Raw genomic sequence first — 55,949 nt, forward strand, 5'->3', positions numbered from 1 at the left:
TCCAGCCCTTCCTGCCCGTAGCCGTCCCGGCAGGCGGGGCAGAAGCACAGGGACATCAGGTACTGCCCGGCGTCCCCGAGCGGGACCCCGGCGGTCTTGTCGTGGGCGTGCAGATGGGCCAGTCCGTACCAGCCGAGGGACTCCAGTTCGGTGCCGCGCGCCCCGGGACGCACGGCCGCCTCGGCGGCGAGGTCCGTCAGGTACGCGCGTGTGTCCGGCTGGGCGATGCAGGGCGCCCAGGGGTAGCGGTCGCCGTAGGCGTTGACCACGGAGGTGTCCGGATGCTCCGCGCCGAGGCGGGAGTTGTGGGCGAGCACCACCCAGGTGTGCACCTCGAGGCCCGCGTCCGCGAGCGCGGCGGCCGCCTCGCCGAAGGCGTCCCCCGGCGCCCAGTCGCCCGCCGGACGGGGGCGCGGACGGCGGCCGGACCAGCGGGACCCGTCGACCGGGTACAGCACGGCCGCGTACTCGGCGGTGACCACGCGGTGCCGGGGGTGGCGGGGGGTCAGCGCGCGGGTGGAGTGGTAGGCGGAGGCGAGGGTCACCTGTGCGGTGCCCAGCTCCGCGAGCCGCGCGGGAGCCCCGGGGTCCCCGTTGACGTCCCAGGGGTAGACGAACGCCGATGCCTTCACATGCCCTCCTCGAGCAGCGCCTGTCCCCGCTCGATCAGTTGAGCGAGCTGCTGGAGATGATCCCCGGCCGGCTCGTGCAGCGGGGGACGGACCTCCCCCACGTCCAGCCCGCGCAGCCGCACCCCCGCCTTGACCAGTGAGACGGCGTAGCCCGGGCCCTGGTCGCGCAGGTCGGCGAACGGCCGGTAGAAGCCGTCGGTGAGGCGGCGCACGGCGGCCTCGTCGCCGGTGCGCAGGGCGGTGTGACAGGCGAGGGCGATCTCCGGCACGAAGCAGAACACCGCGGACGAGTACAGGGAGATGCCGAGGCCGCGGTACGCGGGCTGGGTCAGCTCGGCGGTGGGCAGCCCGTTGAAGTACAGGAAGTCCTCGACGCCGGCCGCGCGCACGGCGCTCACGGTGCGCTGCATCAGATCGAGGTCGCCGTGGCCGTCCTTGAGGCCCACGACGCCCTCGGTACGGGCGAGTCCGACGACGGCGGCGGGGGTGAGGACGGCGTTGTCCCGCTGGTAGACGATCACCGGGAGGGAGGTCGCGGCGGCCAGCTCGCGGTAGTGCCGCAGCAGCCCCTCCTGCGCGGCCCTGACCAGGTACGGCGGCATGGCGAGCAGCCCGTCGGCGCCCGCGGCCTCGGCCAGCCGGGCGTAGCGCACGGCGAGGGCGGTGCCGTAGCCGGCGCCCGCGACGACCGGGACGCGCCCCTCGGCGGCCTCCACCGCCGCCCGCACGCAGGTCTCGAACTCCTCGGGCGTCAGCGCGTGGAACTCGCCCGTGCCGCAGCAGGCGAAGACGGCGGCGGCCCCGGACTCCACGCCGCGCCGCACATGGAGCCGGTAGGCGGCGGGGTCGACGGCGCCGTCGGGCCCGTAGGCGGTGACCGGGAAGAACAGCGGCCCGCTGGGGATACTGAGTCGCGCGGCGAGAGGGGCTGACGTCACAAACTCTCCCTGGTCATGAGGGCGTGGTCCGCATCCTTGACTACTGTCCACATTCATGAACGGGCCCACGGTATGGCCCGCCGGGGAGGCGGGTCAAGCGGATCGTTGCGCGCGGCTGACGCCGAAGTGACGGTGGAGGGATACTTGACGCGCCGCGTCCGGGCTCCTTAGCGTGTCCACGCACGTGAACGCCGTGCGTCCACCTGCACGTTTGCTCCGTATGTCCCGGCCGGCGCCGCAAGGAGACCCGCAGATGCCCGCTCCCCGCACCGTCCTGCTCACCGGCGCCGCCGGCGGCCTCGGCACGCTGATGCGGGAGCTGCTCCCGCGGTACGGCTACGAGCTGCGGCTGTTCGACCTGCGGCCGGTGGACGGCGCACCCGACGCGATCGTCGGCGACCTGAGCGACCGGGACGCCGTGCGCGAGGCGGTGCGCGGGGCCGACGCGGTCGTGCACCTCGCGGGCATCTCGCTCGAGGCGTCCTTCGACAGGATCCTCAAGGCGAACATCGAGGGGACGTACCACCTCTACGAGGCCGCCCGCGAGGAGGGCGTCCGCCGGATCGTCTTCGCCTCCTCCAACCACGCCGTCGGCCACACCCCGCGCCCCCACGGCGACGACCCGCTGATCCCGGTCGGCACGCCGCACCGGCCGGACACCTTCTACGGGCTGTCCAAGTGCTTCGGCGAGGACCTGGCCCAGCTCTACTGGGACAAGCACGGGGTGGAGACGGTCTCCGTGCGGATCGGGTCCTGCTTCCCGGAGCCGACGAGTGTGCGGATGCTGTCGTTGTGGATGAGTCCGGCGGACGGGGCGCGGCTGTTCCACGCGGCCCTGACCGCCGAGGGCGTGGGGCACACCGTGGTGTACGGCTCCTCCGCGAACACGCGGCTGTGGTGGGACCTGGGACCGGCGCGGGCGCTGGGGTACGAGCCGCAGGACGACTCCGAGGTCTATGCGGAGAAACTGCTCGCCGAGCAGGGCGAGCCGGATCCGGCGGACCCGGCGGACCCGGCCCACGCGTACCTGGGCGGCCACTTCGTCACTGATCCCCCGATCTGGCCCTACTGACGGCCACCCGCCCGCCGCCCCCTGCCGTCCGCCGCCTGCGGCCCGTCGCGGGTTGACCGCGCGGTTCCCCGCGCCCCTGAAGGGGCGCGCCCGCCCCCGCCGGCTGCGGGCGGTCGTCCCGCTGGGGCGGCACGGGCGGGCACCGGGGGCACCCCCTCCGGGGGAGGCGCCCTCGTAGGCCGCCTCACGTTCGGGCGCGCCCCGCCCCCCCCGCCCGCGCAGGCGTGAAACGCACCCCCGTCCGAGCGAACGGGCGGCAAACGGACGCTCAGGCGTCCGGGAACGGGCACCGCCCCTGCCCGCTCCCACCGCTCACCCAGGTCCGAGCCGGACACCCGCCCGCCCGAGCGGGCACAACCGGGCAGCAACGGACTCGCAACAGACCTGGTCAGCACCCCGCCCCCGCTGTACAACTTCCTGCAGAGGCCCGAACGGGCGACCAGGCACCACAGCGGCGAGTTCAGAAAGCAGGGGTCCGGCCATGAGCGACAGGACGGCCGAGGAGCGCCGACGCGAGATCGTGCGGGTGGCCCGCGCCACCGGCTCGGTCGACGTGACCGCGCTCGCCGCCGGCCTGGGCGTCGCCAAGGAGACCGTCCGCCGCGACCTGCGCGCCCTGGAGGACCACGGACTGGTGCGCCGTACCCACGGCGGCGCCTACCCCGTGGAGAGCGCCGGCTTCGAGACGACGCTCGCCTTCCGCGCCACCCGCCACGTCCCGGAGAAGCGCAGGGTCGCGGCCGCCGCGGCCGAGCTGCTCGGGGACGCCGAGACGGTCTTCGTCGACGAGGGCTTCACCCCGCAGCTCATCGCCGAGGCCCTGCCCGCCGACCGGCCGCTCACCGTGGTCACCGCCTCCCTGCCGGTCGCGGGCGCGCTCGCGCGGAACGGCGACGCGTCCGTCCTGCTGCTCGGCGGCCGCGTCCGCTCCGGGACGCTCGCCACCGTGGACCACTGGACGACGAAGATGCTCTCCGGCTTCGTCATCGACCTGGCGTTCATCGGCGCCAACGGGATCTCCCGCGAACACGGTCTCACCACGCCCGACCCGGCGGTCGGCGAGGTCAAGGCACAGGCGGTGCGGGCCGCCCGCCGCGTGGTGTTCGCGGGCGTCCACACCAAGTTCGGAGCGGTCAGCTTCTGCCGGTTCGCCGAGGTCGGCGCGCTGGAGGCGATCGTGACGAGCACCCTGCTCCCGGCCTCCGAGGCCCACCGCTACTCCCTGCTCGGACCTCAGGTCATCCGGGTCTGAGCGACCTCCCGCAGTCCCGGACCGCACACCGTTCCACGTCCCCACGGGGCCGATCCATGCCAGGTGACGCCCGATGTCTCCCTATACGTCCAGGAGTGATCCATGCGAACCCAGAGCCGACGGAGGCCACGAGGCGTATTCGCCGCGGCCGCCGCAGGGACGCTGATCGCCCCGCTGCTCTCCGGCTGCTGGGTCGGAGCGGGCGGGGCCGGGTCCGGCGGCGACGCCGTCAACGTCCTGATGGTGAACAACTCGCAGATGGTCGAGTTGCAGAAGCTGACCGCCGCCCACTTCACCGAGGAGACCGGCATCAAGGTGAACTTCACCGTGCTGCCGGAGAACGACGTCCGCGACAAGATCAGCCAGGACTTCGCCAACCAGGCCGGCCAGTACGACGTGGCCACCCTGTCCAACTACGAGATACCGATCTACGCCAAGAACGGCTGGCTGAAGGAGATGGACTCCTACGTCGCCGAGGACAGGGCGTACGACCAGCAGGACGTCCTCGAGCCGATGCGGCAGTCCCTCACCGGGGAGGACGGCAAGGTCTACGGCCAGCCGTTCTACGGCGAGTCGTCGTTCCTGATGTACCGCAAGGACGTCTTCGCGGAGCAGGGCCTGACGATGCCCGCCCGGCCCACCTGGCGGCAGGTCGCCGACCTGGCCGCGAAGGCGGACGGGGCGCGGCCCGGCATGAAGGGCATCTGCCTGCGCGGACTGCCCGGCTGGGGCGAGGTCATGGCGCCGCTCACCACCGTGGTCAACACCTTCGGCGGCACCTGGTTCGACGAGGACTGGAAGGCCCGGCTCGACTCCCCCGAGTGGAAGGAGGCCGTCACCTTCTACGTGGACCTGGTCCGCGAGCACGGCGAGGCCGGCGCGCCCCAGGCCGGCTTCGCCGAGTGCCTGAACAACCTGACCCAGGGCAAGGTCGCCATGTGGTACGACGCCACGTCCGCGGCCGGCTCCCTGGAGGCCGACGGCTCCCCCGTCGCCGGCAGGATCGGTTACGCGCCGGCGCCGGTGGAGAGGACGGAGTCGTCCGGCTGGCTCTACACCTGGGCGTGGGGCATCCAGAACGCCTCCCGCAACCCCGACAACGCCTGGAAGTTCGTCTCCTGGGCGTCCAGCAAGGAGTACGAGCGGCTGGTCGGCGAGGAGATCGGCTGGTCCAACGTCCCGGCCGGCAAGCGCGCCTCCACCTACGCCCACCCCGACTACCGGGCGGAGGCCGCCGCCTTCCAGGAGATGACCAGGCGGGCCATCGAACAGGCCCGCCCCGACGACCCCGGCGTCCAGCCCCGCCCGGCGCCCGGCATCCAGTTCGTCGGCATCCCGGAGTTCACCGATCTCGGCACCAAGGTCTCCCAGGAGATCAGCGCGGCCATCGCCGGACGCCAGTCCGTCGACGCGGCCCTGAGGAAGTCCCAGCAGCTCGCGGAAGAGATCGCCGAGGAGTACGAGGGACGATGACCGCCACGACCACGGCCCCTCCGGCCGCACCGCAGACGTCCGCCGCACCGCACCGGCCCTCCGCCCGGCTCCGCGCCTGGGCCACCCGCGCCCCGCTGCTGCCCGCCCTGGTCTTCATGATCGTGGTCACCCAGCTGCCGTTCGTGGCGACCCTGGTGATCTCCTTCTTCGACTGGAACTCCCTCTACCCCGACGCCCGCCGCTTCGCCGGGCTCGCCAACTACCAGGAGGTGCTGACCGATCCGGCGCTGCGCAAGTCGGTCTGGACGACCGTCCTGCTGACCGTGGGCGTCGTCCTGGCCAGCCTGGTCCTCGGCCTGCTCCTCGCACTGCTGCTCGACCGGAGGTTCCGCGGCCGGGCCGTGGTGCGCACCCTGCTCATCGCGCCGTTCCTGGTGGTCCCGGTCGCCGCCGCCCTGCTCTGGAAGCACGTCCTCTACAACCCGGAGTACGGCCTGCTCAACGGCCTGCTGCACTACGTCGGCGGTCCGCAGCCCGACTGGATCTCCGGCACCCCGCTGCTCGCCGTGCAGGCGTCGCTGGTGTGGCAGTGGACGCCGTTCATGATGCTCATCCTGCTGGCCGGGCTGCAGAGCCGGGACCAGCAGCAGATCGAGGCGGCCCGCGTCGACGGCGCGAGCGACTGGCAGATCTTCGTGCACCTCACGCTGCCGCACCTGCGCCGCTACCTCGAACTGGGTGCCCTGCTCGGCTCGATCTACATCGTGCAGAACTTCGACGCCGTCTTCACCCTCACGTCCGGCGGGCTCGGCACCGCCAACCTGCCCTACACCGTCTACCAGACCTTCTACCAGGCGCACGAGAACGGCCTCGCCTCGGCGGCCGGCGTCCTGGTCGTCATCGGCTCCATCGTCATCGCGACCTTCGCCCTGCGCGTGGTGTCGTCCCTGTTCCGCGAGGAGGTGTCCCGCGCATGAGCAGCACCGCCGTACGCACCCGCGGCCGGTTCCGCGGCGGAGCGGGTCTCGGCCTGGTCGCCTGGCTGGCCGGCATCGTGTTCTTCCTGCCCATCGCCTGGATGGCCCTGACGTCCTTCCACTCCGAGACGGACGCGGCCACCAACCCGCCCTCGTGGGGCGCCGCCCTCACCCTCGACGGCTACCGCGAGTTCTTCGGCGCGGACGGCGGCGCCAGCCCCTGGCCCGCCCTGATCAACTCGACGGTCGCGTCCGTGACCTCGACGCTGCTGGTCCTCGTGCTGGCCCTGCCCGCCGCCTACGCGCTGTCCATCCGCCCGGTGAAGCGGTGGACGGACGTCCTGTTCTTCTTCCTCTCCACCAAGATGCTGCCCGTGGTGGCCGGCCTGCTGCCGGTCTACCTGTTCGCCAAGAACGCCGGGATGCTCGACAACGTCTGGCTGCTCGTCATCCTCTACACCTCGATGAACCTGCCGATCGCGGTGTGGATGATGCAGTCCTTCCTCTCCGAGATCCCGGTCGCGGTCATCGAGGCCGCCCGGATCGACGGCGCCCGGCTGCCGACGGTGCTGGCCCGGGTGGTCGCCCCGATCGCCCTCCCGGGCATCGCGGCGACGGCGCTGATCTGCTTCATCTTCAGCTGGAACGAGCTGCTGTTCGCCCGGGTCCTGACGGGCGTGGTCGCCGAGACCGCCCCCGTCTTCCTGACCGGCTTCATCACCAGCCAGGGCCTGTTCCTGGCCAAGGTGTGCGCCGCGTCGCTCGTCATCTCCCTGCCGGTGCTCGCCGCGGGGTTCGCCGCCCAGGACAAACTGGTCCAGGGCCTGTCGTTGGGAGCCGTGAAATGAAGGCCGCCGTCATCGAGTCCGTGGGCAGGGCCGTCGTCACCGAGGTCCCGGATCCGACGCCGGGCCCGAGGGACGTCGTCGTCGAGGTCGCCGCGTGCGGACTGTGCGGGACCGATCTGCACATCCTCCAGGGCGAGTTCGCGCCCGAGCTGCCGGTCGTGCCGGGCCACGAGTTCGCCGGCGAGGTGGTCGGCGTCGGTTCCCAGGTCACGGAGGTGGCGCTCGGCGACCGGGTCGCCGTCGACCCCTCCCTGTACTGCCACGAGTGCCGCTACTGCCGTACCGGCCACAACAACCTCTGCGAGCGGTGGGCGGCGATCGGCGTCACCACGGCGGGCGGCGCCGCGCGGTACGCGGTCGCGCCGGTGGCGAACTGCGTCAAGCTGCCCGAGCACGTGCGCACCCAGGACGCGGCGCTGATCGAGCCGCTGTCCTGCGCGGTGCGCGGCTACGACGTGCTCCGGTCCCGCCTCGGCGCGCACGTGCTGATCTACGGCTCCGGGACCATGGGCCTGATGATGCTGGAGCTGGCCAAGCGGACCGGCGCGGCGAGCGTCGACGTGGTCGACCTGAACCCGGCGCGCCTGGAGACGGCCCGGACGCTGGGGGTCTCCGCGTCCGCGGCCACCGCGGACGAGCTGGACCGCCCGCAGGGCTGGGACCTGGTCATCGACGCGACCGGCAACGCGGCAGCCATCCAGGACGGGCTCGGCCGGGTCGCCAAGGCGGGCACGTTCCTCCAGTTCGGGGTCGCGGACTACGCGACCCGCGTGGAGATCGACCCGTACCGCATCTACAACCAGGAGATCACCATCACCGGCTCCATGGCCGTCCTGCACAGCTACGAGCGCGCGGCGGAGCTGTTCGCGAACGGCGTCCTGGACCCGGACGTCTTCATCAGCGACCGCCTCCCGCTGGACCGGTACCCCCAGGCCCTGGAGCAGTTCGCGGCGGGCGTGGGCCGCAAGATCGTGGTGGTGCCGTAGGCCTGCCGGCCCGGCGGACGGGGACGCGGGCGCCGGGGTGGAACCCCCTGGGCGTCCGCGCCCCCTCCCCGTGGCATCGCCGGCGTGACCGGAGCGAGCGGCTTCGCGTACGAGGCGCACGACGACGGGACCGTTCACCCCACCCGTCACGACTGCCCCGCCGCCCGTTTCCTCGGCGAGGTCACCGGCGCCGACCCGCGGCTCGTCATGGCCCGCCGGACCGGCGGCCACCGGCGCGGCAACGGACGCACCGACCGCGCCCACCCGCGCGACCGGGGCTGAGCAGGCCCGGAGCGGGCGCCTGCGCCGAACGGACCACAGGTAAGGGAACGGTAAAACCGCCTCGCTCGTTCACCCGGCATGACAGCTATGACCCCCGGCTCGAACATCCCCCTTCCCACCGCCCGCGTGACGGTGGACGTCGCCGCGCCCGTGCGGCTCGACGTATCGGGCCTGCTGCTCACCGCCGACGGCAAGGTGCGCTCCGACGACGACTTCATCTTCTACAACCAGCCCACGGGTCCGGGCGTGACCTACCGCTCCGGCGGGGGCGCGGCCCCCGACGCCATCGCGGTGGACACCACGGCCGTACCGCCCGGCATCGAAAAGATCGTCGTGACCGCGAGCCCCGACGCGGCGGGCCAGACCTTCCAGGGCATCGAGCCCACCGCGACCGTCCGCGACGCGGACACCGGCGCCGTCCTGGCGACCTTCACACCCCCGCAGCTCGGCGCGGAGACGGCCCTGGTGGTCGTCGAGATCTACCTGCGCAACGGCGCGTGGAAGGTCCGCGCCGTCGGCCAGGGCTACGCCAACGGCCTGGCCGGCATCGCCACGGACTTCGGCGTCACGGTCGAGGAGCCGGCCGCCCCGGCCCAGCCGGTGACCCCGCCGGCCCCGCAGGCCGCCCCGCCCGCTCCCCCGGCCGCCGCCCCGCAGGCGCCGCCCGCCCCGGCGGCTCCCCCGGCCCCGCCCGCCGCCGCGCCCGGCACCGGCAAGATCAACCTGGACAAGGGCCGGGTCAGCCTCCAGAAGAACCAGACCGTCTCCCTGATGAAGGGCGGCCGTCCGCTGCTGTCCCAGGTGAAGATGGGTCTCGGCTGGGAGCCCGCCTACCGCGGCAAGGACATCGACCTGGACGCGTCGGTGATCGCCTTCGGCCCGCAGCGCAACCACATCGACAGCTGCTACTTCGGCAAGCTGCAGATCCTGGGCGGCTCGGTCCGGCACTCCGGTGACAACCTCACCGGCGAGGGCGCCGGCGACGACGAGGTCATCACCGTCGACCTCGGCCGCCTCCCCATGGAGGTCTCGGGCCTGGTCTTCACGGTGAACTCCTTCTCCGGACAGAAGTTCACGGAGGTCGCCAAGGCGTACTGCCGCCTGATGGACGCCGCCACCGGCGAGGAGCTGGTCCGCTTCGACCTCACCGGCGCCGAGCCGCAGACGGGCGTGATGATGGCGAAGCTGATCCGGCAGTACTCCGGCGAGTGGGAGATGACCGCGATGGGCCAGTTCGTGAAGGGCCGTACGGTGCGCGGCATGGTCAAGCCGGCCGCCCAGGCCCTCTGACCCACCGCCGCGATGCGTCCGGCGCCCGCCCCGAGGGGCGCCGGACGCCCCGCCCGGTGATGCGGGGCGTCACCGGGCTCCGCCCACCTGACCCGCCCCGCGCCCCCGAGTGGCGCCCGGCGGCGTCTAACCGCCCTGCTGGGACCGCGCCTTGAAGGCCGCCTTCCGCGCCTGTTTGGCGGTCTTCCGGTCGGAGTGCAGGCGCCCCATCGCCTCCAGGACGTCCGCCGTGGCCGGATGGTCCACCCGCCACGCCGTGTCGAAGAAGCCGCTGTGCTGCCGCGCCAGCCCTTCCACCAGGGAGCGCAGCTCCTCGGACTCGCCCTCGGCGGCGAGCTGCGCGGCCACCGTGTCGATGGTGAGCCAGAAGATCATCGCCTCGGACGGCGGCGGCACGTCCGAGGCCCCGTGCTCGGCGAGCCAGACCCGCGCCAGCCCGCCCAGTTCGGCGTCGTCCAGCACGTCCCGCAGCGCGGGCTCCGCGGCGGCGCCCACCAGCGACAGCGCCTGCTGGCAGCGCAGCCGCCGCAGCGGCGCCCCCCGGTCCGCGCCGCGCGCCGCGGCCAGCAGCTCCCGCGCCGCCTCCAGCGGCCGGCGCCGCTCCAGCCAGTGCTCGGTCTCGGCGTGGGCGGCGGCCGGCGGGTACGCGGCCGTGCCGTCGAGCAGCGCGTCGGCGCCCTTGTCCGCGAGGTCGCCGACGGCGGGTGCCTCGAAGCCCGCCTCCAGCAGCCGGGCGCGCAGCCCGTACAGCCCGAGCGGGGTGAGCCGCACCAGTCCGTAGCGGGCGACGTCCGTGTCGTCGACGGGGGCGGCGGGCTCCTCGTCGGCGTCGGCCATCAGCGCCTCGTCGACCGGCTGGTACTCCACGAGCCCGGTCGGCTCCAGCATCCGGAACTGGTCGTCCAGCCGCATCATCGCGTCGGACACCTGCTCCAGGACGTCGTCGCTGGGCTCCGCCATGTCCTCGGGCACGATGACGGACGCGGCCAGCGCGGGCAGCGGCACCGGCGCGTCGCCGGGCGCGGCCTCGCCGACGGTCAGCAGGTACAGGTTGCCGAGCACCCCGTCGAGGAACTCCGCCTCGGCCTCCGGGTCCCAGTCCAGCGCGTCGAGGTCCAGCTCCCCCGACCCCTCGGCGATGGCGTCGACCAGCCCGCCCAGGTCCGGCACGCTCGCGTCGTCCAGCACGGTCCCCAGGGCGCCGAGCCAGACGCCCAGCACGTCCTGCGGCGACCCTCCGGTGAGCAGACCCAGTTCGGCGCCCGCGCGGACGGTGCCCTCCTCCTCGTCGACCACCTCGACGAGCCCGGTGTCCACGGCGACCCGCCAGGCCTCGCCGGCCTCGGCCGCCGCGTCCTCCCCGCTCAGGCCCAACTCCGCGGCGGCCTCCGGGAGCTGCTCGTCCACCAGTCCGCCGCCGGCGTCCACGCGGGTCTCAGGTCCTGCCCAGCGGGCGAGCTTGGCGGCCCGGGACAGCACCGGAGTGGACAGGGCGTCGCGCGCCAGCTCCGCTTCGGGGCGCAACCGCGCCGGCGGCAGGATGGAGCTGTCTGACATCGGCTGTTTCTCCTAGTGCCCTCTACGACTCAGCCGCTCAGCCTAGACGGATTTCCACCCATGCCGCCCACTTCCTCTCCGCGCCGGGCGGCGCACATGGCCGAAACCTTGACAAGTGGCTTGGCCAGGCTGGACATTGACGCGCGTAGACAGGGGGTGCGTCCCGCATCCGCCCTCGTTCCGGCCCCCGGAGGGAATCCGTTGCCGAGCAAACCGTCCGCGCGTCTCGCCGCGCTCACCGTCGCCGCCGTGTGCTGCGCGGCGTCCACCGTCGTCCTCACGACGCCCGCGCACGCCGAGTCCGTGCGCATCCACGACATCCAGGGCGACACCCGCGTGTCGCCGTACGCCGGCCGGCAGGTCACGGACGTGACCGGCATCGTCACCGGCGTCCGTGCCTACGGGTCGTCCCGCGGCTTCTGGATGCAGGACCCCGCCCCGGACGCCGACCCGGCCACCAGCGAGGGCGTGTTCGTCTTCACCGGCTCCACCCCGCAGGGTGTCGCGGCGGGCGACGAGGTCTCCGTCTCCGGCACGGTCACGGAGTTCGTCCCCGGCGGCGCGTCCTCCGGGAACCAGTCGCTGACCGAGATCACCAAGCCCACCGTCACCGTCGTCTCGCGCGGCAACCCGGTCCCGGCCCCGGTGACCCTCGACGCGCGCTCCGTCCCCGCCGCGTACACGCCGAAGGGCGACCCGGCGGCCGGCGGCTCGGTCAACGCCCTGCCGCTGCGCCCGGCCAGGTACGCCCTGGACCTGTACGAGTCGCTGGAGGGCATGAACGTCCGGGTCGCCGACGCGCGCGTGGTGGGCGCCACCGACCCGTACACGGAGCTCTGGGTCACGGTGAAGCCCCACGAGAACCGCAACCGGCGCGGCGGCACGGTCTACGGCTCGTACGGCGCCCAGAACACCGGCCGGCTGCAGATCCAGTCGCTGGGCAGGGCGGCCGACTTCCCCGACGCGAACGTCGGCGACGTCCTCGCGGGCGCCACCACGGGCCCGCTGGACTACAACCAGTACGGCGGCTACACCCTGGTGGCGAGTGAGCTCGGCACCTTGAAGTCCGGCGGCACCGAGCGAGAGACGACCCGCGAGCAGCACCGCTCCGAGCTCGCGATAGCCACGTACAACGTCGAGAACCTCGACCCGTCCGACGACACCTTCGCGGCGCACGCCGAGGCGATCGTGCACCACCTCTCCTCGCCCGACATCGTGTCGCTGGAGGAGATCCAGGACAACAACGGCGCCACGGACGACGGCACGGTCGCCGCGGACGTCACGCTCACGAAGCTGATCGACGCCGTCGAGGCGGCCGGCGGCCCGCGCTACGACTGGCGCGCCGTCGACCCGGCCGACAAGCAGGACGGCGGCGAGCCGGGCGGCAACATCCGCCAGGCCTTCCTGTTCAACCCGGCCCGGGTGTCCTTCACCGACCGGCCCGGCGGCGACGCCACCACGCCGACCGACGTGGTCAAGGTCCGCGGCAAGGCCGCCCTGACCCTCTCCCCCGGCCGGATCGCACCGGACTCGGCGGCCTTCGAGGACAGCCGCAAGCCGCTGGCCGGCGAGTTCGTCTTCCGCGGCCGCACGGTCGTCGTCATCGCCAACCACTTCTCGTCCAAGGGCGGCGACCAGGGCCTGACCTCGCAGTTCCAGCCGCCGGCGCGCGGCTCGGAGGCGCAGCGCCACCTCCAGGCGCGGGAGGTCCACGACTTCGCCGCGAAGATCCTCAAGGTGCAGAAGAACGCGGCGGTCGTGGCGCTCGGCGACATCAACGACTTCGAGTTCTCCCGCACCACCCGCATCCTGGAGGGCGGCGGGACCCTCTGGTCGGCCGTCAAGTCGCTGCCCCCGTCGGAGCGTTACTCGTACGTGTACCAGGGCAACAGCCAGGTGCTCGACCAGATCCTGATCAGCCCCTCCATCCGCCGCCAGCGCTCGTTCAGCTACGACAGCGTGCACATCAACGCGGAGTTCCACGACCAGATCAGCGACCACGACCCGCAGGTCCTGCGCTTCAGGCCGTGACCTCGCCCTGACAGCGGGCGGCGGGGGACGGGAAGCGGACAGCCGCTTCCCGTCCCCCGCCGCCCGCCGGCCCGCACCCGGTGCCGGATCCCCTGGCCGCGTGGCCCGCGCGCTCAGTGGCGGCGCTGCACCATCACCACGCCCACGGCCAGCATCACCAGCGCGCCCGCGGCGGCCATCAGCGGCTTGCGGTGCTGCTTGCCGAGCTCGCCCACCTGGGCGGCGCTGCTGCGCATCTGCACGGTCATCGCGCCGGCCCGGTCCTTCAGGTCGTCGGCGCGTGCCCGGGCGCGTGCCTTGACGTCCATCTTCCCGGCCAGTTCCTCGACGGTGTCGCCGAGTTCGTGCCGCGTCCGTTCGATCTCCCGGCGCAGTTCGTCCGGGCCCTTGGCCCCGCGCTCCGCCTCGCTCCCGGCGTCCAGGTGGGCCCCCGACGGAGCTGCGGCGCCCCTCACCTCGTGCGTCATCGGTGCGCCCTTTCCTTGATCTCCTCGACGTCGGCCTTCACGCTGCCCAGCGTCCGCTCCGGCTTGGGCGGCGTGGCCCGGCGCAGCTGCCCGCGTCCGGCCATCGCCAGCACGCCGGCGATCGCGAACAGCACCGCCGTGATGATCAGCGCCGCCGCCCACAGCGGCAGCACGAGGTCGAGTACGGCGATTCCCGTGGCGGCCAGCGCGAGCAGCCCCGCGTAACCGAACGCTCCCGCCGCTCCCAGCATGCCGCCGCCGACTCCGGCTCGGCGCCCCTTCTCCGCCAGTTCCTCCTTGGCGAGCGCCACTTCCTGCCGTGCGAGTCGCGAGATCTGTTCGGTGGCCTGTCCGACGAGTTCGCCGACGCTGTGCTCGTCGCGGACGGGCCGTTGGTGGATGGTTCCGGCCACGGTGCGCCTCCTCTCGGTGGGGTGGGTCACCCGAGTACCCCTGGCGTCAGCCGACTATCCCTCAAGCAACGCTTACCGGTACCGGTGAGGAAATGTAAGTAGAACTTCACCGTTCCTCGGTCGAGACTCCCTCCATGACCTCGACGCGTTCCACCCTCGGCCGCACCCTGTGCGCGATGATCACCCCCTTCACGCCCTCCGGCGCGCTGGACCTGGACGGCGCCCAGCATCTCGCCGGCCACCTGGTCGCCCGGGGCTGCGACGGCCTGGTGCTGTCCGGCACGACCGGGGAGTCGCCGACCACGTCGGACGCGGAGAAGCGGTCCCTGATCGCGGCCGTGCGGGAGGCCGTCGGCGCCCGCGCCACGCTGATCGCCGGCGTCGGCACCCCCGACACCGCGCACACCCGCACACTGGCCCGCGAGGCCGAGCGGGCGGGCGCCGACGCGATCCTCCTGACCGCCCCGTACTACAGCCGCCCCCCGCAGGACGCGATCGAGGCGCACCTCCGCGAGACCGCCGACGCGACGGGACTCCCCGTGGTCCTGTACGACATCCCGGCCCGCACCGGCGTCCGCATCGAACCGGACACCCTCCTGCGCCTGTCCGGACACCCGCGCGTCGTGGCGGTGAAGGACTGCGGCAACGACTTCCTGGCGGCGCAGACGGTGATGGCCCGCACGGACCTGGCGTACTACGCGGGCTGCGACGAACACAACCTGGCGCTGTACGCGGTGGGCGGCGCCGGTTGCGTCAGCACGGTGGCCAACGTGGCCCCGGCCGAGGTCCGAGCCGTCCTCGACGCCTTCGACGCGGGCGACACGACCGGGGCCGCCCGTCTCCAGCACCGCCTGACCCCGCTCGTCGAGGCGATGACGGCCGGCGGCCTCCCCGGCACGGTGACGGCGAAGGCGCTGCTTCCCGCCCTGGGCCTCCCCGCGGGCCCGGTCCGCCCGCCCCTGCGCCCGGCGGACCCGCGGACGACGGCCGCGCTACGGGAGACCCACGCCCGCGCGACGGGCCGCTGACCGCCGGCCCCGCCCGTCCCCGGACGCCGGGCCACGGGGTCCCGGCCGCGTGCGCGCTGACCGTCGGCGTCCCACGGAGCATCGGCACGGCGGCCGTCCCCCTCACGCCGATCGCCCAGCGCGGCACGCCCCGCACCCACGTGCCGGTCATCGCCCGTACGCGTCTTCCCGCACGTCAGCCGCCCCGGCGTCCGGTCGGACCCCGTGGTGACCCGTTCATCCGCCGAAACGACCTCAAGGTCACGGAAAGCACCCCGCACGGGGACAGCCACCGCGAGCCGTCTCCCGCCACCCGTCCCCCTCCCCGGCGAGCGCCCGCCGCAGATACTCCTCGAGCCCGCCGGCGGCCCACACCCGGCTGTCGGTCTCGTGCTCCCAGACGAAGACGTCACTCCGCTCGGGCGCGACGACGAAGGCGAACTGATCACCCCCGCCGTCGTCCCCGAAGAACAGCAGCGGGTCGAACGGCATGTACAGCTCCGGGAACGTCCCGGGGTCCCAGAACTGCAGGTTCTGCTCCACGATCTGTTCGAGCGGCCAGACGACATCGGTCCCGAACGCGTCGGCGACCCCGTCCGTCTCCCGCAACAGCTCCCTCAACGCCTCCGGCACCCGCCGTCCGAGCCGCCGCTCCGCCTCCCTCAGCGCGGCCTCGTCCACGGGCTCCCTGAACCCGGCCTCCGCCGAGACTCCGGCAGCGATCTCTCTCCACATACCCCACTCCCGTCCGGACGTCCGAGCGGTCGATCAGCCGCGCCCGGGCCAGACCGGGCCCTGGTCGGTCCAGACGACGCCCTTGTTGCGGCACAGGCAGAAGGGGTGGCCGGCCGGGTCGGTGCAGACGCACCAGCCGTAGCCCTCGGGGCCGATGAACTCCTGCCGCAGCGTCGCGCCGAGGCCGAGGACGCGGCGCTGCTCGGCCTCGGTGTCGTCCACTTCGAAGTCGAGGTGGAACTGCTTGGGGTGCTCGCTGTCGGGCCACTGCGGAGCGCGGTAGTCGTCCACCCGGACAAATGCCGGTTCGACAGCGCCGAACCGGATGCCGGCCCAGTCCTCGGAACTGTCCTTCTTGACCGGACGGCCCGTCACCTCGGCGTAGAAGGCCGCCGGCTCCCTCGTGTCCGGGCAGTCGATGATGAAATCGGTGAGTCGCAGCATCCCGCGATGCTGTCACACACTCGTTCGAACGGAAGGCGGCCCGGCGCGAAGGCCGGGCCGTCCCAGGACGCTCGACGCCGGCCGCACGCCGCGGCCGGGCGTCTCAGTTGTGGCTGTGCAGCACCTCGTTCAGTCCGCCCCACACCGCGTTGTTCGGGCGGGCCTCCACCGTGCCGGTGACCGAGTTGCGGCGGAAGAGGATGTTCGATGCGCCGGAGAGCTCTCGGGCCTTGACGACCTGTCCGTCGGGCATGGTGACCAGGGTGCCGGCGGTGACGTAGAGGCCGGCCTCGACCACGCACTCGTCGCCGAGGGCGATGCCCACGCCCGCCTCCGCGCCGACCAGGCACCGCTCGCCGACGGAGATGCGGACGTTGCCGCCGCCCGAGAGGGTGCCCATCGTGGACGCGCCGCCGCCGATGTCGGAGCCGTCGCCGATGACGACGCCCGCCGAGATCCGGCCCTCGACCATCGAGGTGCCGAGCGTGCCGGCGTTGAAGTTGACGAAGCCCTCGTGCATCACGGTGGTGCCCTCGGCGAGGTGCGCGCCGAGGCGGACGCGGTCGGCGTCGGCGATGCGCACGCCCTTGGGGGCCACGTAGTCCGTCATGCGCGGGAACTTGTCGACGGAGGTCACCTGGAGGTGCAGGCCCTCCGCACGGGCGTTGAGCCTGACCTTCTCCAGGTCGTCCACGGCGACCGGGCCCAGCGAGGTCCAGGCGACGTTGGCGAGGTGGGCGAAGATGCCGTCCAGGTTCTGGCCGTGCGGCTTCACCAGGCGGTGGGAGAGCAGGTGCAGGCGCAGGTAGACGTCGTGCGCGTCGACCGGCTTGGCGTCCAGCGAGGAGATGACCGTGCGGACCGCGACGACCTCGACGCCCCGGCGCGGGTCCGGGCCGGCCGCGGCGGTGGCGCCGCCGCCCAGCAGCTTCGCGGCCTGCTCGGCGGAGAGGCGCTCGGTGCCGGACGGACCCGGCTCGGCGACGAGCTCGGGGGCCGGGAACCAGGTGTCGAGGACGGTGCCGTCGGCGGCGAGGGTGGCGAGGCCGGCGGCCACCGCGCCGGTGGTGCTCTGAGCAGTCGTGTCGGTCATGAGGGCAACCTAACCAACCGGTGGCGCCGGACGCGAACCGGTGCCGTCCGTATCTCGCGTGCCGGTCCCACGACCCCGGTCAGGCTCCCCGCAGGAGCCGCCCCAGCACCTCGCGGGCGTACCCCTCGTCGTACGGCGTGCCCGTCAGCAGGACCTGGAGGCAGATGCCGTCCATCAGCGCGACCAGGGCCCGCGCGGTCACCGGGTCCGTACGGCGGGACAGCACGGCGGCCGTGTCCTCGCACCACTCCGCCGCGACCGGGCGGAGCGCGGGGCGCCGCAGCGCGGCCAGATACAGCTCGTACTCCAGTTCCACGCCGGTCCGCTCGCCGCCCAGCCACTCGCCCATCAGCGCCGCCAGCTCGGCCGCCAGGTCGGTCCGCGGGTCCTCCAGGCCGCCGCGCGAGGCGATCACCTTGGCGAAGCCCTCGTTGGCCTGGCGCAGGGCGGCCACCATCAGCTCGTCCAGGGTCGTGAAGTGGTACGTGGTGGAGCCGAGCGGCACGTCCGCCTCGCGGGCGACGCTGCGGTGGGTGAGTCCGGCGATGCCGCCGCGGCCGGCCACCCGGATCGCCGCGTCGATGATCCGCTGCCGCCGCTCGGGGTCGTGCCGCCGGGCCATCAGTGCGCACCGCCCGTGTTCAGCACCACCACGCCGACGATGATCAGCGCGATGCCGGCGGCCTTGGCCGCGGTGAACGCCTCGCCGAGGAACAGGACGCCGATCGTCGCGATGGCGGCGGTGCCCACCCCCGACCAGATGGCGTAGGCCGTGCCGATGGAGAGGGTGCGCAGCGTCTGCGCGAGCAGGGCGAAGGAGACGACGTACCCGAGAACGGTCAGCAGGGAGGGCCAGAGCCTGCTGAAGCCGTCGCTGTACTTCATGGCGGTGGTGGCGCACACCTCGGCCGCGATGGCGCCGGCCAGCAGCAGGTATCCCATGTGTACGAGCGTACACAGCGGCGGCCGGCCCCACGGGAAACGGCGACGCCCGAAGGCGTCGCCGTCTCATGTGCCGTGCTGCCGTGCGTCTCAGACGTTGAAGCCCAGCGCCCGCAGCTGCTCACGGCCGTCGTCCGTGATCTTGTCCGGGCCCCACGGCGGCATCCAGACCCAGTTGATCCGCAACTCGCTGACCAGGCCGTCCGTGGCGGACTTCGCCTGGTCCTCGATGACGTCGGTCAGCGGGCAGGCCGCCGAGGTCAGCGTCATGTCGACGGTCGCCACGTTGGAGTCGTCGACGTGGATGCCGTAGATCAGGCCGAGGTTGACGACGTCGATGCCCAGCTCGGGGTCGACGACGTCCATCAGGGCCTCGCGGAGCTCCTCCTCCGAGGCCGGCTTCATCTCCACGGTCTCGCTCATGCCGTAGTCCTTTCGGCGTCGGCGCCCAGCGCCTGGGCCGTCGCGTCCTTCCACGCCATCCAGCTCAGGAGGGCGCACTTGACCCGCGCGGGGTACTTGGAGACGCCGGCGAACGCCACCGCGTCCTCCAGCACCTCCTCCATCGCGTCGTCGGGCTCGATCCTCCCCTTGGACTGCATCAGCTCCAGGAAGGTCCCCTGGATCTTCTGCGCCTCGGCGAGCTCCTTGCCGACCAGCAGGTCGTTCAGCACCGACGCGGACGCCTGGCTGATGGAACAGCCCTGTCCCTCGTAGCTGACGTCGCTGATGGTCGTGCCGTCGTACTTCACGCGCAGCGTGATCTCGTCACCGCACGTCGGGTTGACGTGGTGCACCTCGGCGTCGCCGTCCCGGAGGCCCCGCCCGTGCGGGTTCTTGTAGTGGTCCAGGATGACGTCCTGGTACATGGAGTCCAGCTTCACGCCTCAGCCCCTCATCCGAAGAAGTTCCGTACGTGCTCCAGACCGTCGACCAGTGCGTCGATGTCCGCCGGCGTGGAGTACAGGTAGAACGACGCCCGCGTGGTCGCGGGAATTCCGTACCGCAGGCAGACGGGGCGGGCGCAGTGGTGTCCGACCCGGACCGCGATGCCCTGCTCGTCGAGGACCTGGCCCACGTCGTGCGGGTGGATGTCCCCGAGGGTGAAGGAGATCGCGGCGCCGCGGTCCTCGGCCGTGGCCGGACCGATGATGCGCAGGTCCGGCACCGAGAGGAGCCGCTCGACGGCGTACTCGGTGATGGCGTGCTCGTGCGCGAGGATCCTGTCCATGCCGATGGCCGACAGGTAGTCGATCGCCGCGCCGAGCCCGACCGCCTGGGCGATCGGCGGGGTGCCCGCCTCGAACTTGTGCGGGGCGGGGGCGTACGTCGACGAGCTCATCGACACGGTCTCGATCATCTCGCCGCCGCCGAGGAACGGAGGCAGGTCCTCCAGCAGCTCCTGGCGGCCCCACAGGACGCCGATGCCGGTCGGGCCGCACATCTTGTGGCCCGTGAAGGCCACGAAGTCGGCCTGGAGGGCCTGGACGTCCAGCGGCATGTGCGGGGCGGCCTGGGAGGCGTCGATGCACACGAGCGCGCCGACCTCCTGGGCGCGGCGCACGATGGCCTCGACCGGGTTGACCGTGCCGAGGATGTTGGACACCAGCACGAAGGAGACGATCTTCGTCTTCTCGGTGATGACCTCGTCGATGTTCGACAGGTCGAGCCGGCCGTCGTCGGTGAGGCCGAACCACTTCAGCTTCGCGCCCGTGCGCTGCGCGAGCAGCTGCCACGGCACGATGTTGGAGTGGTGCTCCATCTCCGTGATGACGATCTCGGTCTCGTGGTCCACCCGGTAGGGCTCGTCGGCCCAGCCGAGCATGTTGGCCACGAGGTTGAGCGACTCGGAGGCGTTCTTGGTGAAGATCACCTCGTCGCGCGAGGGCGCGTTGACGAACTCCGCGACCTTGTCGCGCGCACCCTCGTACAGCGCCGTGGCCTCCTCGGCGAGCACATGCACACCGCGGTGGACGTTGGCGTTGTAGCGCTCGTAGTACTCGCCGAGGGCGTCCAGCACCTGCCGCGGCTTCTGGCTGGTCGCCGCGTTGTCCAGGTACACGAGCTTGCGCCCGTCGTGGACCTGGCGGTCCAGGATGGGGAAGTCCTTGCGGATCGCCTCGGTGTCGAGGAGGCCCGGCAGCTGTGTCACGCGGATACGCCACCCTTCGTGTAGGCCTCGTAGCCCTCGTTCTCCAGCTTGTCGGCGAGCTCGGCGCCGCCGGACTCGACGATCCGTCCGGCCGAGAACACGTGGACGAAGTCGGGCTTGATGTAGCGCAGGATGCGCGTGTAGTGCGTGATCAGCAGGGTGCCGACCTCGCCGGACTCGCGGACGCGGTTGACGCCCTCGGAGACGACGCGCAGGGCGTCGACGTCCAGGCCGGAGTCGGTCTCGTCGAGGATCGCGACCTTCGGCTTGAGCAGCTCGAGCTGGAGGATCTCGTGGCGCTTCTTCTCACCGCCGGAGAAGCCCTCGTTGACGTTGCGCTCGGCGAAGGCGGGGTCCATGCTGAGGCGCTCCATGGCCTCCTTGACCTCCTTCACCCAGGTGCGCAGCTTGGGGGCCTCGCCGCGGACGGCGGTGGCGGAGGTGCGCAGGAAGTTGGAGACGGAGACGCCGGGGACCTCGACCGGGTACTGCATGGCGAGGAACAGGCCGGCGCGGGCCCGCTCGTCGACGGACATCTCCAGGACGTCCTCGCCGTCGAGGGTGACGGTGCCGCCGGAGACGGTGTACTTGGGGTGACCGGCGAGCGCGTAGGCGAGGGTCGACTTGCCCGAGCCGTTGGGGCCCATGATGGCGTGCGTCTCGCCCTGCTTCACGGTGAGGTCGACGCCCTTGAGGATCTCCTTCGTGGCGTTGTCGGCCTCGACGGTGACGTGCAGGTCTCGGATTTCAAGCGTTGCCATGGGTGCCTCAGGACTCCTGGGTGAGGGAGACGAGCACGTCGTCCCCTTCGATCTTTACGGGGTATACGGGGACGGGGCGCGTCGCCGGGAGGGCGTCGGGCTTGCCGGAGCGGAGGTCGAAACGCGAGCCGTGCAGCCAGCACTCGATGTGGCAGTCGTCCACCTCGCCCTCCGACAGGGAGACGTTCGCGTGCGAGCAGATGTCGTTGATCGCGAACACCTCGCCCTCGGTGCGCACGAGGGAGACCGGCGTGCCGTCGAGTTCCACCCTCTTGGGGGTGTCCTCCTCCAGCTCGCCCAGTCCACAGACGCGTACGAAGGTCATGCGACCGCGGCCTCCAGCTCCTCCTCGATCTTGGCGATCAGGCGCTCCTCGATGTCGGGGACGCCGATCTGCTGGACGAGCTCGGCGAAGAAGCCCCGGACCACCAGGCGGCGGGCGTCCTTCTCGGGGATGCCGCGGGCCATCAGGTAGAAGAGCTGCTCGTCGTCGAAGCGGCCGGTCGCGGAGGCGTGGCCGGCGCCGACGATCTCGCCGGTCTCGATCTCCAGGTTCGGCACCGAGTCGACCCGCGCGCCGTCGGTGAGGACGAGGTTGCGGTTCATCTCGTAGGTGTCGGTGCCCTCGGCCTTGGCCTCGATGAGCACGTCGCCGATCCACACGGCGTGCGCGTCCTCGCCCTGGAGCGCGCCCTTGTAGACGACGTTGGACGTGCAGTGCGGGACGTTGTGGTCGACCAGGAGGCGGTGCTCCTGGTGCTGGCCGGCGTCGGTGAAGTACAGGCCGAACAGCTCGGCCTCGCCGCCGGGGCCGGCGTAGGTGACGCGCGGGTGGAGGCGGACCAGGTCGCCGCCGAAGGTCACGACGACCGACTTGAAGGAGGCGTCGCGGCCGACGAGCGCGTTGTGCTGGGCGACGTGCACGGCCTTGTCGTCCCAGTCCTGGACGGACACCACGGTGAGCTTGGCGCCGTCGCCGAGGACGTACTCGACGTTGGCGGCGAGCACCGCGTCGCCGGTGTGGTCGATGACCACGAGGGCCTCGGCGAAGGCGCCGAGCTCGATCACCTGGTGACCGAAGGCGGTGCCGCCCTCGCCGTGCACGGCGATGCGGATCGGCTCGGTGAGGACGGTCTCCTTGGGCACGGTCACGACCGACGCCTGGGTGAAGGCCGAGTACGCCTGGGCGGCGACGCGGTCCACCGGGGCTCCGGTGCGGCCGAGCCGGGCGTCGTCACGGCCGACGGTCTCGACGGTGACGCCCTCGGGGGCCCCGACGGCGACCTTGACGCCCGCGTCGGTGGCGGCGGCGGTGCCGTCGTGCAGTCCGCGCAGCCGCTCCAGCGGGGTGAACCGCCATTCCTCCTCACGACCGTGGGGGACGGGGAAGTCCGCCACGTCGAAGGACGGGGGCGCGCTCATGCGCGTGGCGACGGTCGACTCGGCGGCGACCGCGATCGAACCGGCGGTCGTCGAACCGACCGGCGGGGGTCCCCCCGCCGAAGCGTAGCCGGAGGTGGGGGAGTTCTGAGCCTCAGCCATGGCTGTCGTAGTGCTCGCTTTCCGTTGCGTATGGGGCCTGACGGGAGACGGCGGCGGTGATCAGCCGACCGCGCCTTCCATCTGGAGCTCGATCAGCCGGTTGAGCTCGAGCGCGTACTCCATCGGCAGTTCCTTGGCGATCGGCTCGACGAAGCCGCGCACGATCATGGCCATCGCCTCGTCCTCGGACAGGCCGCGGCTCATCAGGTAGAAGAGCTGGTCCTCGGAGACCTTGGAGACGGTCGCCTCGTGGCCCATGGACACGTCGTCCTCGCGGACGTCCACGTAGGGGTAGGTGTCCGAGCGGGAGATGGTGTCCACCAGCAGCGCGTCGCACAGCACGTTGGACTTGGAGCCCGGGGCGCCCTCGCCGATCTCGATGAGACCGCGGTAGGAGGTCCGGCCGCCGCCGCGCGCCACCGACTTGGAGACGATGTTCGACGAGGTGTTCGGGGCCATGTGGACCATCTTGGCGCCGGCGTCCTGGTGCTGGCCCTCGCCCGCGAAGGCGATGGACAGGGTCTCGCCCTTGGCGTGCTCGCCCATCAGGTAGACGGCCGGGTACTTCATCGTCACCTTGGAGCCGATGTTGCCGTCGACCCACTCCATGGTGGCGCCCTCGTAGGCGACGGCGCGCTTGGTGACCAGGTTGTAGACGTTGTTCGACCAGTTCTGGATGGTCGTGTAGCGGCAGCGGGCGTTCTTCTTGACGATGATCTCGACGACCGCGGAGTGCAGCGAGTCCGACTTGTAGATCGGCGCGGTGCAGCCCTCGACGTAGTGCACGTAGGCGCCCTCGTCGACGATGATCAGGGTCCGCTCGAACTGGCCCATGTTCTCGGTGTTGATCCGGAAGTAGGCCTGGAGCGGGATCTCGACGTGCACGCCCGGGGGCACGTAGATGAAGGAGCCGCCGGACCACACCGCGGAGTTCAGCGACGCGAACTTGTTGTCGCCGACCGGGATGACCGTGCCGAAGTACTCCTTGAAGAGCTCCGGGTGCTCCTTCAGGGCGGTGTCGGTGTCCAGGAAGATGACGCCCTGCTCCTCCAGGTCCTCGCGGATCTGGTGGTAGACGACCTCCGACTCGTACTGGGCGGCGACACCGGCGACGAGGCGCTTCTTCTCGGCCTCGGGGATGCCCAGCTTGTCGTAGGTGTTCTTGATGTCCTCGGGGAGGTCCTCCCAGGACTGCGCCTGCTTCTCCGTGGACCGCACGAAGTACTTGATGTTGTCGAAGTCGATGCCGGAGAGGTCGGAGCCCCAGTTCGGCATGGGCTTCTTCTCGAACAGGCGCAGGCCCTTGAGGCGGAGCTTGGTCATCCACTCCGGCTCGTCCTTCTTCGAGGAGATGTCCCGGACGACTTCCTCGTTCAGGCCGCGGCGCGCCGACGCACCGGCCTCGTCACGGTCGGCCCAGCCGTATTCGTAGGTGCCCAGACCCTCCAGCTCGGGGTGGGCAGTCTCCGTGGGGAGAGTCATGCGGGGTTCCTCCCGGACGTGCTTGCGGATGCGTGGTGGGAAATCTTGGGGATGAACGTCGTGCAGACGCCGTCGCCGTGGGCGATCGTCGCCAGCCGCTGTACATGCGTACCGAGAAGCTCGGCGAAAAATTCCGTCTCGGCCTCGCACAGCTGCGGGAACTGCTCGGCGGCGTGGGCGACCGGGCAGTGGTGCTGACAGAGCTGCTCACCCCGCTGGGGGTGGGGCGCGCTGCGCGCGGTCGCAGCGTACCCGTCCGCGCTCAGCGCCTTCGCCAGGGCCTCCGTGCGCTTCTCCGGCGGTGCGGACTCGACGGCCTCGCGGTACGCGCCCGCCTGGGCGGCGATGCGGGCCCGGGCGAACGCGGCGATCGCCTCGCTGCCGCCCTCCCGCTCGCCGATCCAGCGCAGCGCGTCCACCGCGAGCTTGTCGTAGGACTGGTCGAAGGCGTCCCGGCCGCAGTCGGTCAGGGCGAACACCTTGGCCGGACGCCCGCGCGAGCGTGCGCCGTAGACGCGCCGGTCACGGGCCTCCACGACGTTGTCCGCGGCCAGGGCGTCGAGGTGGCGGCGCACGGCCGCCTGGGTCAGCTTCAGCCGCCCGGCCAGTTCGGCGACGGTCGACGGGCCGTGGTCCAGGATGGAGCGGGCGACGCGGTTGCGGGTGGACCGCTCACCGGTTGCCAGATCCTCGTGGGACGCCTCGCCAACGTTTTTCACAACGCCATTGTTGCGTAATTCGTCGGAGCCGGGCAAGCCGCGCCCGGACGGCCCGCAGTGCCTTGCATCACTTAGGCATACCTAATCCGACCTGCGCAAACGATCTCTGATCGATCGGCCCGGGGACGGACCGCGGCACCCGGCGGACGCCGCCCGCACCCCCTCCGACCGGCCCACTCGTCGCTCCGCATCACATTTCGGGAGTCCGCGCAAGAGCGCCTTTCCCGTCCGGGCGGCCTCCCGCACCCCCCGGCCGGAACCCTCCGGCGTCTCCCTAGACTCATGACCCATGCGAAGTGAGCCCGTGGTCCAGGTGCAGGCCCTGGTGAAGCGGTACGGCACGAAGACCGCGGTGGACGGCCTCGACCTGGCGGCCCGGCACGGCGTGACCGCCGTGCTCGGCCCCAACGGAGCGGGCAAGACGACCACGGTCGAGATCTGCGAGGGGTACCGGCGGCCGGACTCCGGCACGGTGCGCGTCCTGGGCCTCGACCCGGTCCGCGAGTCGGCGGCGCTGCGGCCCCGCGTCGGCGTGATGCTCCAGTCCGGCGGCGTGTACGCGGGGGCGCGGGCGGACGAGATGCTGCGGCACGTGGCGAAGCTGCACGCGCACCCGCTGGACGTGGACGCGCTGATCGAACGCCTGGGCCTCGGGTCCTGCGGCCGGACCGCGTACCGGCGGCTGTCCGGCGGGCAGCAGCAGCGGCTCGCGCTGGCGATGGCCGTGGTGGGCCGCCCGGAACTGGTGTTCCTGGACGAGCCGACCGCCGGCCTCGACCCGCAGGCCCGCCACGCCACCTGGGACCTGGTGCGGGACCTGCGCGACGACGGCGTCTGCGTCGTCCTCACCACGCACTACATGGACGAGGCCGAGCAGCTCGCCGACGACGTGGCGATCATCGACGCCGGCCGGGTCGTCGCCCAGGGCTCCCCCGAGGAGCTGTGCCGGGGCGGCGCCGAGAACACCCTGCGCTTCACCGGGCGGCCCGGACTGGACGTGGCCTCCCTGCTGAAGGCGCTGCCCGCCGACGCGTCGGCCGCCGAGGTGACGCCGGGCTCGTACCGGGTCGCCGGCAAGGTCGACCCGCAGCTGCTCGCCACGGTGACGTCCTGGTGCGCGCAGCACGGCGTGCTGCCGGACCGCATCTCGGTGGAGCGCCACACCCTGGAAGACGTGTTTCTGGAGCTGACCGGCAAGGAGCTGCGTTCGTGATCACGCGTCACCCCGAGACCGGCCGGGGGGCCGGCCCGCGGCGCAGCCGCAATCGACCGCAGTGTCCCCCGGGAAGGCACAGCCTGGAGCTGACCGGCAAGGAGCTGCGTTCGTGACGGCCACCGGGACCTACTCACCGCAGCCGGGCGCGGCGCCGCTGGCGCGCATGATCGCCGCGCAGGCCGTGCTCGAGACGAAGATGCTGCTGCGCAACGGCGAGCAGCTGCTGCTCACCGTGATCATCCCCACCGTGCTGCTGGTGCTGTTCAGCACCGTGGACGTGGTGGACACCGGTGACGGCGCGGCGGTGGACTTCCTCGCGCCCGGCGTCCTCGCGCTCGCGGTGATGTCGACGGCGTTCACCGGGCAGGCCATCGCGACCGGCTTCGAGCGCCGCTACGGCGTGCTGAAGCGACTGGCCGCCTCCCCGTTGCCGCGTTGGGGGCTGATGACCGCCAAGACGCTGTCGGTGCTGGTCACCGAGGTGCTCCAGGTGGTGCTGGTGACGGTGATCGCGCTGACGCTCGGCTGGGACCCGCAAGGCGGCGTCCTCGCGGTGGTCGCGCTGCTGGCCCTGGGCACGGCCGCCTTCTCCGGGCTCGGGCTGCTGATGGCCGGCACGCTCAAGGCGGAGGCCACGCTCGCCGCCGCCAACCTGGTCTTCCTGCTGCTGCTCGTCGGCGGCGGGGTGGTCGTGCCGCTGGACCGGTTCCCCGAGGCGGCGCAGGACGTGCTCGGCCTGCTGCCCATCGCCGCGCTGTCCGAGGGCCTGCGGGACGTGCTGCAGCACGGCGCCGGGACGCCCTGGGCCGACCTGGGGATCCTCGCCGCGTGGGCGGTCGCGGGGCTCGCGGCCGCCGGCGCGTTCTTCCGCTGGGAGTAGGTGTGTGATGACCGGGACCGACCCTCGTGAAAGCGTGCACAAGCGGCCGCCTACGATGGGACGCGTGCCAAACGTGACCCGCGCCGACGCCCCGACGCTTCTGCGCAACCCGCTCGCCTTCGTCGCCGCCCGCTGGACCCCGGACCCCCGGACCGTCCGGCGCGCGGCCCTCACCGCGCTCGTGATGTCGGTGGTCATCGTGGTCACCGGCGGCGCGGTCCGGCTCACCGGCTCCGGCCTGGGCTGCCCGACCTGGCCCAAGTGCACCGAGGACTCGCTCACCACCACCCGCGAGATGGGCCTGCACGGGATCATCGAGTTCGGCAACCGCCTGCTGACGTACGTGCTCTGTGCCGCCGTCGGCTGGGCGATCGTCGCCGCGCGCTCGCAGAAGCCGTACCGCCGCCGTCTCACCCGGCTGGGCTGGGCGCAGTTCTGGGTCGTCATGGGCAACGCGGTGCTCGGCGGCATCGTGGTGCTGGTCGGCCTGAACCCGTACACGGTCGCGGCGCACTTCCTGCTGTCCTCGGCGCTGATCGCGGTCGCGACGGTGATGTGGCAGCGCACCCGCGAGGGCGACGCCGCGCCGCGGCCGCTGGTCGGCAAGGCGGTGGTGCAGTTGGTGTGGTTCCTGGTGGCCGCGTCCGTGCTGCTGATCGCGGTCGGCACGGTGGTCACCGGCGCGGGCCCGCACGCGGGCGACTCCAGCGACGTCCCGCGGATGCCGGTCGACTGGGAGGCGGTCACCAAGCTGCACGCCGTGCTGGCGTGGATCGTGGTGACGCTGGCCTTCGCGCTGTGGTTCGTCCTCAAGGCGGTGGACGCGCCGCGCGGCCCGCTGGCCCGCACCCGTGAGCTGTTCCTGATCCTGCTGGCGCAGGGCGTGATCGGCTACGTGCAGTACTTCACCGACCTGCCGGAGGTCCTGGTGGGCGCGCACATGTTCGGCTCCTGCGTGATGTGGATCTGGGTGCTGCGCGTCCTGCTGTCGCTCCGCGAACGCCCGGAGGAGGCAGCTCCGGCGGCCACGCCCGTGCCGGTTCAGGAACTGGCCACCAGCCCGTCGATCGCCGGCCCCAGGTAACCCCGGACCAGCTCGGCGCGCCGCCGGATCCACGCCGCGTCGGCGGCCGCCGTCCCGCCGTGGCGGCGCGCCCGGATGTCCGCGACGACCTCCTCGGGAGCGCCCAGTCCCGGCAGCAGCTCCAGCGCCTCCCGCTTGGAGATCAGGCGGCCCTCCCGGACGGTGACGGTGGCGCGCGCGAAGGTCACCATGCCCAGGTCGACCCAGATGTCCCGGGTCCAGAGGCCGGTCCGGTCCACCTGCGGCCGCCAGTAGTCGCGCTGGTCGCGCACCACGTACGCGGCGAGTTCACCGTCCGGCACCGGAGGCAGGACGTCCGCGGGCGGCGCCCCGCGCAGCACCCGGCCGAAGGTGTGCAGCTCCGTCCGGGTGACCGGGGTGACGGTGCGCCGGAACAGCCGCTCGTGCGCCCACGTGAGGTGGCGCCGCTCCGCCCCCGCGGCGGTTCCGGGGGTGAGATACGTGCAGTGGAGCCCGTCCGCGAGCGGTTCGCCGCGCAGCCGGGCGTGCAGGACGGCGAGCCGCCACACCGTGCGCGGGCCGATCGGGGGCGGGAGGACCGCGATCAGGTCCAGGTCGCTGCGGCCCTCGACGTAGTCGCCCGCGGCCAGTGAGCCGTGCGCCCACACGGCGACCGGGGACAGGGGCGCGAGTCCGGCGAGGAAACGGTCGAGCAGGGCGTCGGTCTGCCGCATCCGTCCAGTCTCCACCCCGGAGCTCCCCCGGGCGGCGACTTCCGGTCAGATCAGGCCGTACACCCGTGCCGCGTAGCCCGAGGCGGTCGTCGTGGCGACGCGCCGGGCGTCGTCCAGGGACCAGGCGCCCTCGGAGACCCAGCCGCCGAGGACCCGGGCGAGGGCCCCGCGGAACAGGTGGGCGCCGACCACGTGCGGCTCGGGCAGGCCGCGGGCTCCGCCGGAGAAGAGGATCTTGCCGAAGGGGCCGGCTCCGGCACCTCCGCGGGGACGGTGGCCGCGCGGGCGCCGGTGCGGATCGGGGCGGCGCCGCAGTCGGCGTAGACGTGCGGGAAGACGCCCGCGAGGTGGGCGGCGTGCCGGTGGTGCGGGTAGTCCTGCGGCAGCACCGGGTCGGTGCTGAGTCCGGCGGTGGCCCGGACGGAGCCGGTCGGCAGCGGCGGATCGGTGCGGTCGAGGCGCGCGGGGGCCGCCGCGCCCGGCGTGCGGCTGGAGCGGCGGGCCCGGGGCGACCGCGGTCCGCAGCAGGTGGCGCAGCGGCACCGGGTCGGGCAGCCGGTCCCCGGCGCCCCGCGCGGCCGGCCGGCGTCCGGCCGCGCCGCGCACCTGCCCCGCCCCGGGCGGCTCGGGGCGAGCGCGAGGCCGTGCCGCAGTCCGGCGACGGAGGTGAAGGCGACCGCGTGCGCGGCGGCGCCGTGCACGGACTCGACGAGGTCGGCGAGGAAGGACGCGCGACGGTGCCGGAGGTGTCGGCGACCTGTTCGGCGAGCTGCTCCAGGCGGACGATCTCGTACGCCTCGGCCCGGCCGGCGCGGCGGGGCCGGTGAGGTCGTCGGGCAGGCCGGCGTCGGCGAGGCAGGCGGTGATGCCGCTGCCCCGCAGCAGCCGGCGACCCGCCTCGACCGTGCCCGGTTCACGGCGGCGGGCGAGGTACCGGGAGGGCGGGCAGTGCGGCTCCAGGTCCAGCAGCGGCGGGCACCGGCGGCGCACCGCGAACCCGGTCCGGGTGCCGAAGAGGGTGGTGCCGGGCGCCGGCGGTCCCTCGGCACGGGCCGTCCGGGCCTCGGACGTGCCGAGGCCCAGCTCCGTGCGCAGTGCGCCGTGGCAGTACTGGTCCGTGAGGGACGGCGAGCCGATCGTCCCCGGGCTCTCCCCGTGCGGACGCTGTCCCTGCCCACCGGTCCTGACGGGTGAACCGGTGAAGAGGCGCCGCCCCGGGGGCGGTCAGTCGTTGGAGGGGCCGCCGACCTGGATGCCCGCCATGCGGCTCCACTCGTACGGGCCGGTCCTCACCTTGGCGGCGAACTCGCCGTCGAACTTCTCGTGGACGGTGATGCCCGCCTTCTCGAGGGCCAGCCGCGCGATCTCCATGGAAGGGGCGTGGAGGTCCCCCCAGGCGCCGTCCTCACCGACGAGGACGATCCGGGCGCCGCGCTGCCCGAGGTACGACACCTGCCCCTCGGCGCCGCCGTGCTCCTTGGCGAAGCCGCCGATCCGCTTGGCGAGCCGGGCCGCCTTCTGCCCGTCCTTCGGGTCCACCTGCTGCGTGTCTGCCATGACCAGGATGCTACCGACGGGTAGATCAAACGGCGACGGGCGGGGTCCGTGGCCTTGGCCACGTGCCCCGCCCGTCGGCGTGCCGGAGGTGTCTCAGCGCAGGAACGGGTCCACCGCGATGGCGACGAACAGCAGCGAGACGTAGGTGATGGACCAGTGGAACAGCCGCATCTCCTTGAGCTTGGCGCCCGTCACCTCGGCCTTGGCGCGGTTCAGCAGCGCGTGCGCCTCCCACAGCCACCAGCCGCCGGCCGCCAGGGCGACCGCGGTGTAGAACCAGCCGGTGTAGCCCATCGGGGTGAGCAGCAGCGACACGCCGACCATCACCCAGCTGTAGAGGACGATCTGCCGGGCGACCGCCTTGTTGCCGGCGATGACCGGCAGCATCGGCACGCCCACGCGCGCGTAGTCCTCCTTCACCTTCATGGACAGCGGCCAGTAGTGCGGCGGCGTCCAGAAGAAGATGACGAGGAAGAGGACGACCGGGGCCCAGGACAGCGAGTTGGTGACCGCGGACCAGCCGATCAGCACCGGCATGCAGCCGGCGATGCCGCCCCACACGATGTTCTGCGCCGTGCGCCGCTTGAGGATCATCGTGTAGACGACCACGTAGAAGAGGAGCGCGCCGAGGGCCAGCCAGGCGGACAGCCAGTTGACGGTGAGGCCGAACAGCAGCGTGGAGGCGACCGCCAGGGTGATGCCGAAGACCAGGGCCTCGCGCGGGCTGACCATGCCGGTGACCAGCGGGCGCTGCGCGGTGCGGTCCATCAGCGCGTCGATGTCGCGGTCGATGTACATGTTGAGCGCGTTGGCGCCGCCGGCCGACAGGTAGCCGCCGACGCAGGTCAGCAGCACGAGCGTCAGGTCGGGCACGCCCTGTTGCGCCAGGAACATCACCGGGACGGTGGTGATGAGCAGCAGTTCGATGATCCGCGGCTTGGTGAGAGCCACGAAAGCCATCACGCGGGCCCGGAACGGCCGATGCGCAGGGCTCTGACTCGTCCCCAAAACCCCCGCCGGGCGGGATTCAACGGCCGTCACGCACACCCCTACAGAGACATCCCAGCGAGCCTTTCCCTGTGAGATGGCGGTAAGGACTCGCGCGTACCACGCCACTCTAGACGTTGCCCAGACCCCGGCATTCGCGGGGGTCCGGTCGTGTTGGCGAAACCCCTCCGAGGTGCGCCCTCCGGCTCGATTGAGCACCCGGATGAGCGGCTCCGTATTCATCTGCCGGATGCGGGAAATTCCCGGTCAGGAGGCGGATTCCAGGGAGTGCCCGCACTCTGGAACGACCCGGAGGAAGGCGCGTCCTCCGGGGGTAGGCTCGACCTCGCCGGTGGGTGAACACCGGCATCCGACATGTGGAGAGGAGCCCTGACTCAGGGTGAGCACCAAGCCGACCACCACAGACCTCGAGTGGACCGAGTGGGACCAGCGGGCCGTCGACACCGCCCGCGTTCTGGCCGCCGATGCCGTACAGAAGGTCGGCAACGGCCATCCGGGTACGGCGATGAGCCTGGCGCCTGCCGCGTACACCCTCTTCCAGAAGGTGATGCGGCACGACCCGGCGGACGCCGACTGGGTCGGGCGAGACCGCTTCGTGCTGTCCGCCGGCCACTCGTCCCTGACCCTCTACACCCAGCTCTACCTGGCCGGTTTCGGCCTGGAGCTGGACGACCTGAAGTCCTTCCGCACCTGGGGCTCGAAGACCCCGGGCCACCCGGAGTACGGCCACACCACGGGCGTGGAGACCACGACCGGCCCGCTCGGCCAGGGTGTCGCCAACGCGGTGGGCATGGCGATGGCCGCCCGTTACGAGCGTGGTCTGTTCGACCCGGAGGCCCCCGTCGGGGAGTCGCCGTTCGACCACTACGTCTACTGCATCGCCGGTGACGGCTGCCTCCAGGAGGGCATCTCCGCCGAGGCGTCCTCGCTGGCCGGCCACCAGAAGCTCGGCAACCTGATCCTGCTGTGGGACGACAACCACATCTCGATCGAGGGCGACACCGAGACGGCCGTCTCCGAGGACACGGTCAAGCGGTACGAGGCGTACGGCTGGCACGTGCAGCGCGTGGCGCCCAAGCCGGACGGCGACCTGGACCCGCACGCGATCTACGACGCGATCCAGGAGGCCAAGAAGGTCACCGACCGGCCGTCCTTCATCGCGATGCGTTCGATCATCGCCTGGCCCGCCCCGAACGCGCAGAACACCGAGGCCGCGCACGGCTCGGCGCTCGGCGACGACGAGGTCGCGGCCACCAAGCGGGTCCTCGGCTTCGACCCGGAGAAGACCTTCGAGGTCGCCGACGAGGTCATCGCGCACACCCGCAAGGCGCTGGAGCGCGGCCGGGCCGCGCGTGCCGACTGGGAGAAGTCCTTCCAGCAGTGGCGGGACGGCAACCCCGAGCGCGCCGCCGAGTACGACCGGATCGCCGCCGGCGAGCTGCCCAAGGGCTGGCAGGACGCGCTGCCGGTGTTCGAGCCCGGCAAGGGCGTCGCCACCCGTGCCGCCTCCGGCAAGGTGCTGCAGGCGCTCGGCGCGGTGATCCCGGAGCTGTGGGGCGGCTCGGCCGACCTGGCCGGCTCCAACAACACGACGATCGACAAGACGTCGTCGTTCCTCCCCGCCGGCAACCCGCTGCCCGAGGCGGACCCCTACGGCCGCACGATCCACTTCGGCATCCGCGAGCACGCCATGGCCGCGGAGATGAACGGCATCGCGCTGCACGGCAACACCCGCATCTACGCCGGCACCTTCCTGGTGTTCTCGGACTACATGCGCAACGCCGTCCGCCTGTCGGCGCTGATGCACCTGCCGGTGACGTACGTGTGGACGCACGACTCCATCGGTCTCGGCGAGGACGGCCCGACCCACCAGCCGGTCGAGCACCTCGCGTCGCTGCGCGCCATCCCGGGCCTGAACGTGGTCCGCCCGGCGGACGCGAACGAGACCGCGATCGCCTGGCGCGAGATCCTGAAGCGCTGGACCAAGGAGTTCGGCAAGGGCGCCCCGCACGGTCTGGCGCTGACCCGCCAGGGCGTGCCGACCTACGAGCCCAACGAGGACGCGGCCCGCGGCGGCTACGTGATGTTCGAGGCCGAGGGCGGCGAGCCCGAGGTCGTCCTCATCGCCACCGGTTCCGAGGTGCACGTCGCCGTCGAGGCGCGCGAGCGGCTGCAGGCCGACGGCGTGCCGACGCGCGTGGTGTCCATGCCGTCCGTGGAGTGGTTCGAGGAGCAGGACCAGGGGTACCGGGACAGCGTCCTGCCGCCGTCCGTGAAGGCGCGCGTGGCCGTCGAGGCGGGGATCGGCCTCACCTGGCACAAGTACGTGGGCGACGCCGGCCGCATCGTCTCGCTGGAGCACTTCGGTGCCTCGGCCGACGGCAAGGTGCTGTTCCAGGAGTACGGCTTCACCGCCGACAACGTGGCCGCCGTCGCGCGGGAATCGATCGCCGCCGCCCGGCGCTGACGCTCATATACGACACGTAGGAGAGGGAATTTCCATGACAGACGCACTGAAGCGCCTTTCCGACGAAGGCGTCGCGATCTGGCTGGACGACCTGTCGCGCAAGCGGATCACCTCGGGCAACCTCGCCGAGCTGATCGACCAGCAGCACGTCGTGGGCGTCACCACCAACCCGACGATCTTCCAGAAGGCGATCTCCGAGGGCGACGGCTACGACACGCAGCTCACCGACCTCGCGGCCCGGAGGGTCACCGTCGAGGAGGCCATCCGGATGATCACCACGGCGGACGTCCGCGACGCCGCCGACATCCTGCGCCCGGTCTTCGACGCCACCGACGGCCAGGACGGCCGGGTGTCCATCGAGGTGGACCCGCGCCTGGCGCACGACACCCGCGCGACGGTCGCCGAGGCCAAGCAGCTCGCCTGGCTGGTGGACCGGCCGAACACCCTGATCAAGATTCCGGCGACCGAGGCGGGCATCCCGGCCATCACCGAGGTCATCGGCCTGGGCATCAGCGTCAACGTCACGCTGATCTTCTCCCTGGAGCGCTACCGCAAGGTGATGGACGCGTTCGTGGCGGGCCTGGAGAAGGCCAGGTCCCGCGGCCTGGACCTGTCGGAGATCCACTCCGTGGCCTCCTTCTTCGTGTCCCGCGTGGACACCGAGATCGACAAGCGGATCGACGCGCTCGGCACCGACGAGGCCAAGGCGCTGCGCGGCAAGGCCGCCGTCGCCAACGCGCGCCTGGCCTACCAGGCGTACGAGGAGGTCTTCTCCACCGAGCGCTGGGCCGCGCTGGAGCGCGAGGGCGCCAACAAGCAGCGTCCGCTGTGGGCGTCCACCGGTGTGAAGGACAAGGCGTACAAGGCGACCATGTACGTCGAGGAGCTGGTGGCGCCGAACACGGTGAACACCATGCCGGAGGCGACGCTGTTCGCCACCGAGGAGCAGGGTGAGATCCGGGGCGACACGGTCTCCGGCACCTACGAGCAGGCGCGCGCCGACCTGGACGCGATCGAGCGGCTCGGCATCCCCTACGCCGAGGTGGTGCAGCTTCTGGAGGACGAGGGCGTCGACAAGTTCGAGGCGTCCTGGAACGACCTGCTGAAGTCGACCGAGGCGGAGCTCCAGCGCCTCGCCCCCTCGGAGGGCTGAGATCTTGTCGAGCAGCAATCCGCTGCGTGACCCCGCTGACCGACGGCTCCCGCGCATCGCGGGGCCGTCGGGCCTGGTCATCTTCGGCGTCACGGGTGACCTGTCGCGCAAGAAGCTGATGCCGGCCGTGTACGACCTCGCCAACCGGGGGCTGCTGCCGCCGGGCTTCTCGCTGGTGGGCTTCGCCCGCCGGGAGTGGGCGGACGAGGACTTCGCGCAGGAGGTCCACGACGCGGTCAAGGAGCACGCGCGGACCCCCTTCCGCGAGGAGGTCTGGCAGCAGCTCGTCCAGGGCATGCGGTTCGTGCAGGGCACCTTCGACGACGACGAGTCCTTCGAGCGGCTGCGCGGCACGATCGAGGAACTGGACAAGGCGCAGGGCACGGGCGGCAACTTCGCCTTCTACCTGTCGGTGCCGCCGCGGTCCTTCCCCGTGGTCATCCAGCAGCTGAAGAAGCACGGGCTGGCGGACCAGACGGACGGTTCCTGGCGGCGCGCGGTCATCGAGAAGCCGTTCGGGCACGACCTGAGGTCGGCGGAGGAACTGAACGCCATCGTCCACGAGGTGTTCGCCCCGGAGCAGGTCTTCCGGATCGACCACTACCTGGGCAAGGAGACCGTCCAGAACATCCTGGCGCTGCGCTTCGCCAACCAGATGTTCGAACCGATCTGGAACCGGTCCTTCGTGGACCACGTGCAGATCACCATGGCCGAGGACATCGGCATCGGCGGCCGGGCCGGCTACTACGACGGCATCGGCGCCGCCCGCGACGTCATCCAGAACCACCTCCTCCAGCTGCTCGCGCTGACCGCCATGGAGGAGCCCGCCTCCTTCGACGCGGACGCGCTGGCCGCGGAGAAGACCAAGGTGCTCGGCGCCGTGCGGCTGCCCGGGGACCTGGGCCGGGACACCGTGCGCGCGCAGTACGCGGCCGGCTGGCAGGGCGGCGCGAAGGTCATCGGCTATCTGGAGGAGGAGGGCATCGACCCGTCCTCCAAGACGGACACCTACGCGGCGATCAAGCTGGGCATCGACAACCGCCGCTGGGCGGGCGTCCCCTTCTACCTGCGCACCGGCAAGCGGCTGGGCCGCCGGGTCACCGAGATCGCGGTGGTCTTCCAGCGGGCGCCGCACTCCCCCTTCGACACCACGGCCACCGAGGAGCTCGGCCAGAACGCCATCGTGATCCGCGTCCAGCCGGACGAGGGCGTCACGGTGCGGTTCGGCTCGAAGGTGCCGGGCACGTCGATGGAGATCCGGGACGTGTCGATGGACTTCGCGTACGGCGAGTCGTTCACCGAGTCCAGCCCGGAGGCGTACGAACGGCTGATTCTCGACGTCCTGCTCGGCGACTCCAACCTCTTCCCGCGCACGGAGGAGGTCGAGCTGTCCTGGAAGATCCTCGATCCGATCGAGGAGTACTGGGACGCCCACGGCAAGCCGGCCCGGTACCAGGCCGGCACCTGGGGACCCGCCGAGGCGGACGAGATGCTCGAGCGAGACGGACGGAGCTGGCGCCGGCCATGAAGACAGACCTCACGGACACCACGGCCAGCAAGATCAACAAGGCGCTGGTGAAGGCCCGTCGGGCCATCGGCACCCCGGCCGTCGGCATGGTGCTGACCCTGGTCATCGTGACGGACGAGGAGAACGCCTACGACGCGCTGAAGGCGGCCGGCGACGCCTCGCGCGAGCACCCCTCGCGCACACTGGTCGTCATCAAGCGCGTCTCCCGTTCGCCGCGGGACCGCACGCAGTCGCGGCTGGACGCCGAGGTGCGGGTCGGCGCGGACGCCGGCACCGGCGAGACGGTGGTGCTCCGGCTGTACGGCGAGGTCGTCGACCACGCCCAGTCGGTGGTGCTGCCGCTGCTGCTGCCGGACGCCCCGGTGGTGGTGTGGTGGCCGGTCAACGCGCCGCTGGACCCGGCGAAGGACCCGCTGGGCGCGCTGGCCCAGCGCCGGGTGACCGACACCTACGCCTGCGAGCAGCCGGTGAAGGAGCTGGCCGCCCGCGCCGACGCCTACACCCCGGGCGACACGGACCTGTCGTGGACCCGCATCACGCCGTGGCGTTCGATGCTGGCCGCCGCGCTGGACCAGGTCGCCTGCGAGGTGCAGGGCGTCGAGGTGGAGGGCGAGGAGTTCAACCCGAGCTGCGAGCTGCTGGCGATGTGGCTCGCGGACCGGCTGGACGTCCCCGTGAAGCGCACCCGCTCGTCGGGCCCGGGTCTCACGGCGGTCCGCATGGACACCGACTGCGGCCCGATCGTGCTGGACCGCGCCGACGGCTCGCTGGCGACGCTGGCCATCCAGGGCCAGCCGAAGCGCGCGGTGGCACTGAAGCGCCGGGACACCGCCGAGCTGATCGCGGAGGAACTGCGCCGGCTGGACCCGGACGACACCTACGCGTCCGCCCTGCGCTACGGCGTGGAGCGGCTGAAGCAGGGGGACGGCGGTGACGCGCCGGCCAAAGGAGAAGGGGAGGCCGGCGGACGGGAGGCCGTCCCCGCTCCCGTCGAGTCGGTCGCGAAAGGCCCCGCGGCCGAAGCGACGGCGGAGGCGCCGGTGAAGAGGGCGGCGGTCAAGTGAGTACGGCACCCCAGCTGGTCGTGCACCGGGACAAGGAGCTGATGGCCCAGGCCGCGGCGGCCCGGCTGATCACCAGGATCGTGGACGCGCAGTCCTCCCGGGGCGAGGCGTCGGTCGTGCTGACCGGCGGCCGCAACGGCAACGGCCTGCTGGCCGCGCTGGCCGCCGCCCCGGCCCGGGACGCGATCGACTGGTCGCGTCTGGACCTGTGGTGGGGCGACGAGCGGTTCCTGCCCGAGGGCGATCCGGACCGCAATGTCACCCAGGCCCGGGAGGCGCTGCTGGACGCGGTGCCGCTGGACCCGAAGCGCGTGCACGCCATGCCCGCGTCGGACGGTCCGCACGGCTCGGACGTGGAGGCGGCGGCCGCCGCCTACGCGCGGGAGCTGGCCGCGGCGGCGGGACCGGAGGACCACGGCGCGGTGCCGTCCTTCGACGTCCTGATGCTGGGCGTGGGCCCGGACACCCATGTGGCGTCCCTGTTCCCGGAACTGCCCGCGGTCCGCGAGACGGAGCGCACGGTCGTCGGCGTCCACGGCGCCCCCAAGCCCCCGCCGACCCGGGTCACCCTCACCCTGCCCGCGATCCGCGCGGCCCGCGAGGTGTGGCTCCTGGCCGCGGGCGAGGACAAGGCGGAGGCCGCCGCCATCGCCCTCTCGGGCGCGGGTGAGATCCAGGCCCCCGCAGCGGGCGCGTACGGCCGCTCCCGCACCCTGTGGCTCCTTGACGCGGCGGCGGCGTCCCGGCTCCCGAGGTCGCTGTACCTGCCGGCGACGCCGTAGTCGGCCCGTCCGGCACTTGGGGCCGAGGCCCTGAGGGGGCCCGGGCGCGGCCCCCGGGAACGGGAAGGAAGGGGCGGAAGGGCGAACACCCTTCCGCCCCTTCTGGGCTGCTGGTGCCGTGCGGGGGGCGGCCGTCCGCTCCCCGCGCCCGGTGTCAGCGTCCGCGCAGCTCCCGGTAGGCGGCCACCAGGGCCTTGGTGGACGGGTCGAGGCCGGGGACGTCGGCTCCCTCGGTGAGCGCGGGCTCCACGCGCTTGGCGAGCACCTTGCCGAGTTCGACGCCCCACTGGTCGAAGGAGTCGATGTTCCAGATGGCGCCCTGCACGAACACCTTGTGCTCGTAGAGGGCGACGAGCTGGCCGAGCACGGACGGCGTGAGCGCCCGGGCGACGATCGTGGTGGTGGGGTGGTCGCCCCGGAAGGTCTTGTGCGGGACCAGGTCCTCGGGCACGCCCTCGGCACGCACCTCGTCCGGGGTCTTGCCGAAGGCCAGCGCCTGCGTCTGGGCGAAGAAGTTGGCCATCAGCAGGTCGTGCTGGGCGGCGAGCCGGTCGCTCAGCTCCTCCACGGGCTCGGCGAAGCCGATGAAGTCGGCGGGGACCAGCTTGGTGCCCTGGTGGATCAACTGGTAGTAGGCGTGCTGCCCGTTGGTGCCCGGCGTGCCCCACACGACCGGTCCCGTCTGCCAGGTCACGGGGTGACCCTGGCGGTCCACCGACTTGCCGTTGGACTCCATGTCGAGCTGCTGGAGGTAGGCGGTGAACTTCGACAGATAGTGCGAGTACGGCAGCACCGCGTGCGACTGCGCGTCGTGGAAGTTGTTGTACCAGACCCCCAGCAGGCCCATCAGCAGCGGTGCGTTGGCCTCCGCCGGGGCGGTGCGGAAGTGCTCGTCGACGATCCGGAAGCCGTCCAGCATCTCCCGGAACCGGTCCGGACCGATCGCGATCATCAGCGACAGCCCGATCGCCGAGTCGTACGAGTACCGCCCGCCGACCCAGTCCCAGAACTCGAACATGTTCGCCGTGTCGATCCCGAACCCGGCGACCTTCTCCGCGTTCGTCGACACGGCGACGAAGTGCCGCGCCACCGCCTCCTCGTCACCGAGCCCTTCAAGAAGCCAGGCGCGGGCGGACGTGGCGTTGGTGACCGTCTCGATCGTGGTGAACGTCTTCGACGCCACGACGAACAGCGTCTCCGCCGGATCCAGGTCCCGGATCGCCTCGTGGAGGTCGGCGCCGTCGACGTTGGAGACGAAACGGAACGTCAGGTCCCGTGCGGTGTGGGCGCGCAGCGCCTCGTAGGCCATCGCCGGGCCCAGGTCCGAGCCCCCGATGCCGATGTTGACGACGTTGCGGATGCGCCGGCCCGTGTGGCCGGTCCACTCCCCGGAGCGGACCCGGTCCGCGAAGTCGGCCATCCGGTCCAGCACCGCGTGCACGGCCGGGACGACGTTCTCCCCGTCGACCTCGATCACCGCGTCCCTGGGCGCCCGCAGGGCGGTGTGCAGCACCGCGCGGTCCTCGGTGGTGTTGATCCGCTCCCCGCGGAACATGGCGTCCCGCAGCCCGAACACGTCCGCCGCCGCGGCCAGTTCACGCAACAGCCGCAGCGTCTCGTCGGTGACCAGATGCTTGGAGTAGTCGACGTACAGATCGCCGACCCGGAGGGTGTAACCGGTGCCGCGGTCCGGGTGGGCCTCGAACAGTTCGCGCAGCCGTACCTCGCCGAGCTCCTCGCGGTGCTTGGCCAGTGCGGTCCATTCGGGCGTCTGGTTGAGCCTGCTACGGCCGTCTGCGTTCATCTCGGACTTCAGCCTTCTTCCTTGGACGTCCCCGCTGTGCCGACTGATCCCAACCTAGTTGATCAGCGATGAGGAGGACGGAAGGGTCCGGAGAGCGAACCGGCCGGGGGCGGGCGTGTGCGCCCGGTGCGGCGGGTGCTAGAGCTCGCCGCGCAGCTTGGCGAGCGCCTCGGCGAGGATCGCCTCGCCGTCCGCGTCGCTGCGCCGTTCCCGCACGTAGGCGAGGTGCGTCTTGTAGGGCTCGGTGCGCGGCGGGTCCGGCGGGTTGTCGCGGTCCTGCCCGGCCGGGAAGCCGCAGCGGGGGCAGTCCCAGGTGTCGGGGACCTGCGCGTCGCTCGCGAAGCTCGGCTGTGTCTCGTGCCCGTTGGAGCACCAGAAGGAGATGCGCAGCCGCGGCGCGGACTCGCCGCGCTCGGCCTCGCCCATCGGCCCCGCCCCGACCCGGCTCCCCCGGATCGCGTTGCCACTTGCCACGGTCGTAACTCCCTGCGTAATGGTGCCGCGAAGCGAGTCGGCGTACCGCTTCGCCGCGGGCGCCTCAGTCTACGTAAGGCCCAACGCGCGTCCAGTGATAGGAGTTACCTGTCTCCGCATCCAGACGCAAGCCCCATGATAGGCCGCGCTCAGGTGCGCGTACCGAACATGGGGCGTTACGTGGGGATGCGGGCGGATCGCGCCGCGTGGGTCAGTCGTTCAGCTTCATCATGATGCCGAGCACCACGATGCACGCGGCCCACAGCAGACCGACCACGACCGTGATCCGGTCGAGGTTGCGCTCGGCGACCGAGGAGCCGCCGACGGACGACTGCATGCCACCACCGAACATGTCGGAGAGGCCGCCGCCCTTCCCCTTGTGCATCAGCACCAGCAGCATCAGCAGCAGGCTGAAGACGATCAGGGCGATGGAGAACCCCAGAACCACGGCTGGACCAACTTCCTCGGAAACGGATGGACGACACGGGGCCCAGCACGGGACTGGACCCCGCAAGAGTACGACGGATCAGCCCTGTGGCCTACTCCCGTCCCCGGGGTGCGCCCGCGCGGGACGCACCCCGGTCACTCACTGGTCGCGGAAGCGGATGATCTTGACGAACTCGTCGGCGTCCAGCGAGGCGCCGCCGACCAGGGCGCCGTCGATGTCGGCCTGCGCCATGATCTCGGCGACGTTGCCGGACTTCACGGAGCCGCCGTACTGGATGCGGACCTTGTCGGCCAGCTCCTGGGAGTACAGCTCGGCCAGCTTGCCGCGGACGGCCGCGCAGACCTCCTGCGCGTCCTCGGCGCCGCAGACCTTGCCGGTGCCGATGGCCCAGACGGGCTCGTAGGCGATCACGACCGACTCGGCCTGCTCGGCCGGGACGTCCTTCAGGCCGCCCTCGACCTGGGCGAGGGTGTGGGAGACGTGGTTGCCCGCCTCGCGGACCTCCAGCTCCTCGCCGACGCACAGGATGGGGGTGAGGCCGTGCTTGAAGGCGGCCTTCACCTTGGCGTTGACGACCTCGTCGGTCTCGGCGTGGTACTGGCGGCGCTCGGAGTGGCCGACCGCCACGTAGGTGCACTTCAGCTTGGCCAGCATGGGGCCGGAGATCTCGCCGGTGTAGGCGCCGCCGTCGTGGGCCGAGATGTCCTGGGCGCCGTACTTGATCTTCAGCTTGTCGCCGTCGACCAGGGTCTGCACGGAGCGCAGGTCGGTGAACGGCGGCAGGACGGCGACCTCGACGTCCTCGTAGTCCTTGTCGGCCAGGGCGAAGGCGAGCTTCTGGACCTGGGCGATGGCCTCGAGGTGGTTGAGGTTCATCTTCCAGTTGCCCGCCATCAGCGGCGTACGGGTGGTCATTGAGGGTCAGTCCTCCAGTGCTGCGAGGCCGGGGAGCGTCTTGCCCTCGAGGTATTCGAGGGAGGCGCCGCCGCCGGTCGAGATGTGGCCGAATGCCTGCTCGTCGAAGCCCAGGGTACGGACCGCGGCGGCGGAGTCGCCGCCGCCGACCACGGTGAAGCCCGGGGAGTCGAGGAGGGCCTGGGCGACCGTCTTGGTGCCCTCGGCGTAGTCGGGGTGCTCGAAGACGCCCATGGGGCCGTTCCAGAAGACGGTGGCGGCGTCGGCGAGCTTCGAGGCGTAGAGCTTGCGGGTCTCCGGGCCGATGTCCAGGCCCATCTTCCCGGCCGGGATGGCGTCCGCGGCGACGTTCTCGGGGTTGCCCGGTGCCTTGGCCTTCATGTCGGGGAACTCGCCGACGACGAGGGTGTCGACCGGGAGCACCAGCTCGACGCCGTTCTTCTCGGCGCGCTCCAGGTACTCCTGGACGGCCGGGATCTGGTCCTCCTGGAGCAGGGACGAGCCGACCTCGTACCCCTTGGCCTTGAGGAAGGTGTAGGCCATGCCGCCGCCGATGAGGATGCGGTCGGCCCTGCCGAGCAGCTGGTCGATGACGGCCAGCTTGTCGGAGACCTTGGCGCCGCCGAGGGCGACCACGTAGGGCCGCTTGACGTCGTCGGTGAGCTTCTTCAGCACGCCGACCTCGGTGGCGATGAGGTACCCGGCGTAGTGCGGCAGGCGGGCCGGGAGGTCGAGGACCGAGGCGTGTCCCCGGTGCACCGCGCCGAAGCCGTCGCCGACGTAGACGTCGGCGAGAGCGGCCAACCGGTCGGCGAAGGCGCCGCGCTCGGCGTCGTCCTTGCTGGTCTCGCCCGGGTTGAAGCGCAGGTTCTCGAGGACCGCGACCTGGCCGTCGGCGAGGCCGGCGACGGTCGAGGCGGCCGACTCGCCGACCGTGTCGGTGGCGAACGCGACGTCGGCGCCGAGGAGTTCACCGAGGCGCGTGGCGGCCGGGGCGAGCGAGAAGGCGGGGTCCGGGGCGCCCTTGGGGCGGCCCAGGTGCGAGGCGACGACCACGCGGGCGCCCGCGTCGGCGAGCGCCTTGACGGTGGGCAGCACAGCGCGGATGCGGCCGTCGTCGGTGATGGCGGTGCCGTCCAGCGGCACGTTGAGGTCGGCGCGGACGAAGACCCGCTTGCCCGCGACGCCTTCGGAGAGGAGTTCGTCGATCGTCTTCATGAGGGCTCCCTGTCAGAGCAACGTGTTCAGCGACCTGTTCGCTCGTGATCGCTTCCGATCGGAGGAGGGCGACCGTTCCGATACGTGCGTCAGGGCTCGGACGGCGCGTCGCCGCGCCGTCCGAGCCCTGCACTCATATCAGGCCGCCCGCTCCACGATCAGAGCTGGTTGCCGATGAAGACCGTCAGGTCGACGAGGCGGTTGCTGTAACCCCACTCGTTGTCGTACCAGCCGATGACCTTCACGTTCTTGCCCTCCTGGACCATGGTCAGGGAGGAGTCGAAGGTGCAGGACGCCGGGGCGTTGACGATGTCGGAGGAGACGATCGCGTCCTCCGTGTACTCCAGGTAGCCCTTCAGCTCGCCCTCGGCAGCCTTCTGGAAGGCGGCGTTGACCTCTTCCTTGGTGACCTCGCGGGAGAGCTCGACCACCAGGTCCGTGACGGAGCCGGTGGGGACCGGGACGCGCATGGCCATGCCGTCCAGCTTGCCCTTGAGCTGCGGCAGCACCAGGGCGGTGGCCTTCGCGGCGCCCGTGGTGGTCGGGATGATGTTCTCGGCGGCGGCACGGGCGCGGCGCAGGTCCTTGTGCGGGAAGTCCAGGATGCGCTGGTCGTTCGTGTACGCGTGGACCGTCGTCATCAGGCCCTTGACGATGCCGAAGTTCTCGTCGAGCACCTTCGCCATCGGCGCCACGCAGTTGGTGGTGCAGGAGGCGTTGGAGATGACGTGGTGGTTCGCCGGGTCGTACTGCTCGTGGTTCACGCCCATGACGAGCGTGATGTCCTCGCCCTTCGCCGGGGCGGAGATGACGACCTTCTTGGCGCCGCCGGCGATGTGCTTCTCGGCGTCTTCCTTCTTGGTGAAGATGCCGGTCGACTCGATGACGATGTCGACGCCCAGCTCACCCCACGGGATGTCGGCGGGGTTGCGCTCGGAGAGGACCTTGATCGTCTTGCCGCCGACGGTGATGGTGTCCTCGGTGTGCGAGACCTCCTGCTTGAGACGGCCCAGGACGGTGTCGTACTTGAGCAGGTGCGCGGTGGTCGCCGTGTCGCCCAGGTCGTTGACGGCCACGATCTCGATGTCGGCGCCCTGCTCCAGAAGCGCACGGAAGTAGTTCCGACCGATGCGGCCAAACCCGTTGATGCCTACGCGGATCGTCACGAACCGATCTCCTCGTTGGTGCGCCGGCTCTGACGCCGGCGAGCTGTATTTGGGATGTCCCCGACCACTGTCGACCCTACCTCTCCGGGGCCCCGGCCGTGACATCGAGTTGTCCCATACCCGGCAGGGCGGCCCGTACCCGTCAGTAGGGTACGGACCGCCCCAGGCGCCGGACTTCGGTCACCCGTTTTTCGCCGTCCTGCCGTCCGTGACCGCTTCCGCCGGCGCCGGTGTCACCCCCGGACCGCGGCCAGCGCCTTCCTCAGCAGGGCGGCCCGGTCGGCCGCCGAGGTGAGGTGTTCGAGGCCGAATCCCAGCAGCACGGTGTCGTCCGTGGTGACCGCCGCGTAGGTCCGGAACAGCTCCCCGGTGCGGGTCCAGTCCCTCAGGACGGCCGGGCTGCCCGGGGGCGGCCCGGAGGCCCGCCAGGCGCCCAGGGACTCCTCGAAGCCCTCGGTCTCGGTGACGGTCCCGCCGGTCACCAGCGAGGCCTCGTCGGCGAGGACGCCCCGGCCGCCGCTGCCCGGGTCGGTGACGTAGGCGACCGACACCTCGGCCGTCCGGCCCGCGTAGGCGCTCAGGTCGAACTCCACCTGCCGCCAGCCGCCGGAGGAGCCGGTGAGGCTGTGCCACGAGCCGGTGGTGCCGGTCGCGGCGCACCCGTCGTCGCCCGGCGTCAGATAGTGCTCCAGCCAGGGGTGCCCGGCGATGTAGAACCCGGCCGCGCACTCGGACGGCACGGTGGTGCGGGTCGCGCCGCCCGCCTCGGGCAGGGTCGTCCAGTCGTCGCCGCCGGCCGTGCGCGCCTCGACGACCACGTGGTCGTAGCCCCGCTCGGTGTCCCACAGCAGCCGGGTGCGCAGGGTGGGCCGCTCGGCGGCGGTGACACCGGTGAGGTCGACGGTGCGGGTGAGGCGCTTGTAGCCGTCGTCGGTGTGCACGGCGGCCGCCATGAAGGAGCCCGCGTAGGGCCCGTACGGGTTGACCGTGCCGGTGAACGACCCGGCGCCGGCGCTCGCGAACCGCGGGTACCGGTCCGCGGGCAGCTCGTCGGAGGTGAGGCCGTAGCCGCCGGCCCCGTCGAGCGGGTTCCCGGGCGCGTCGCCGAGCGGCCCGCCGGTGCCGGCGAGGCGTCCGGCGCCCGTGAACGCGGTGGCGCCGGAGGTGGCGGTGCGGGTGTAGGCGCCCAGGTAGTACTGGCTGAAGTCGTCGGACAGCACGCCGTCGCCGAGGTCGACGCTGCCGCCGGCCCGCTCGCCCGCCTCGATCAGCCGGCCGCCCTCGTTGAGGAAGGCCCGCAGCTGGAGCTGGGTGGCGACGCCCGGGACGGCCGCGCCGGTGTGGTGGACGACGGTGCGGAAGTGGCTCAGCACGCCCAGCGCGTCCGGCGCGCCCTTCTCGGCCACGTCCCAGACGGCGGCGCTGCGGCCGTTCGCCCGCAGCGCGTCGGTGTACGTCTTCGTGCTCGTGGCCTTCGCGCCCTCCTCGGACACGACCAGGACGTCCGCGCGGGGCCGCTGCGCCACGGTGTAGGTGAAGGGCTCGCTCGCCGTCTTCTCGCCGCCGCGGGTCTTGCCGGTGAACCACACCTCGACCCGGTCGCCCGGCTCGCCGTGCCGCACTGTCGCGCGGTACTCGTCGAAGTAGAGGTCGTCCTCGCCGCCGTAGCGCTCGCCGCCCCGCCAGGGCCTGAGGTCCACGCGGTGGGTGCGGCCGCCGTCGACCCGGTACCGCAGCTCCTTGTCGCGCACCGACTTGCGGGCCACGACGGAGACCTCCTGGTCACCGCCGCGCGCGTAGGACGTCGTGAAGGCCGCCGGGGTGAAGTCCGCGGCCTCCAGGCCGACCGCGGAGGACGGCCGGTCGGGGTGTGCGGCGGACTCGGCGACGGAGAGCGCGAACGGGACGTTCTTGGCGAACTCCTGCTGGATCAGCTTCTCGTCGTCCGGGAAGGTGAAGATCGAGCGGCAGTCGCCGGGCTCCCAGGCGTCGTCGGGGTCGGAGGCGGAGGCGGTCTGGCAGGTCGACATCTCCGGGGTGAACATCGCCAGGCCGTTGACGTTGGCCGCGTGGCCGTCGGCCTCGCCGTTGGTGGTGTACAGCTCGGAGGAGAGCTGCGGGTGGTAGCCGGGGATCGCCGAGTTGTCCGGCGTGCCCGCGAGCGCCTCGTACAGCACGTCGTCGGGGGTCGGCGTGGCCACCTGCCAGCCGACCCCGTAGAGGAGCAGCTCGGCGGCGGAGTGGTAGTTGATGCCGTAGGTGAAGCCGATGCGCTTCTGGAAGGCGTCGATCGCCCTGGTCTCGGGCTCGGAGCCCGGGGAGGCGCCCCGGTAGGTCTGGCTGGTGGGGTGGGGCGAGGAACCCTCGTCGTCGTAGCCCCACTTGTAGGGGAAGTTCCGGTTGAGGTCGACGCCGTCGCCGGTGCCGATCCTCCCGTCGCCGTTGACGTCCCGCAGGTTCTTGCGCCACAGGCGGTTGGCGTCGTCGGCGAAGGTGTGGTCGTAGCCGTCGGGGTTGGCGGAGAGGACGAACCACAGCTCGGTGGTGTCGACGATCCGCTTGATCCGCCGGTCGGTGCGGTAGCGGTCGAGGTAGTGGTGCATCAGCCGGCGGGTCATCTCGGGCGTGATCCACTCACGGGCGTGCTGGTTGGCCATGTAGAGGACGGCGGGCCGGGAGCCGTCCTTGCTGGTGCGGGCCCGCTTGGTGAGTTTCAGGGCGAGGATGTCCTGCCCCCGGACCGTCTTCCCGATGGAGACGACCTTGGTGAGGGAGGGGTTGCGCTGCGCGGTGCGCAGGATCTCCTCCTTGAGGCCGCCCTTGCCGCTGTACGGGCGGAAGACGCCCTCGGCGGCGTCCGCCACCCGCTTCTCCGCCCGGGCGGGGAGCGTGTGCTCGGTGAGGTCGACACCCTGTTTCCCGAGCTTTCGCGCCTGTCCCTCGGTGAGGTACACCTCGACGGCGGCCGTGCCCCGTTCGGGCACCCGCTCGCCGAGTTCGTGACCGTCCTGCCCCGCCGCCAGCAGCAGGGGCACCTGCTGCCGCGTGACGTCGGCGCGGTAGACCTTGACCTCGCCGGGATCGCCGGACGAGGGCGGTGCGGGTTGTGCCTGGGCGATGGGTGCGAAGCCGGCTCCGCCGATCAGGAGCGTGCCGACAGCGAGGATCGATCTCGCTCTGCGTCTCATGAGCCCCCCTGAGAGAGGTCCGCCACGGCGGCGAACAGATGCCAGGCTCATGACACAGCATGATCGAGTCAAGGGCGCGCCCACGACACGCGGAGCCGGCGCCGCTCACCCGGGTGGGCGGCGGCGCCGGTTCTCCGATCAGGTGTCGGACGATCGCGCGGGGCGTGTCAGACGCCGATCTTGTCGTCCAGTTCCTCGCTGAGGTTGGCCTCCGTGCCGGGGATGCCGAGGTCGGCGGCGCGCTTGTCGGCCATCGCCAGCAGGCGGCGGATGCGTCCGGCCACCGCGTCCTTGGTGAGCGGCGGGTCGGCGAGCGCGCCCAGCTCCTCCAGGGATGCCTGCTTGTGCTCCATGCGCAGCCGGCCGGCCGCGGCGAGGTGCTCGGGCACGTCGTCGCCGAGGATCTCCAGCGCGCGCTGCACCCGGGCGCCGGCCGCGACGGCGGCGCGGGCGGAGCGGCGCAGGTTGGCGTCGTCGAAGTTGGCCAGCCGGTTCGCCGTGGCCCGCACCTCGCGGCGCATCCGGCGCTCCTCCCAGGCCAGCACCGACTCGTGCGCGCCCAGCCGGGTGAGCAGCGCGCCGATCGCGTCGCCGTCCCGGACGACCACCCGGTCCACGCCGCGCACCTCGCGCGCCTTGGCGGCGATGTGCAGCCGACGGGCGGCGCCGACCAGGGCGAGCGCGGCCTCGGGGCCGGGGCAGGTCACCTCCAGGGAGGAGGAACGGCCGGGCTCGGTGAGGGAGCCGTGCGCGAGGAAGGCGCCCCGCCAGGCGGCCTCGGCGTCACAGGTGGCCCCCGAGACCACTTGCGGGGGCAGGCCGCGGATCGGGCGGCCCCGGCCGTCCACCAGGCCGGTCTGACGGGCGAGCTGGTCACCTCCGGCGACCACGCGCACCACGTAGCGGGAGCCGCGGCGCAGCCCGCCCGGCGCCATCACGATCAGTTCGGAGCTGTGGCCGAAGATCTCCAGGATGTCCCGCTTGAGCCGCCGGGCGGCCATCGCGGTGTCCAGCTCCGCCTCGATCACGATGCGCCCGCTGACCAGGTGGAGGCCGCCGGCGAACCGCAGAACGGCGGAGACCTCCGCCTTCCTGCAGCAGGTACGGGTGACGGGGAGCCGGCTGATCTCGTCCTTCACCGCTGCCGTCATCGCCATGGGCCGATCCTTCCATGCATCCGAAAAATACGGTCGTACGCGGCGGCCAACAGCTCCGGGTCGTGCCGGGGGCTTCCGTCGGTCCGGGCCACGGGGGCCAGCTCGACCGCGGCGCCGAACCGCTTGGCGGCATCGGTCAGCAAGTCGCGGTCGGGCACGGCGGCCTCGTCGGCCAGCACCACGTCCAGGGCGAGTTTAGGGGCGTGTCGCCCCAAAACCTCCAAATGACGCTGCGGGGAGAAGCCCTCGGTTTCTCCGGGCTGCGGGGCGAGGTTCAGCGAGAGCACCCGGCGCGCCTTCGTCTCGACGAGGGCGTCCAGCAGCTCGGGGACCAGCAGGTGCGGGATCACCGAGGAGAACCAGGAGCCGGGTCCCAGCACCACCCAGTCGGCGTCCAGCACCGCCGCGACCGCCTCCGGCACGGCCGGCGGGTCGTTCGGCACGAGGTGCACCGACTGCACCTCGCCCGGGGTGAGGGCGACGGTGGCCTGGCCGCGGACGGTGCCGATGTCGCCGGGGCGCTCCGGGTCGTGCCCCTTGACCAGCGCCTGGAGCTCCAGCGGCACGGCGGACATGGGCAGCACCCGGCCGTGCGCGCCGAGCAGCATGCCCACCAGGTCCAGCGCCTTGACGTGGTCGCCGAGCTGCTCCCACAGGGCCACGATCAGCAGGTTGCCGACCGCGTGCTCGTGCAGGTCGCCCTTGGACTGGAAGCGGTGCTGGATGACGCGCGCCCAGGTCTGGCCCCAGTCGTCGTCCCCGCACAGCGCGGCGAGCGCTTTGCGCAGGTCGCCGGGGGGCAGCACACCCAGTTCGTCACGCAGGCGGCCGCTGGAGCCGCCGTCGTCGGCGACGGTGACCACGGCCGTGAGGTCGCCGGTGATCCTGCGCAGGGCGGCCAGCGATGCGGACAGGCCCATGCCGCCGCCGAGGGCGACGACCTTGGGCTGGGCGCCCCTGCGGCGCGGGCGGGCGCCACGCGTCTCGGCCGGCCGGCCGGCGCGGCCCTCGGGGACCGCTCTGCGCAGCCGGCTCAGCCGCGGCGTACGTCGTGTCATTCCCGTCCCATGTCCCGGTGGACGACCACCGTCTCCACACCCTCCGCGGCGAGCCGGGCGGCGAGCTTCTCCGACATGGCGACCGAGCGGTGCTTGCCGCCCGTGCAGCCGACCGCGATGGTCACGTAGCGCTTGCCCTCACGGCGGTAGCCCGCGGCGACCATGCGCAGCAGCTCGGCGTAGCGGTCGAGGAACTCCTTGGCGCCGGGCTGGTTGAAGACGTACGACGCCACCTCCTCGTTGAGGCCGGTGTAGGGGCGCAGCTCGGGGATCCAGTGCGGGTTGGGCAGGAACCGCATGTCCACGACCAGGTCGGCGTCGACCGGGAGGCCGTACTTGAAGCCGAAGGACATCACGGTGGCCCGCAGCTCGGGCTCCTCCTCGCCGGCGAACTGCGCGTGCATCTTCGCGCGCAGCTCGTGCACGTTGAGCCCGGAGGTGTCGATCACCAGGTCGGCGTCGCCGCGCAGCTCGCGCAGCAGCTCCCGTTCGGCGGCGATGCCGTCGACGATCCGGCCGTCGCCCTGGAGGGGGTGAGGGCGGCGGACCGACTCGAAGCGGCGCACCAGGGCCTCGTCGGAGGACTCCAGGAACACCGTGCGCCGGGTGACACCGCGCGCGTCGAGGTCGGCGAGGGACTCGCGCAGGTTGTCGAAGAAGCGCCGGCCGCGGACGTCGACGACGACCGCGATCCGTGCCACGTTGCCCTGGGAGCGCGCGCCGAGCTCCACCATGGTGGGGATCAGCGCGGGCGGCAGGTTGTCGACGACGAACCAGCCGAGGTCCTCCAGACACTTCGCGGCCGTCGATCGGCCGGCCCCGGACATACCGGAGATGATCACCAGCTCGGGGATGCCCACCTCGGGCACCCCGCCGTTTTCCTTGCCCGTCTTCACCTGTGCTCCGTTGTCCTGCCGGACGCCGGCGCGGTCCGTGGCCCCGCCCGCCTGCTGCGCCGCCCGGTCCCGCCGCCCGGCAGGTCCTGTCTCGTGCTCGGTCATCGCTCCTGCCCCCGTCGTTCGTCCGGGGCGCCCGCGGACACGGGCTCCCCCGGAGAACCCGTCTGATGCCCGGGTTCTTCCGTGTCATCCATGATCTCGCCCGTCGCCGTGTTCACCGCGGGACCGCCGGGCGTCGCCCGGGCGAGGACCGCGACGACCGTCTCGGCCGTCTTGCGTCCTATGCCCGGAACGTCACAGATCTGCTCGATTGTCGCCGACCGCAGCCGCTTCAACGAACCGAAGTGCTTGATCAGCGCCTGCTTGCGGGTCTCGCCGAGACCGGGGACGTCGTCCAGGGGGCTGGAGCGGAAGCGCTTGGCGCGCTTGCTGCGCTGATAGGTGATCGCGAAGCGGTGCGCCTCGTCACGGACGCGCTGCAGCAGGTACAGGCCCTCGCTGGTACGGGGCAGCACCACCGGGTCGTCGTCGCCGGGCAGCCACACCTCCTCCAGCCGCTTGGCGAGGCCGCACACGGCGATGTCGTCGATGCCCAGCTCGTCCAGGGCCCGCTGGGCCGCCGCGACCTGCGGCGCGCCGCCGTCCACCACGACGAGCTGCGGCGGGTACGCGAACCGCTTGGGGCGCCCGTCGTCCTCCGTGAGGGTGCTCGCGGGCGGCTCCGCGAGGCCCGCGGCGGCCGTCCCCGGGTCCGCCGCGGCGCCGGGCTCCTCCCCGTCGGTCCACTCCCCCGTGCGCTCCTTCTCCGCCAGGTAGCGGCGGAAGCGCCGGGTGATCACCTCGTGCATGGACCGGACGTCGTCCTGGCCGGCGAAGCCCTTGATCTGGAAGCGGCGGTACTCGCTCTTGCGGGCCAGCCCGTCCTCGAAGACCACCATGGAGGCCACCACGTCGTCGCCCTGGAGGTGCGAGATGTCGTAGCACTCGATGCGCAGCGGGGCGCTGTCCAGGCCCAGGGCCTCGCTGATCTCCTCCAGCGCGCGCGAGCGCGTGGTGAGGTCGGAGGCCCGCTTGGTCCTGTGCAGCACGAGCGCCTGCTGGGCGTTGCGCTCCACGGTCTCCATCAAGGCCCTCTTGTCCCCGCGCTGCGGGACGCGCAGGGAGACGCTCGCCCCGCGCCGCCCGGTCAGCCACTCCTGCACCGGCTCCACCGGGTCGGGCAGGGCGGGGACCAGCACCTCGCGCGGGACGGCGTCACCGGTCTCCTCGCCGTAGAGCTGCTGCAGGGCGTGCTCGACCAGGGCGCCGGTGGTGATCTCCTCGACCTTGTCCGTGACCCAGCCGCGCTGGCCTCGCACGCGCCCGCCCCGGACGTGGAAGATCTGGACGGCCGCCTCCAGCTCGTCCTCGGCGACCGCGATCAGGTCGGCGTCGGTGGCGTCCGCCAGCACCACCGCGTTCTTCTCCATGGCCTTCTTCAGGGCGCCGATGTCGTCGCGCAGGCGCGCGGCCCGCTCGTACTCCATCTCCTCGGCCGCCTCCGCCATCTGCCGCTCCAGACGGCGCAGGTAGGCGCCGGTGCGGCCGGCCATGAAGTCGCAGAACTCCTCGGCCAGCTCCCGGTGGTCCTCGGCGGAGATCCGCTCCACGCAGGGCGCCGAGCACTTGCCGATGTAGCCGAGCAGGCAGGGCCGGCCGGTGCGGGCGGCGTTCTTGAACACGCCCGCCGAGCAGGTGCGCACCGGGAAGACGCGCAGCATCAGGTCCACGGTGTCGCGGATCGCCCACGCGTGCGCGTACGGGCCGAAGTACCGCACGCCCTTCTTCTTGTGACCGCGCATCACCTGCACGCGCGGGTACTCCTCGGTCATCGTCACCGCGAGGTACGGGTAGCTCTTGTCGTCGCGGTACTTGACGTTGAACCGGGGGTCGAACTCCTTGATCCAGGAGTACTCCAGCTGCAGCGCCTCGACCTCCGTCGAGACCACCGTCCACTCCACGGACGCGGCCGTGGTCACCATCGAGCGGGTGCGCGGGTGCAGCCCGGCCAGGTCCTGGAAGTAGTTCGCCAGGCGCTGGCGCAGACTCTTCGCCTTCCCGACGTAGATCACCCGGCGGTGCTCGTCACGGAACCGGTAGACCCCCGGCGAGTCGGGGATCTCACCCGGTCTGGGGCGGTAGCTGGAGGGGTCGGCCATGTCTCACACCCTACTGGCGGGCACCGACAGGACGACGGGGCCGGGGCGGGGGCGGGGGCGGATCGGGAGCGGTTCCGGACGGCCTCCGGAACCGGTCCGCGAGGTCCGGTGCGGGCCGGATGGGTTACGGCGGCCGGTGAGCGGGAATGTGGTGGGTTCGCGCCTCGGGCGATCAACGGGGTCGGTGGACGGACCGCGGCCGTGGTCCGTCCCGCGGTCCGAACCGGCTCCCCGGCCGGTGGTCCGAGGCGGTCGTGACAGCGGTCGCGTGAGTGATCGCGAGTCGGGAGGTCGTATGCGACAGACGCGGATCGAGAAACCACGACGGCCGGCCCGGTACCGCCGGTCCTCGGACGAGACGGCTGCCTTCCCCGAGTCCCTCGACCCGCGCGACCCCGACGTCGTGCGCGCGAAGCGCCTCCGGGCCGCGGGCTCGCGGCTCCGGGGCGGGGAGCGCACCGACGGGACCTGAGCCCGGGACGAAGAGCGCGTAGATCACGAAGAGAACGAAGAGCACGAAGAGGGCGAAGGCCGCATAGAGCACGTAGGGCATGTGGAAGAACATCCCGCACGCACCTCAGGGGGCCGGACCGGCCGCATGGCCGGTCCGGCCCCCTCGCGTGTGCCGCTCTTGCCGCCGGACGGTTGTCGGGACTTGGTCAACACGCTTCAATGCGTGGGAACTCGGGGTGCTGAACGACGGCGTACGCGTGTGAAGACCGCGCCGTGCCGACGGGGGCGGGGCCCCCGGGACGCTCCGCGCGAACGGCCTGACCAGCCGTTGTGACCTTCACAGAGAGGCCCCTGCATGTCGCACGCCACACAGCACGCGGACGTCGTCACCGCAGAACTGGACGCGGCCCTGCGCGGCGGCCCGTTCCACGTCGCCCTGCGCGCCGCGATAGCCGCGCGGGGACTGCCGCTGCAGCGGGTGCAGCACCACCTGTCCCGCCACGGCGTGAAGGTGGGCGTCACCAGCCTCAGCTACTGGCAGCAGGGCGCCCGCCGCCCCCAGCGCCCGGAGTCGCTGCGGGCCGTACGGGCACTGGAGGAGATCCTGCAGCTGCCGGAGGAGTCACTGATCCGTCTGCTCGCCGAGACGGACGACCGGGCCGCGGACCGCCGCTCCGCCGGCCACACCTACCGCTCCCTCATGGAGGTCTCGGGCGTCCTGGACAAGCTGCTGGCCGAGTTCGGCACCCCGCGCGACGGCGGGCTGCACACCCTGGGCCACCACGAGCGGGTGCGCATCGGCACGCGCAGGGAACTGGCGGAGCGCGAGTCCCACCACATCGTGCGCGCCCACCGCGACGGCGTCGACCGCTACATCGCCGTCCACCACGGCGACCCGGGCGCCGATCCGGAGCGCATGCAGGTGCGCACCCTGGAGAACTGCCGCACCGGACGCGTGCGCCATCACCACGACACAGGCGTGCTCGCGGCCGAGCTGCTCTTCGACATCCGGCTGCGCGCCGGTGACACCTTCCTCTTCCGGTACGCGGTGGAGGACGGCACCGGCGGTGTCTGCCGCGAATACGTACGGGGCGCGGACTCCCCCGGCGGCCAGTACGCGCTCCAGGTCTGCTTCGACTCCGCCGCGCTCCCCGTACGGTGTCACCGCTTCACCCAGCACTCGGCCGCGGCCCCGCGCGGAGGCCGCCAGGAGCTGGCCCTCAGCACGCGACACCGGTCGGTGCACCTGGTGGAACCGCGCCTGCGGGCCGGCTACGTGGGGATCGCCTGGGACTGGGAGTAGCCCGGACCGGACCGGGACCGAGCGAGTTCAGGTGCGGCTCAGGCGCGGGTCAGTCGCGTGGCTTGGCGACCAGCGTGCCGTTCTCCACCTCGACGGCCAGCGGCTTCAGCGGCGCCACAGCCGGCTCACGCAGCGCCTTTCCGGTGGCGACGTCGAACTCGCTGCCGTGACACGGGCAGATCAGCCTGGTCCCGTCCAGCTTGTTGATGGAACACCCCGCATGCGTGCACACGGTGTTGTACGCGGTGAACCGGCCGTCCTCGCCACGGCTGACGACCACGTTGTGGTCCCGGTACAGCTTGGCGCCGCCCGCGGCGACCTCGCTCTCGGGGCCCAGCTCGACGGGTCCGCTCAGCGGGGCGGACCTGTCGTCGCCTCCTCCGCAGGCGGTGAGTCCCAGCCCTGCGACGGGTGTGAGGGCCGCGCCCCGCAGGACGGTCCGGCGGGTCGCGGCGGGTCGGGCGGACATGCGGGCTCCCACGGTTCGTGCGCGGTGGACGACTGTTCACCGGGACGATATCGGGGCGGGTGGGGCGGATTGCGGGTGGGTGGGGGTGGCGGGGGGACAGTGCGGAGGGGCGGGCGCAAGCGCTCGCGCAAGCGTTCACGTAAACGCTTTCGCAAGCGTTGGCGCGAGCGCTGACGCAAACGCTCGCGCAAGCGTTTACGCAATCGTTTACGCCCTCGTTCTCATACGGTACGGTCCCCGCACGAGACCAAGACCTCTCAAGGCCCCGCACGAGCAGCGGACCCGCGCCGCCCCAGCCCGAAGGAGAACGGACGATGGCGACCATGGCGGATGTGGCGCGCAGCGCCGGAGTCTCCATCGCGACCGTCTCACACGTGCTGAACGGCACCCGCCCGGTGCTCCCCCACACCCGCCAGGCCGTCCTGGACGCCGTGGAGGAGCTCGGCTACACCCCCAACACCCTGGCCCGCTCGCTGGTCACGGCCCGCACCCGGTCGATCGGGCTCGCGGTGTCGGCGATCAGCAACCCGTACTTCACGGAGATCCTCCAGGGCGTCGAGGCAACGGCCCTGGAGCGCGGGTACAGCCTCCTCATCGCCGATCCGCACGACGACCCTGCGCACGAGCGCACGGTCGTCCAGCTGCTGCACGAGCGCCGGGTGGAGGGCATGATCGTGGCGCCCTCCCCCGAGCCCGGAGAACTGCTCTC

54 protein-coding genes and 1 pseudogene (2 of these 55 cut by a window edge) are annotated in these 55,949 nt (G+C 72.1%); 21 read left to right on the forward strand and 34 right to left on the reverse strand.

Features of this window, described 5'->3' with window-relative positions:
* Together ACWH4W_RS28775 and ACWH4W_RS28780 are read right to left on the reverse strand one after the other, a co-directional pair.
* A protein-coding gene (locus tag ACWH4W_RS28775; RefSeq protein ID WP_473078727.1) for a hypothetical protein crosses the window boundary here: on the reverse strand, positions 1-632 show its 5' portion. The gene continues 538 nt to the left of window position 1, outside the view; the window shows 632 of its 1,170 coding nt (coding positions 1-632); the start codon lies at positions 630-632; its stop codon lies beyond the left edge, outside the window.
* Positions 629-1,570, reverse strand: coding sequence for a 5-dehydro-4-deoxyglucarate dehydratase (locus ACWH4W_RS28780; protein WP_473078728.1), 942 nt, complete (start codon positions 1,568-1,570; stop codon positions 629-631). The genes ACWH4W_RS28775 and ACWH4W_RS28780 overlap by 4 nt, the downstream gene beginning before the upstream one ends.
* Positions 1,571-1,823: 253 nt before the next feature.
* Here ACWH4W_RS28780 and ACWH4W_RS28785 point away from each other — a divergent pair, with 253 nt between their 5' ends.
* The 8 genes from ACWH4W_RS28785 (at position 1,824) to ACWH4W_RS28820 (ending at position 9,711) form a co-directional block, all read left to right on the forward strand.
* Positions 1,824-2,642, forward strand: a complete 819-nt coding sequence (locus ACWH4W_RS28785; RefSeq protein WP_473078729.1) for an NAD-dependent epimerase/dehydratase family protein — start codon at positions 1,824-1,826, stop codon at positions 2,640-2,642.
* 481 nt (positions 2,643-3,123) lie between these two features.
* A complete protein-coding gene (locus tag ACWH4W_RS28790) occupies positions 3,124-3,894 on the forward strand; it encodes a DeoR/GlpR family DNA-binding transcription regulator (protein ID WP_473078730.1) in 771 nt (256 codons plus the stop codon).
* A 102-nt stretch (positions 3,895-3,996) separates the two neighbouring features.
* The gene (locus tag ACWH4W_RS28795) at positions 3,997-5,367 is read left to right on the forward strand and encodes an ABC transporter substrate-binding protein (RefSeq protein ID WP_473078731.1); all 1,371 of its coding nucleotides are present in this window, start codon (positions 3,997-3,999) and stop codon (positions 5,365-5,367) included.
* Positions 5,364-6,305, forward strand: a complete 942-nt coding sequence (locus ACWH4W_RS28800; RefSeq protein ID WP_473078732.1) for a carbohydrate ABC transporter permease — start codon at positions 5,364-5,366, stop codon at positions 6,303-6,305. The genes ACWH4W_RS28795 and ACWH4W_RS28800 overlap by 4 nt, the downstream gene beginning before the upstream one ends.
* Positions 6,302-7,153 carry a carbohydrate ABC transporter permease gene (locus ACWH4W_RS28805; RefSeq protein ID WP_473078733.1) on the forward strand — a complete coding sequence of 284 codons (852 nt, stop codon included), beginning with the start codon at positions 6,302-6,304 and terminating at the stop codon, positions 7,151-7,153. Before ACWH4W_RS28800 ends, ACWH4W_RS28805 begins: the two co-directional genes overlap by 4 nt.
* Positions 7,150-8,139 (forward strand): zinc-dependent alcohol dehydrogenase family protein, encoded by a 990-nt coding sequence (locus ACWH4W_RS28810; protein ID WP_473078734.1) that lies wholly within the window; start codon positions 7,150-7,152, stop codon positions 8,137-8,139. Before ACWH4W_RS28805 ends, ACWH4W_RS28810 begins: the two co-directional genes overlap by 4 nt.
* Positions 8,140-8,223: 84 nt before the next feature.
* The gene (locus ACWH4W_RS28815) at positions 8,224-8,421 is read left to right on the forward strand and encodes a hypothetical protein (protein WP_473078735.1); all 198 of its coding nucleotides are present in this window, start codon (positions 8,224-8,226) and stop codon (positions 8,419-8,421) included.
* Between the two features lie 87 nt (positions 8,422-8,508).
* Positions 8,509-9,711 (forward strand): TerD family protein, encoded by a 1,203-nt coding sequence (locus ACWH4W_RS28820; protein WP_473079285.1) that lies wholly within the window; start codon positions 8,509-8,511, stop codon positions 9,709-9,711.
* Between the two features lie 126 nt (positions 9,712-9,837).
* On the opposite strand, the gene ACWH4W_RS28825 is transcribed toward ACWH4W_RS28820, so the two are convergent.
* A complete protein-coding gene (locus tag ACWH4W_RS28825) occupies positions 9,838-11,268 on the reverse strand; it encodes a hypothetical protein (RefSeq protein ID WP_473078736.1) in 1,431 nt (476 codons plus the stop codon).
* Positions 11,269-11,469: 201 nt separating this feature from the next.
* Between ACWH4W_RS28825 and ACWH4W_RS28830 the strand changes: the two genes are divergently transcribed.
* Positions 11,470-13,299: an endonuclease/exonuclease/phosphatase family protein gene (locus tag ACWH4W_RS28830; RefSeq protein WP_473078737.1), complete on the forward strand. Its 1,830-nt coding sequence runs from the start codon at positions 11,470-11,472 to the stop codon at positions 13,297-13,299.
* Between the two features lie 113 nt (positions 13,300-13,412).
* Here the strand turns inward: ACWH4W_RS28830 and ACWH4W_RS28835 are convergent, their stop codons facing one another.
* Both ACWH4W_RS28835 and ACWH4W_RS28840 read right to left on the reverse strand, forming a co-directional pair.
* Positions 13,413-13,766 carry a DUF3618 domain-containing protein gene (locus tag ACWH4W_RS28835; RefSeq protein WP_473078738.1) on the reverse strand — a complete coding sequence of 118 codons (354 nt, stop codon included), beginning with the start codon at positions 13,764-13,766 and terminating at the stop codon, positions 13,413-13,415.
* Entirely contained in the window at positions 13,763-14,179 is a 417-nt protein-coding gene (locus tag ACWH4W_RS28840; protein WP_473078739.1) for a phage holin family protein, read from the reverse strand. The genes ACWH4W_RS28835 and ACWH4W_RS28840 overlap by 4 nt, the downstream gene beginning before the upstream one ends.
* Positions 14,180-14,313: 134 nt before the next feature.
* On the opposite strand from ACWH4W_RS28840, the gene dapA reads away from it, so the two are divergent.
* Positions 14,314-15,207: a 4-hydroxy-tetrahydrodipicolinate synthase gene (gene dapA / locus ACWH4W_RS28845; protein WP_473078740.1), complete on the forward strand. Its 894-nt coding sequence runs from the start codon at positions 14,314-14,316 to the stop codon at positions 15,205-15,207.
* 240 nt (positions 15,208-15,447) lie between these two features.
* Here the strand turns inward: dapA and ACWH4W_RS28850 are convergent, their stop codons facing one another.
* The 13 genes from ACWH4W_RS28850 to ACWH4W_RS28910 form a co-directional block, all read right to left on the reverse strand.
* Entirely contained in the window at positions 15,448-15,921 is a 474-nt protein-coding gene (locus ACWH4W_RS28850) for an SMI1/KNR4 family protein (RefSeq protein ID WP_473078741.1), read from the reverse strand.
* A 33-nt stretch (positions 15,922-15,954) separates the two neighbouring features.
* Positions 15,955-16,365, reverse strand: a complete 411-nt coding sequence (locus ACWH4W_RS28855; protein WP_473078742.1) for a VOC family protein — start codon at positions 16,363-16,365, stop codon at positions 15,955-15,957.
* Positions 16,366-16,468: 103 nt separating this feature from the next.
* A complete protein-coding gene (gene dapD, locus ACWH4W_RS28860; protein WP_473078743.1) occupies positions 16,469-17,458 on the reverse strand; it encodes a 2,3,4,5-tetrahydropyridine-2,6-dicarboxylate N-succinyltransferase in 990 nt (329 codons plus the stop codon).
* 79 nt (positions 17,459-17,537) lie between these two features.
* A complete protein-coding gene (locus ACWH4W_RS28865; protein WP_473078744.1) occupies positions 17,538-18,080 on the reverse strand; it encodes a TetR/AcrR family transcriptional regulator in 543 nt (180 codons plus the stop codon).
* The gene (locus tag ACWH4W_RS28870; protein WP_106414777.1) at positions 18,080-18,400 is read right to left on the reverse strand and encodes a DMT family transporter; all 321 of its coding nucleotides are present in this window, start codon (positions 18,398-18,400) and stop codon (positions 18,080-18,082) included. Before ACWH4W_RS28870 ends, ACWH4W_RS28865 begins: the two co-directional genes overlap by 1 nt.
* Before the next feature lie 90 nt (positions 18,401-18,490).
* Entirely contained in the window at positions 18,491-18,823 is a 333-nt protein-coding gene (locus ACWH4W_RS28875) for a metal-sulfur cluster assembly factor (protein WP_004989638.1), read from the reverse strand.
* On the reverse strand, positions 18,820-19,284 hold the full coding sequence (sufU, locus tag ACWH4W_RS28880; protein WP_473078745.1) for a Fe-S cluster assembly sulfur transfer protein SufU: 465 nt from the start codon (positions 19,282-19,284) through the stop codon (positions 18,820-18,822). The genes ACWH4W_RS28875 and sufU overlap by 4 nt, the downstream gene beginning before the upstream one ends.
* Positions 19,285-19,295: 11 nt before the next feature.
* Positions 19,296-20,552, reverse strand: a complete 1,257-nt coding sequence (locus tag ACWH4W_RS28885; RefSeq protein ID WP_473078746.1) for a cysteine desulfurase — start codon at positions 20,550-20,552, stop codon at positions 19,296-19,298.
* Entirely contained in the window at positions 20,549-21,313 is a 765-nt protein-coding gene (gene sufC, locus ACWH4W_RS28890; RefSeq protein WP_473078747.1) for a Fe-S cluster assembly ATPase SufC, read from the reverse strand. The genes ACWH4W_RS28885 and sufC overlap by 4 nt, the downstream gene beginning before the upstream one ends.
* Positions 21,314-21,320: 7 nt before the next feature.
* Complete coding sequence (locus ACWH4W_RS28895; protein WP_145825152.1) at positions 21,321-21,638, reverse strand: non-heme iron oxygenase ferredoxin subunit; 318 nt, start codon at positions 21,636-21,638, stop codon at positions 21,321-21,323.
* Positions 21,635-22,855: a Fe-S cluster assembly protein SufD gene (gene sufD, locus ACWH4W_RS28900; protein WP_473078748.1), complete on the reverse strand. Its 1,221-nt coding sequence runs from the start codon at positions 22,853-22,855 to the stop codon at positions 21,635-21,637. The genes ACWH4W_RS28895 and sufD overlap by 4 nt, the downstream gene beginning before the upstream one ends.
* A gap of 60 nt (positions 22,856-22,915) precedes the next feature.
* Entirely contained in the window at positions 22,916-24,337 is a 1,422-nt protein-coding gene (gene sufB, locus ACWH4W_RS28905) for a Fe-S cluster assembly protein SufB (RefSeq protein WP_473078749.1), read from the reverse strand.
* A complete protein-coding gene (locus tag ACWH4W_RS28910; RefSeq protein WP_473078750.1) occupies positions 24,334-25,056 on the reverse strand; it encodes a helix-turn-helix transcriptional regulator in 723 nt (240 codons plus the stop codon). Before ACWH4W_RS28910 ends, sufB begins: the two co-directional genes overlap by 4 nt.
* A 289-nt stretch (positions 25,057-25,345) precedes the next feature.
* Here ACWH4W_RS28910 and ACWH4W_RS28915 point away from each other — a divergent pair, with 289 nt between their 5' ends.
* From ACWH4W_RS28915 to ACWH4W_RS28925, 3 genes are all read left to right on the forward strand, one after another.
* Positions 25,346-26,269: an ABC transporter ATP-binding protein gene (locus ACWH4W_RS28915; RefSeq protein ID WP_473078751.1), complete on the forward strand. Its 924-nt coding sequence runs from the start codon at positions 25,346-25,348 to the stop codon at positions 26,267-26,269.
* A 112-nt stretch (positions 26,270-26,381) separates the two neighbouring features.
* Entirely contained in the window at positions 26,382-27,152 is a 771-nt protein-coding gene (locus ACWH4W_RS28920) for an ABC transporter permease (protein WP_473078752.1), read from the forward strand.
* A gap of 55 nt (positions 27,153-27,207) precedes the next feature.
* A complete protein-coding gene (locus ACWH4W_RS28925; protein ID WP_473078753.1) occupies positions 27,208-28,236 on the forward strand; it encodes a COX15/CtaA family protein in 1,029 nt (342 codons plus the stop codon).
* Here ACWH4W_RS28925 and ACWH4W_RS28930 read toward each other — a convergent pair.
* The 4 genes and pseudogenes from ACWH4W_RS28930 to ACWH4W_RS28945 all read right to left on the reverse strand — a co-directional run bounded on the left by ACWH4W_RS28930 (position 28,194) and on the right by ACWH4W_RS28945 (position 31,535).
* Positions 28,194-28,931: a nucleotidyltransferase domain-containing protein gene (locus ACWH4W_RS28930; RefSeq protein ID WP_473078754.1), complete on the reverse strand. Its 738-nt coding sequence runs from the start codon at positions 28,929-28,931 to the stop codon at positions 28,194-28,196. The two genes, ACWH4W_RS28925 and ACWH4W_RS28930, sit on opposite strands and share 43 nt — an antisense overlap.
* A gap of 45 nt (positions 28,932-28,976) precedes the next feature.
* Positions 28,977-30,068 (reverse strand): annotated as a pseudogene (locus ACWH4W_RS28935) (amidohydrolase).
* Positions 30,069-30,155: 87 nt separating this feature from the next.
* Positions 30,156-30,488: a hypothetical protein gene (locus ACWH4W_RS28940; protein WP_473078755.1), complete on the reverse strand. Its 333-nt coding sequence runs from the start codon at positions 30,486-30,488 to the stop codon at positions 30,156-30,158.
* Positions 30,489-30,581: 93 nt separating this feature from the next.
* Positions 30,582-31,535 (reverse strand): heme o synthase, encoded by a 954-nt coding sequence (locus ACWH4W_RS28945; protein ID WP_473078756.1) that lies wholly within the window; start codon positions 31,533-31,535, stop codon positions 30,582-30,584.
* 340 nt (positions 31,536-31,875) lie between these two features.
* Here ACWH4W_RS28945 and tkt point away from each other — a divergent pair, with 340 nt between their 5' ends.
* From tkt to pgl, 5 genes are read left to right on the forward strand one after another with little or no spacing between them, the layout of a single operon-like run.
* Positions 31,876-33,963 (forward strand): transketolase, encoded by a 2,088-nt coding sequence (tkt, locus tag ACWH4W_RS28950; RefSeq protein ID WP_473078757.1) that lies wholly within the window; start codon positions 31,876-31,878, stop codon positions 33,961-33,963.
* 34 nt (positions 33,964-33,997) lie between these two features.
* Positions 33,998-35,116 (forward strand): transaldolase, encoded by a 1,119-nt coding sequence (tal, locus tag ACWH4W_RS28955; protein ID WP_473078758.1) that lies wholly within the window; start codon positions 33,998-34,000, stop codon positions 35,114-35,116.
* 4 nt (positions 35,117-35,120) lie between these two features.
* A complete protein-coding gene (gene zwf, locus ACWH4W_RS28960) occupies positions 35,121-36,644 on the forward strand; it encodes a glucose-6-phosphate dehydrogenase (protein ID WP_473078759.1) in 1,524 nt (507 codons plus the stop codon).
* Positions 36,641-37,708 (forward strand): glucose-6-phosphate dehydrogenase assembly protein OpcA, encoded by a 1,068-nt coding sequence (opcA, locus tag ACWH4W_RS28965; RefSeq protein WP_473078760.1) that lies wholly within the window; start codon positions 36,641-36,643, stop codon positions 37,706-37,708. Before zwf ends, opcA begins: the two co-directional genes overlap by 4 nt.
* On the forward strand, positions 37,705-38,490 hold the full coding sequence (pgl, locus tag ACWH4W_RS28970) for a 6-phosphogluconolactonase (protein ID WP_473078761.1): 786 nt from the start codon (positions 37,705-37,707) through the stop codon (positions 38,488-38,490). The genes opcA and pgl overlap by 4 nt, the downstream gene beginning before the upstream one ends.
* A 154-nt stretch (positions 38,491-38,644) precedes the next feature.
* Here pgl and pgi read toward each other — a convergent pair whose 3' ends face one another.
* The 11 genes from pgi to uvrC all read right to left on the reverse strand — a co-directional run bounded on the left by pgi (position 38,645) and on the right by uvrC (position 53,015).
* Positions 38,645-40,294: a glucose-6-phosphate isomerase gene (pgi, locus tag ACWH4W_RS28975; protein WP_473078762.1), complete on the reverse strand. Its 1,650-nt coding sequence runs from the start codon at positions 40,292-40,294 to the stop codon at positions 38,645-38,647.
* 138 nt (positions 40,295-40,432) lie between these two features.
* Positions 40,433-40,768, reverse strand: a complete 336-nt coding sequence (locus tag ACWH4W_RS28980; RefSeq protein WP_085572314.1) for an RNA polymerase-binding protein RbpA — start codon at positions 40,766-40,768, stop codon at positions 40,433-40,435.
* A 211-nt stretch (positions 40,769-40,979) separates the two neighbouring features.
* On the reverse strand, positions 40,980-41,210 hold the full coding sequence (gene secG, locus ACWH4W_RS28985) for a preprotein translocase subunit SecG (RefSeq protein ID WP_473079286.1): 231 nt from the start codon (positions 41,208-41,210) through the stop codon (positions 40,980-40,982).
* A 144-nt stretch (positions 41,211-41,354) separates the two neighbouring features.
* On the reverse strand, positions 41,355-42,131 hold the full coding sequence (tpiA, locus tag ACWH4W_RS28990; protein ID WP_473078763.1) for a triose-phosphate isomerase: 777 nt from the start codon (positions 42,129-42,131) through the stop codon (positions 41,355-41,357).
* Between the two features lie 6 nt (positions 42,132-42,137).
* Positions 42,138-43,349, reverse strand: a complete 1,212-nt coding sequence (locus ACWH4W_RS28995; protein ID WP_473078764.1) for a phosphoglycerate kinase — start codon at positions 43,347-43,349, stop codon at positions 42,138-42,140.
* Positions 43,350-43,507: 158 nt separating this feature from the next.
* Positions 43,508-44,515 carry a type I glyceraldehyde-3-phosphate dehydrogenase gene (gap, locus tag ACWH4W_RS29000; protein WP_473078765.1) on the reverse strand — a complete coding sequence of 336 codons (1,008 nt, stop codon included), beginning with the start codon at positions 44,513-44,515 and terminating at the stop codon, positions 43,508-43,510.
* A 233-nt stretch (positions 44,516-44,748) separates the two neighbouring features.
* A complete protein-coding gene (locus tag ACWH4W_RS29005; RefSeq protein ID WP_473078766.1) occupies positions 44,749-47,703 on the reverse strand; it encodes a M14 family metallopeptidase in 2,955 nt (984 codons plus the stop codon).
* A gap of 167 nt (positions 47,704-47,870) precedes the next feature.
* Positions 47,871-48,860, reverse strand: coding sequence for a DNA-binding protein WhiA (gene whiA, locus ACWH4W_RS29010; protein WP_106414754.1), 990 nt, complete (start codon positions 48,858-48,860; stop codon positions 47,871-47,873).
* Positions 48,851-49,918 (reverse strand): gluconeogenesis factor YvcK family protein, encoded by a 1,068-nt coding sequence (locus ACWH4W_RS29015; RefSeq protein WP_473078767.1) that lies wholly within the window; start codon positions 49,916-49,918, stop codon positions 48,851-48,853. Before ACWH4W_RS29015 ends, whiA begins: the two co-directional genes overlap by 10 nt.
* Complete coding sequence (gene rapZ, locus ACWH4W_RS29020) at positions 49,915-50,919, reverse strand: RNase adapter RapZ (protein ID WP_473078768.1); 1,005 nt, start codon at positions 50,917-50,919, stop codon at positions 49,915-49,917. The genes ACWH4W_RS29015 and rapZ overlap by 4 nt, the downstream gene beginning before the upstream one ends.
* Positions 50,916-53,015, reverse strand: coding sequence for an excinuclease ABC subunit UvrC (uvrC, locus tag ACWH4W_RS29025; RefSeq protein WP_473078769.1), 2,100 nt, complete (start codon positions 53,013-53,015; stop codon positions 50,916-50,918). The genes rapZ and uvrC overlap by 4 nt, the downstream gene beginning before the upstream one ends.
* Before the next feature lie 295 nt (positions 53,016-53,310).
* Here uvrC and ACWH4W_RS29030 point away from each other — a divergent pair, with 295 nt between their 5' ends.
* Together ACWH4W_RS29030 and ACWH4W_RS29035 are read left to right on the forward strand one after the other, a co-directional pair.
* The gene (locus ACWH4W_RS29030) at positions 53,311-53,487 is read left to right on the forward strand and encodes a hypothetical protein (protein WP_473078770.1); all 177 of its coding nucleotides are present in this window, start codon (positions 53,311-53,313) and stop codon (positions 53,485-53,487) included.
* A gap of 336 nt (positions 53,488-53,823) precedes the next feature.
* A complete protein-coding gene (locus ACWH4W_RS29035; RefSeq protein WP_473078771.1) occupies positions 53,824-54,771 on the forward strand; it encodes a hypothetical protein in 948 nt (315 codons plus the stop codon).
* 49 nt (positions 54,772-54,820) lie between these two features.
* On the opposite strand, the gene ACWH4W_RS29040 is transcribed toward ACWH4W_RS29035, so the two are convergent.
* The gene (locus tag ACWH4W_RS29040) at positions 54,821-55,240 is read right to left on the reverse strand and encodes a Rieske (2Fe-2S) protein (RefSeq protein ID WP_473078772.1); all 420 of its coding nucleotides are present in this window, start codon (positions 55,238-55,240) and stop codon (positions 54,821-54,823) included.
* Between the two features lie 314 nt (positions 55,241-55,554).
* On the opposite strand from ACWH4W_RS29040, the gene ACWH4W_RS29045 reads away from it, so the two are divergent.
* On the forward strand, positions 55,555-55,949 hold the beginning of the coding sequence (locus tag ACWH4W_RS29045) for a LacI family DNA-binding transcriptional regulator (RefSeq protein ID WP_473078773.1). Its footprint extends 640 nt past the window's final position; only the first 395 of its 1,035 coding nucleotides appear in the window; the start codon lies at positions 55,555-55,557; its stop codon lies beyond the right edge, outside the window.

The organism is Streptomyces sp. DSM 120436, from assembly GCF_055778765.1.

Coding starts and splice junctions, on each gene's coding strand:
- ACWH4W_RS28865 (WP_473078744.1), bottom strand. CDS start 18,080: ATGGCCCGGCGGCACGACCCCGAGCGGCGGCAGCGGATCATCGACGCG.
- dapD (WP_473078743.1), bottom strand. CDS start 17,458: ATGACCGACACGACTGCTCAGAGCACCACCGGCGCGGTGGCCGCCGGC.
- ACWH4W_RS28915 (WP_473078751.1), top strand. CDS start 25,346: ATGCGAAGTGAGCCCGTGGTCCAGGTGCAGGCCCTGGTGAAGCGGTAC.
- ACWH4W_RS28805 (WP_473078733.1), top strand. CDS start 6,302: ATGAGCAGCACCGCCGTACGCACCCGCGGCCGGTTCCGCGGCGGAGCG.
- sufD (WP_473078748.1), bottom strand. CDS start 22,855: ATGGCTGAGGCTCAGAACTCCCCCACCTCCGGCTACGCTTCGGCGGGG.
- ACWH4W_RS28875 (WP_004989638.1), bottom strand. CDS start 18,823: ATGAGCGAGACCGTGGAGATGAAGCCGGCCTCGGAGGAGGAGCTCCGC.
- ACWH4W_RS29015 (WP_473078767.1), bottom strand. CDS start 49,918: ATGACACGACGTACGCCGCGGCTGAGCCGGCTGCGCAGAGCGGTCCCC.
- ACWH4W_RS28995 (WP_473078764.1), bottom strand. CDS start 43,349: ATGAAGACGATCGACGAACTCCTCTCCGAAGGCGTCGCGGGCAAGCGG.
- ACWH4W_RS28790 (WP_473078730.1), top strand. CDS start 3,124: ATGAGCGACAGGACGGCCGAGGAGCGCCGACGCGAGATCGTGCGGGTG.
- sufB (WP_473078749.1), bottom strand. CDS start 24,337: ATGACTCTCCCCACGGAGACTGCCCACCCCGAGCTGGAGGGTCTGGGC.
- rapZ (WP_473078768.1), bottom strand. CDS start 50,919: ATGACCGAGCACGAGACAGGACCTGCCGGGCGGCGGGACCGGGCGGCG.
- ACWH4W_RS28825 (WP_473078736.1), bottom strand. CDS start 11,268: ATGTCAGACAGCTCCATCCTGCCGCCGGCGCGGTTGCGCCCCGAAGCG.
- ACWH4W_RS28785 (WP_473078729.1), top strand. CDS start 1,824: ATGCCCGCTCCCCGCACCGTCCTGCTCACCGGCGCCGCCGGCGGCCTC.
- ACWH4W_RS28810 (WP_473078734.1), top strand. CDS start 7,150: ATGAAGGCCGCCGTCATCGAGTCCGTGGGCAGGGCCGTCGTCACCGAG.
- ACWH4W_RS29040 (WP_473078772.1), bottom strand. CDS start 55,240: ATGTCCGCCCGACCCGCCGCGACCCGCCGGACCGTCCTGCGGGGCGCG.
- ACWH4W_RS28795 (WP_473078731.1), top strand. CDS start 3,997: ATGCGAACCCAGAGCCGACGGAGGCCACGAGGCGTATTCGCCGCGGCC.
- ACWH4W_RS28870 (WP_106414777.1), bottom strand. CDS start 18,400: ATGGGATACCTGCTGCTGGCCGGCGCCATCGCGGCCGAGGTGTGCGCC.
- ACWH4W_RS28930 (WP_473078754.1), bottom strand. CDS start 28,931: ATGCGGCAGACCGACGCCCTGCTCGACCGTTTCCTCGCCGGACTCGCG.
- pgi (WP_473078762.1), bottom strand. CDS start 40,294: ATGAACGCAGACGGCCGTAGCAGGCTCAACCAGACGCCCGAATGGACC.
- ACWH4W_RS28940 (WP_473078755.1), bottom strand. CDS start 30,488: ATGGCAGACACGCAGCAGGTGGACCCGAAGGACGGGCAGAAGGCGGCC.
- dapA (WP_473078740.1), top strand. CDS start 14,314: ATGACCTCGACGCGTTCCACCCTCGGCCGCACCCTGTGCGCGATGATC.
- ACWH4W_RS29035 (WP_473078771.1), top strand. CDS start 53,824: ATGTCGCACGCCACACAGCACGCGGACGTCGTCACCGCAGAACTGGAC.
- sufC (WP_473078747.1), bottom strand. CDS start 21,313: ATGGCAACGCTTGAAATCCGAGACCTGCACGTCACCGTCGAGGCCGAC.
- ACWH4W_RS28925 (WP_473078753.1), top strand. CDS start 27,208: ATGGGACGCGTGCCAAACGTGACCCGCGCCGACGCCCCGACGCTTCTG.
- tpiA (WP_473078763.1), bottom strand. CDS start 42,131: ATGACCACCCGTACGCCGCTGATGGCGGGCAACTGGAAGATGAACCTC.
- tal (WP_473078758.1), top strand. CDS start 33,998: ATGACAGACGCACTGAAGCGCCTTTCCGACGAAGGCGTCGCGATCTGG.
- whiA (WP_106414754.1), bottom strand. CDS start 48,860: ATGGCGATGACGGCAGCGGTGAAGGACGAGATCAGCCGGCTCCCCGTC.
- uvrC (WP_473078769.1), bottom strand. CDS start 53,015: ATGGCCGACCCCTCCAGCTACCGCCCCAGACCGGGTGAGATCCCCGAC.
- ACWH4W_RS29030 (WP_473078770.1), top strand. CDS start 53,311: ATGCGACAGACGCGGATCGAGAAACCACGACGGCCGGCCCGGTACCGC.
- ACWH4W_RS28895 (WP_145825152.1), bottom strand. CDS start 21,638: ATGACCTTCGTACGCGTCTGTGGACTGGGCGAGCTGGAGGAGGACACC.
- opcA (WP_473078760.1), top strand. CDS start 36,641: ATGAAGACAGACCTCACGGACACCACGGCCAGCAAGATCAACAAGGCG.
- ACWH4W_RS28820 (WP_473079285.1), top strand. CDS start 8,509: ATGACCCCCGGCTCGAACATCCCCCTTCCCACCGCCCGCGTGACGGTG.
- ACWH4W_RS28800 (WP_473078732.1), top strand. CDS start 5,364: ATGACCGCCACGACCACGGCCCCTCCGGCCGCACCGCAGACGTCCGCC.
- ACWH4W_RS28850 (WP_473078741.1), bottom strand. CDS start 15,921: ATGTGGAGAGAGATCGCTGCCGGAGTCTCGGCGGAGGCCGGGTTCAGG.
- ACWH4W_RS28835 (WP_473078738.1), bottom strand. CDS start 13,766: ATGACGCACGAGGTGAGGGGCGCCGCAGCTCCGTCGGGGGCCCACCTG.
- ACWH4W_RS28855 (WP_473078742.1), bottom strand. CDS start 16,365: ATGCTGCGACTCACCGATTTCATCATCGACTGCCCGGACACGAGGGAG.
- ACWH4W_RS29005 (WP_473078766.1), bottom strand. CDS start 47,703: ATGAGACGCAGAGCGAGATCGATCCTCGCTGTCGGCACGCTCCTGATC.